The sequence below is a fragment of the Staphylococcus sp. HMSC065D05 genome, from assembly GCF_001813195.1.
In the GTDB taxonomy this organism is placed as follows: domain Bacteria; phylum Bacillota; class Bacilli; order Staphylococcales; family Staphylococcaceae; genus Staphylococcus; species Staphylococcus epidermidis.
This window is the reverse complement of the sequence record NZ_KV811722.1, coordinates 1-57671: the sequence shown is the minus strand read 5'-3', so window position 1 is coordinate 57671 and position 57671 is coordinate 1. Positions and strand designations below refer to the sequence as shown.

Below are 57671 nucleotides of genomic sequence, written 5' to 3'. Positions count from 1 at the left end.
TGTGAGAAGCCATTGCCTCGAAGTTACTAATTTGAGAAAATGGTTCTATTACTTTAATAGGAGGAATAAAAGAATGCAATGGCTTAAAGTTATATTAGCCGGTTTTATTGAAATCATCTGGGTCACCGGACTTGATCAAGCGCATTCATTGTTTACATGGATATTCACCCTCTTTTTTATTGCTTTAAGCTTTTTTCTAGTCATTGATGCTTCGAAGCACTTACCAGTTGGTACAGTATATGCATTTTTTGTTGGAATCGGTGCTGTTGGTACAGTGTTAGTTGATATGATTTTCTTCAACCAACCATTTACTTTCACTAAAATATTTTTAATAATGACCCTTATTTTAGGAATAATAGGATTAAAACTTACAACTGATGCAACGAAAGAAGGGAGATAAAAAGTATGGCTTGGTTATTTCTAATGATAGCCGGAAGTTTTGAAATTTTGGGTGTTGTTCTTTTAAACGAGCTATCACGTACAAAGAATAAAATTTATGTCATTTTTTTAGGATTAGCATTTATATTAAGCTTTAGTACGTTAAAATTTGCAATGGTATCTATTCCTATGGGGACTGCCTACGCTATATGGACAGGAATTGGTACAGCTGGTGGTACATTGATTGGAATGATTTTTTATGGAGAGTCTACACGTATAAGTAGAATTTTATGTATTTTATTAATCATCATTTCAGTTGTTGGATTACGTTTAATAAGTTATTAATATCAATCATTAAGGTTTAATGATTGTTTGCGCTTTCTTATTTTACTATACTATTCATAAAAGAAGGAGTGATGGTTATGACAAAAGTTTATATTGCAGGCGCAATACCTGAAGTGGGACTTAACTTATTGAAAGAACATTTTGAGGTAGACATGTATGATGGCGAGGGGCTTATTGATAAAGAAACCTTAAAAAAAGGGGTAGAACATGCAGATGCATTAGTAAGTTTACTATCAACTTCTGTTGATAAAGATATTATTGATAGTGCTAATAACCTTAAAATTATAGCGAATTATGGTGCAGGTTTTAATAATATTGATGTCGAATATGCAAGACAACAAAATATAGATGTTACAAATACACCACACGCTTCGACAAATGCTACTGCTGATTTAACAATCGGCTTAATTTTATCAGTAGCGCGTAGAATTGTAGAAGGAGATCATTTATCCAGAACAACAGGTTTTGATGGTTGGGCACCCTTATTCTTCCGAGGTAGAGAGGTATCAGGAAAAACTATTGGTATTATAGGTTTAGGTGAAATTGGAGGTGCAGTGGCTAAACGCGCACGTGCATTTGATATGGATGTACTTTACACTGGTCCTCATCGTAAAGAGGAAAAAGAGCGAGATATCGGTGCGAAATATGTAGATTTAGATACTTTACTTAAAAATGCAGATTTTATTACAATCAATGCGGCATATAATCCATCACTGCATCATATGATTGATACTGAACAATTTAAGAAAATGAAATCTACTGCCTATCTAATTAATGCAGGACGTGGTCCAATAGTAAATGAACATGCTTTAGTTGAAGCACTTGATAATAAAGCTATTGAAGGTGCTGCATTGGATGTATATGAATTTGAGCCAGAAATTACCGATGCATTAAAATCATTTAAAAACGTTGTGCTTACACCTCACATTGGTAATGCAACATTTGAAGCTAGAGATATGATGGCTAAAATTGTTGCGAATGATACAATAAAAAAATTAAATGGTGACGAACCTCAGTTTATTGTCAATTAACTGATGCATTCAACAACATAAACACAAAAAGAGCTATGAAGATATTGAGTTGAGTCTCTATCTTCATAGCTCTTTATTTATTAAAATTACTGCATTTTTAATATTTAACTTTATCATTTAACAATATATGTCATCATATATTACTTTTCTTTGGATTTGTATAAAAATTTTGTTTGAGCTGATGCCAAAGCATTTGGTATCAATTTCATCGCGGTATTTCTAAGTTTAACAGTTAATTTATGATGCTTTTGAGCCATTTTACCTATCTTTTTCGAACGTCTAATCACTTTTGCGGTATGTTTAACTCTAAGTTTATCGTAACGCTCAATCGCTTTATTAAAATCATATTTTTCTAAACAATTAACTAATACAATTGCATCTTCCATAGCTTGACTAGCACCTTGTCCCATATTAGGCGTAGTGGCATGCGCAGCATCGCCCATTAAAATAGTACGTCCATAAACGAATGTCTTCAGCGGTTTTAAATCATATATGTCATGAAGTAATATACCTGTTTCACTTTGCTTTTCTAACACTTTTCTCACTTCATCTGGAAAGTGATTAAAATATGCTTGAAGATGGGGTTTTCCAAAAGATTGATATTTTGGATCTCCTTCTTTAGCATGAACAGAAATAAACCAATAAGCACGTTGATTAATTAATGGGACTATACCTACTCGCCCTTTAACACCCCAATATTCATTCGCAACATGTTGGTCATTAAATTGTACATCTTCAACCATTCCTCTAAAACATGTGTAACCATTGTAACGAATTTTAGTTCGCGCACCTACAGACTCTCTTACTACAGAATGTATCCCATCAGCACCAATACACAAATCAAATGATTCACTTTCCTGTTTGATAAAATGTAGGGTAACCTTACAACTCGTTTGTTCAATTTTAGTAACTTTAAAGCCTGTGTGAATAGATGATTCTTTGACATATGACTGTATGATTTCAATTAAAGTTTGTCTAGATAATGCGACATTTAGGGAATGAGTCTTCAACTTAGCGCTCATTAATGGGGTGCCTTGCTCATCATAAATATTCATTGCAGTAAGATTTTGACCAGCATTTTTAATGCCTTTAGCAAGGTCATGATGCCCTAATTTTTTTAAAACATTATCTCCTATCCCAATACCAGCGCTCAATTCGTTTATAGAATTATTTTTTTCAAACACTTTAACTTGATGACCTTGTTCTTCTAATAACGCAGCAGCAGTTAAACCACCTATACCTGCGCCTACTATTGCTATTTTCATGTTTTACACCTCAAATTTATCATTCTTTATTATTTTAGCACACACACACATGTTGAAAAGCAAACCCTTCTATTTTAATTGTCAATTAATACAATTCTCTTGTTAAAAATAATGAATATATCTATTCGTTCTATCGTTAATGCTCAATTTAAATTTTCACTCTATTGAAAAAAATATTTAAATATTCTACATGGATATATGCTTCCGAATATTCTTTTAAAGCTAAAAAACCTGAGACATCTTTTATTGTCCCAAGTTTTTTATCATATAGCTAATCATTGGCAAAGTTAAAACTATTCTGTTTGAAGCTTTTCATATATAAATTGCCCAAATAGAATGAAACACTTAGTTGATTGCTCAATCATTCTCTAATTTTATTTATTTGTAATATTTTTTTCTTATATGATCTTTTTTTATTCCATATTTATCATAGTATTTCTCCATTAAATCAGCTATATTATTAGCCCACTGAATATCACTAGCATATTGATGTTGGCCTGGATTTTGTGGATTCCACCGCATTTGATATAAGTTCAATTGATTATTTTTAAAGTAATGGAATCTCACAAACCACGCGCCGCCCATTATCGCTTTTTCAGGAGTGGTCCACTTCTTCTGTTTAGCAAAACTTTTACCAGTCTTTACAGCATCTTCGTCAAAAGCACCAATACCAAAAAAGTTATAATAGTGATGGTCACCTTCTTTAATTCCATTTGATAAATCTGATTGACCATTTCCTGTCTCAACTAGTGCATGACTAATGAGATATAGGATATTCACTTCATATTTATCTTGGGCTTTAATAAACGTTGATCCCTTATTTTCTAAAATACCTTTTCCTTTTAAAATATGGTTAACTTCCTTCTCTGACATAGGTACTTTTTCTGATATATCCATGTACTTCAAATTGTTATCACTATGTTTTATTTGCATAGCTTTCTCTATATCTTGTTTGGAAGCATATATAAACTTACCATTAACTTCTTTAGTATGGATATTTCCTTCACTTGTTTGAAGTGACACCGCTTCTTTAAATGTATGTTTAACATCATTTTTAAAAAGGTTTGTATCAAATATAAGAAAAAGTATTGCTAAAATAGCGAGTATGCTAATTATGAACAATGTTGTCATACGAAGCCGAGTATTCTTTAACATTTCAACAAACTCCTAAAAATTTTAAGATAATACAAAATAGGCTACTACGATAGCAATCATCACTATAAAGAAAGAGACATTAATTGCAATTTTCATACCTGTACGGTGTCTGAACATAACATTAAAAATAACGAGACTAATTGTTAATGATACAACAAAAAATGCAATAGCTAACATGAGTTTTAGCATAATTAGACAAATGATTCCAATAACTAATAGTACATTAGATGTGATTGCTAGAGCTTTTAATACTTTAGGATTGATATGCGTCACTCCTTCTATGATTTTTAATAACATTATTAATCATACATGATTAGAAGAATAAATGTCGACTCATAATACGTTAAAAAGTTTTTATATCAAATGTACTAGAAATTTAAGGTATAGATGTTAGTTTAAAAGTGTATTAAACCGTAATAGATTTAGTTATTACTAGACATTCCTCTAAGCAGATTTAACATATAAGTCATACTACGATTGAGATCATCATCACGTAAAAATCCAACAAGACTTTTAATTGTTGTTTTGTCACCAGGTTTTGTTAGATTCGCAGCATGTATCCCTCTGTTTAAACGAGATAATAATTCACTTAAATCTTTAACATCTAATTCTCCTAGCAAAAAGACAAGTTGTGCCATATTTGTTAAAACGCCTGAATATATATCTTTATTCAATTCAACGGCAAATTTATTAATGATGACTTGTCTTGCTTTTAAACCACCATTTAATGCATCCAGAATTTTAGCTTCATCTAGTATACCAATTAAACGTATTGCTTTTAAAATACTATCTTTATTTTCTACAATTGCATCGATAACATCATTCAAACTTTCTTGTTTAATTTGCTCATATGATTTTTTTAAACGTTTAATTTCAGTAATTCTCTCTGCCATTATCAATCACTCATCTTTCCTGGGAATACATAATCTGAGCGCTCCCATTTTTTTTGAACTTGAACACTATATTGTGGTTGCCGCTGTTTATTAACTCGGAAATTCGTTGGATTCAATGGAGATTTGCCTCTTTTCTTCACAACTTCCATTCGTGCATGTGTTCGTTTGTAGGAAGGCGTATCTGTATAAGGATCTACGTCACTATTCGTAAGAGCATTAATAGCACCTAAATCTCCATTTTCTAATGCATCATTATTTAATGGAATATATATTTCTTTTCCTTTTACTCTATCAGTAATGTGTGCTAGTAAAGAAGCCTCTCCAGTCTCAGAAATCAATTTAATTTCAGCTCCTTCATGAATGTCACGACTTTGTGCAAGCTCGGGTGAAATTTCAACAAATGCTCGAGGTACTTTATATTTAATCATTTCTGTTTGATACGTCATATTACCTTCATGGAAATGCTCAAGTAATCGACCGTTATTGACATGTAAATCATATACTTCATCTTCTTTAAAATAGTTATCAAAGGTTAATGGATATAATTTAGCTTTCTTATTTTCAAAATTAAACCCATCGATATAAAGTATTGGAGTGTCTTTACCATCTTTATTTACAGGCCATTGTAAACTATTAAAACCTTCTAAACGATCATAACTTACACCTGCATACGATGGTGTTACTCGTGCAATTTCATCCATAATTTCACTTGGATGCTGATACTCCCAATTCGCCCCTAGTCGATTTGCAATAAGTTGAAAAATTTCCCAATCCGGCTTTGAATCTCCAAGCGAATCTAATGCTTTATACAATCTTTGTATGCGTCGCTCCGTATTAGTAAAAGTTCCATCTTTTTCTAGTGAAGGACTTGCTGGTAGAACTACATCTGCAAACGTAGCTGTAAATGTTAAAAACTCATCTTGAACTACCATAAAGTCTAACTTTTCAAAAGCAGCTTGAACAAAATTAATATTAGAATCTACGATACCTGTATCTTCTCCATACAAATACAACGAATGAATATCACCATTATGTATTCCTTCAATCATTTGATGATTATCTCTACCAGGTTTATCATTTAACTTTACTCCATACTCTTTTTCAAATTTAGCACGTATTTTATCATCACTGATAAGTTGGTACCCAGGAAATTGATCTGGCATACTTCCCATGTCACTACATCCTTGAACGTTATTATGACCTCTTAAAGGATATGCTCCAGCACCAGGTTTTCTATAATTACCAGTAATGAGTAATAAATTAGAAATAGCAGTACTTGAATCACTTCCAATATCTTGTTGTGTTATACCCATCGCCCAACATATCGCTACTGAATCAGCTTTTGCTACTTCATGCGCAAATTGTATTAACCGTTCTTTCGGAATTCCTGTTACTTCCTCTGCAAATACCATTGAAAATGGTTCTAGTGATTGGTAATATGTATCAAAGTGATCAACCCACTTTTCTATAAATGATTTATCATGTAAGTTGTTATCAATAATATATTTAGTGACAGCACTTAACCAAGCTAAATCGGTGCCAGGTTTGGGTTGATAAAAAACATCTGCACGTTCTGCCATTTCATGTTTTCTTATATCAAAAACATGTGACTTTTGACCAAATAACTTTTGTGCACGTTTCATTCGTGAAGCAATTACAGGGTGCGCTTCTGCCGTGTTAGTACCTATTAATACAGTCATAGATGCTTTTTCTAAATCAACAATCCCGCCTGCATCTCCACCGATACCTACTGTTCTTACCAATCCTTTGGTCGCTGGTGCTTGACAATAGCGCGAACAATTATCTACATTATTTGTACCAATAACTTGACGAGATAATTTTTGCATTAAATAAGATTCTTCATTAGTTGCTTTGGATGAAGAAATAAATGACAAGCTATCCGCGCCATATTGCTCTTTAATTCTTTCAAAATTGTTAGCAATAACTTGTAGGGCCTCTTCCCATTCAACTTCATGAAACATACCTTCTTTTCTCACTAAAGGTTTCGTTAATCGTTGATCTGAGTTAATGTGTCCCCATGAAAACTTACCTTTTACACATGTTGCTATTTTATTTGCTGGAGAATCATGGGAAGGTTGAACTTTTAATATTTCTCTATCTTTCGTCCATACTTCAAACGAACAACCTACGCCACAATATGTACAAACAGTTTTAGTTTTATTGACACGTTCTTTACGCATTTCTGCTTCAGAATCAGATACAGCTAATAAAGTACCATAGCCAGGTTCTGATTTTTTAATAATATCAATCATAGATGCTAGTGAACCAGGTTCTGTATCTGTGAGATATCCCACATTACCTTCCATATTAACTTCCATCATTGCATTACATGGGCATACAGTCGCACATTGACCACATGAAACACATGATGATTCATTAATTGGGACATCATTATCCCAAATTACTCTTGGATAATCTCTTTCCCAATCTATTCGTATTGTTTCATTAACTTCAACATCTTGACATGCTTCAACACAACGTCCGCATAAAATACATTGATTTGGATCATATCTATAAAAAGGGCCATAATCTTTTTCATATGGTTTTCTCTTATACTCATAAGTTTGATGTTGTATTCCCCACTTATCCATCGCATTATGTATTTCACAATCGCCATTATTATAATCACAAACTGTACAATACAACATATGTTTTTCTAAAATACGATCTAATGCTTCTTTTTGGCTAGTTTTTACGTGGTGATTGTATGTATTTACCGTCATTGAGGATTCAATCGATGTTCCACATGCTCGGGCAATATCTCCATTGATTTCTACCATGCATGTATCACATGTTTGAATTGGTCCCATCGATTCGTTATAGCAAATGGCTGGTACAAATGTATTTCTAGAGCGTATAAATTCAAGTAAATTCGTCCCTGCTTCAACAAGATAATCTTTACCATCTAGATTAATTTTTATCTCCTTAGACATATATTTTTCTCCCCCCATTAAATTATTCACTGTTAAACACTTTAGACTTTATAACTTAATTGATTAAATCTACAATTTAACTTTTAGTAGAATTACTTAAATTGTATTACTTTACTCTATAAAAGTTAAGCGTTTACATAATAAATATAATAAAATCAATTTAATTGAAAATGAATATCAATTAAAGAGTGAAATGAATAAATTAATTTCTTTATTTCAAGCCATTTAACATTGAATATCTTAACTTTTTGCTTATAAGACATTGAATTACATAGTGCCTCATTTTATTTAAATATTAGTTAGAAGAAAATGGTATATAATGCAATATATTCCTTAAAAATAAAGCAAAAATGTTTAAAAACTAAAATAAGAATATTTAACTCAGCCATCCTTAATTTGTCAAAAAAACCTAGAACATTTCGTTCTAGGTTTTAAACTCAAGCATTACACTATATGTGATTTTAAAGCTTTTTCTTTTTTATAAATTTAAATTGTCTCTTAGTAATTGTGTATTTTCATTTTTAGATGCATCACTTGGTATGAAATAGTACAAACCGTCATTTTGTATACCACCTTCACCCTCTAACTGATGTCGATTAACTTGGTCATTAGCATCTTTATACTTAGTTCTAATTGTATTGAGATCACCTAATTTTAAATCTGTTTTAACATTTTTCTGGATTTGATTCATTAATGTATTAAAATGAGTGATTGAAGATGCGCTTGTCATCTTATCTGCCATTGCTTCTAAGATAAGTTGCTGACGCTCTTGTCTACCAAAATCGCCTCCTGCACCATCTTCTTTACGACTTCTAATAAAGTCCATGGCAGCATCACCATCTACATGTGTTTTTTCACCTTTAACAAAATGATTAGCACCCATTGTAAATGTACTATTACTTACGACATCTACGCCACCTAATGTATCAATCATGTCATGTAGTCCATCCATGTCAATCGTAGCGTAATGATCGATTGGAACATTCATTAATTTTTCAATTGTTTTAACAGCCATGTTAGGACCGCCATAAGCATAGGCATGGTTAATTTTTTCTTCAGTACCTCGACCTGCAATTTCTGCTTTGGTATCACGTGGAATACTTACTAGCTCAGTTTTCTTTTCTTTCGGATTAATGGAAAGTACCATGATTGTATCACTACGTTCCCCACCGCCTTGTTGTTTTCGCTTTTCATCAGAATCTACGCCAAAGAGTGCAATAGTAAATGGATCACCATTTTTTAAATTTACTTTTCCAGAACGTAGTTCAGAATGATTTCGATTTAAGGGGTTATGTATCTTGTCTCCTGTAATAAATATTTTTGCACTTACATAAATAACTGCAGTGATTGCTAATAGAAATAAAATTCCCACTACCCATAGTAGTATTTTCATCGGCAGGCTCATTTTTCTTTTATCTGATCTTTGCATCCCTACCACTCCTATTCAATAATTTTGTTGTTTTATGATACATAGGTCATTATATTATAAATAAATTTATTTGGTATACATCTACAGACCTATTCATTAATTATTTTAAATTTTCTTTAAGAAATCGTATAGCTTAAATGTATAAAATCTCTATAGAGCTAATTTGATATAATTTATAAAAATATACATTAACCATGCTCTATATGATGAATACTCTTTGAATAGGCTTCTCCTTCATTTAAGATACGTATCATATCATCGTAACAACCAGGATTGCTAATGATAAATGGGCCTGCCGTACTAAAATCAAGAGGTTCACCATTTATTTGTGTCATAATCAAACCTAGTTCTCTTGCAAAAAGAAATTGTGCTGAAATATCCCATGGCTTAGGATTCGTGTTAATGTGTGCCCCGAACTGACCTTTTATCACTCGAATAGAATCAAGACCACAAGACCCAATAATTCTAAAATCAAAGGCTGATTGAAATAAAGATTGAATCGTCTCTTCTTTTAACACTTGTGGTTTAAATGAAATAATTGCATCTCTTAAACCTATTCTTTTTGGCAATGTCATTAATTGATTGTTCTCGTAAGCTCCCACACCAGCAATTGCTCTATATAATCTTTGATGTGGATAATCATAAATATATGAAAGTTTAGGTTCCCCATCAATAAAATATCCTATAATGATACAGTAATCTTCTTGTTGTTTCACTAAATTACTTGTTCCATCTATAGGATCCATAATCCAAAGGTGACCCTCGTAAGGTGTTATATCTGAGTTATCTTTCTCTTCAGCTAATAATTGATGTGTGGGATAATGTTCCTGAAGAAAGTTTTGAAAATGATTCTGAATTTGTTTATCAACATTGGTAACTAAATCAAACCTATCTTTTTTTGTTGATGTTTCCATCTTCTCAACCAAACGCGGAATGATATTGTCTAAACCGCGTATCCATTGACATATATATTCATCTAATTTTTTTAAATAAAGTTCTGTCATATTTTCACCTTCATTTCATTATTTCAAAGACTATAGTGTTATCATTTAAATCATTATAGTTATATGTAAAATCTATTGTAAATCATAGAGTCATAAAATCAGAATTTGTATTAATAAATATTAAAAAATCGGCTAGTCAATAACTAGCCGACAAATAGAAAGGAAAGTAAGTAATAAATATTGAAGATGTTTTGATGTAACTTGAACGATTATACAGCTATCTAATATGTAGCTCTACCCCTTTGTCTAATCGCTCCCCCTGTTACAAATATTATATTATCATATTGTTTTTGTTTTTGTAAGCGTTTTCTAAAAGTTTTTTGTATAATTTTACACTATTATAGAGTTAAAACAGACAAAATGTCATCATTGTCGCTTATATGTTATAATAATTGTAATATGTAATGTTTATGGAGGTGACTTTCATTGAATAAATTAGAACGTCAAAATCGAATAATTCAAACTATTCAAAATTCTGACAAAATTACTGCTTCGCAACTTGCAAAACAATTTAAAGTATCTAAGCGAACTATTTTACGTGATATTGATGAATTAGAAGATCAAGGGGTAAAAGTATATGCTCGTCATGGCAAATTAGGCGGTTATCAAATCAAAGATGCACATGCTAAAATCACCTTATCGTTAACTGAACAGCAACTTTCGGCATTATTTTTAACACTAAATGAAAGTCAGTCCTATTCCACTTTACCTTATCAAAATGAAATTCGAGCAATAATCAAGCAATGTTTAAATTTACCTCAAACACGATTACGTAAATTGCTTAAAAAAATGGATTATTATATAAAATTTGAAGATTCTAATCATGTCACATTACCTCATTTATTTTCTGATATTTTAATTTATTGCACGGAGCGCAATGTGATGTTAGTAGATTTAAATGAAGATGGTCAAACTCAAGCTGAAAATGTTATTTTTATAGGTTTAATATGCAAAAATGCCGTTTGGCATGCTGTAGTATTTGAAATCGGTAGAGGTTACACTCGTGAATTATCTATCATGAATATTCAAGATATCTCATATTCTTTTGAAAAAACAATACAAACTCAAGATATCTCAATTGAAAATTATAGACAGTTTTTAGCGCCTTCTGAATGATAAAAATAAAGCCTGGGATAGCCGAAAGGCCCCCAGGCAATTTAGTACACTAGTAGTTGTCTATAGAGTTATAAATGTACATTTATCCATTTTTAAACTTTTATTTTCTTCCCAGTGACAAAACTATACCTCTCTTTAGTCATTTCCCGTTATAACTACTGCTCGGAAATATATTTTCAAATCATTTACTGAATACAACTATAATTGTCCAAATGAATGATATGAAATTATTTAACATATGTAAGCTAATTGATGAAGCTAAGTTTCTATTCGATTTTAAGTAAACATATACTAATGCTATTGCCAGTATTAAATATGCTCCAAATTCAAATGGGGACTTAGCATCACTCACATGTATATATGTAAAAGACAATGCTGATATAACCCCCATCACAATAAAGTTAAACTTTTTACCTAGTTCACCTATTAACAAATGTCTAAATACCAATTCTTCAACAATAGGTCCTACAATTACAATAAGTACAAATGCAAAAGGAATAAATATACCACTTTTAAATAATTCATTAAGTTCAAGTTCATTTTGCGTTTCACTATATTGCAAATATTTAGGTAATAGTTCAATTAATTTGTCATAAACATTAGAAATAATAAAAGATGCACACATGACGATAATTATAAACAACCAATGCTTTTTCAAATAGTCAAAACCACTCTTAACTCTATCTACAAATGAATTGATATGTAAAAAATAAAAAGCTAATATCACTAAAATATATGACATAAATTGTCCTAAAGTTCCAATCATAGTAAGTTGTAATTCATTAATATTTTGAAAAGCTATAGCAGCAATTGTTAAACCTATAAAGCTAAATATAAATATACATAGAAAGCCTATCGCAATTAAACTGAAATCACGCCATACTATATCTTTAAACCTATAACTTTGCCTTTTTTTATCTTTTTTCATCATTGTATCCTTTCCACTCACCAATAATTATTCAATCATATGGGAGGCTTTATGAATTATTTAGAAATTTCACTACATATTGAACAACAACTTGTTAAATTACTCTCTCTGAGTGAAAGTGCGAAATACTATGCACTCATACATCATAACAAATTTGAATCTTTTATAGATGATTTCAACCTTACTGTAAATCAAGAGATGAAATGGGCAATGTCTCATCAATTGTTGTTGAATTCTAATGATACGCTTGTGTCATACTGTCAATTGATTCGAAGGTTAAACGATTCCCCACTTTTAACTTTAAACCAAGGACATATAATTTATTACATTAATACACAACAAACACTCATTCACCGACAGTTACTTAAACATAAACAAGCCCTTTAGTATATTCAAATGTTTCTATACTATTATACTATTAATTATATATTAACGTTAAAAATAATTATAAATATCAATCTCTTATAATTAAAACATTAAATTATTTATTCTATTTACTAAATTGTAAACTTGTTGCAATAAGGTTATAATTAGCCATGATTAGGTATCAAGAAGGAGTGTTTAAAATGCTTGGTTTCTCAGTCTATCTAGGACAGAATTTAGATCGAGATTATATTTTAAATATGGCTGACTTAGGCTATGATGTAGTTTTTACTTCACTACAGATACCTGAGGAAGACAAGAAAAATCAAATGGCTTATTTGGGAGACTTATGCCAACTATTATCAGCCTATCAAATCACTTATATTATCGATGTAACCCCTTCATTACTTAATCAAACTATTTACAGTTATTTGAACCAATTACCTCATGGGGATTTTTATATTCGTATAGATAATCAATTAAATATTGACCTTATCAAAGACATTATCAGTCAAGGCTTCAAATGCTGCCTTAATGCTAGTACGTTAACTGATAGCATGTTAGCGCACATATATCGTACTGAATTTAATAATCAACTTTTATACTGTCATAATTACTATCCTAGACCTGATACTGGTTTATCTATCTCATTTATTGAAGAAAAAAATCAACTCATTAGAAAATACGATGCGCATGCAAAAATTTGTGCTTTTATACCTGGCACGCAGAAAAGAGGTCCCTTATTCAAAGGTCTTCCTACAGTTGAAAAACATCGTTTTGAACACCCTCTTATTGCTGCACAAGACCTTCAATTAACGGGTATATCTAACATTATAATTAGTGATACGCTATTATCACACATTTATGCGGAACAATTATCTAATATGTGGCTATATCGACACTTTATTTTACACTTAGATCAACTAGACTCCTCATTTACATCACAAGTTTTAAAGATACACACATCAAGATTAGATTCACCTGAACATTTAATTCGGTCCCAATATTCTCGTACAGATAATCAACAGACTGTCCCAATGATAGGATCGGCACATAGAGATCAAGGAGATATCACAATTGATAATCACCTGAATGGTCGTTATGAAGGAGAAATTCAAGTTATAAAAGCTCCTATGCCAGGTCATTCCCACATCAATTGTATTGGTCATGTTTGTGATAAAGATGTTCCATTGTTATCACTGATTCAACCAGGAGATACTTTTAAATTTGTATATACGAAGGAGAATAACAAATGAATCATTTAACTACTGAAACGAGAAATATACAAACAATGCATTTGGATGAAATGAATCTAAAAGATGCATTAAAGACTATGAATCAAGAAGATCAATTTGTACCTAAAGCGATAGAACCTGTTATTCCTAATTTAACAAAAGTGATAGAGAGTGCAATTCAACGCTTTAATAATGGAGGGCGAATTATTTATATTGGTGCTGGTACAAGTGGAAGACTTGGCGTACTAGATGCGGCAGAATGTGTCCCAACTTTTAACGGTTCACCAAATGACATTATTGGGATTATCGCTGGTGGACAAAAAGCTATGACGGTAGCTATTGAAGGTGCAGAAGATGATGCTGAACAAGGTGCACAGGATTTAAAGAACATTCATCTTCAATCCAAAGATATTGTAGTGGGTATTTCTGCTAGTGGACGTACACCATATGTAAAAGGTGCACTAGATTATGCAAATAAATTGAATGCAGAAACAGTCGCACTCTCTTGTAACGTTCACAGTGATATAAGTAAAAATTCAAATCACGTATTAGAAATCAATGTGGGGCCTGAAGTATTAACAGGCTCTACGAGATTAAAATCAGGTACTGCTCAAAAACTAGTTTTAAATATGATTTCTACAATGACAATGATTGGCGTGGGTAAAGTTTATGATAATTTAATGGTTGATTTACGGCCTACAAATCAAAAGTTAATCCATCGTTCTATTCGCATCATTCAAGATGTGTGTGATTTAAATCATCAAGAGGCTATAGAATTATATGAAAAATCAGACCACAATATCAAAATAGCTATCGTAATGCACTTATGTTCCACAACTCAACAAGATGCAAGACTTCGTTTAAAACAAAATAATGGAGTGATTAAGCAAGCTATCAACACTTAAGGAGGAGATTCCATGAGTAAAGAAGAACGCCTTGCCAAAGACATTACCCACGCATTAGGCGGTTCTCAAAACATAAGTAATATCATCCATTGTATGACTCGAGTTCGTATTAAAGTACACAATGATGCAAAAGTTAATTATGATGAATTAAAATCAATCAATGGCGTATTAGGCGTTGTTGAAGATGAAAGAATTCAAGTTGTTGTTGGGCCGGGTATTGTTAATAAAGTTGCTAAACATATGGCTGACCAGTCGGGAGCAACTCTAGCTGAAGAGACGACTAAAAATCAAAGTTATAAATCACAAGCAGAAAAACGTGCGTATGAACATAAACAACAATTCCAAAGTCAACGTAAACAAAGTAAATGGAATAAAGTGTTAAAATCCATTGCTAATATCTTTATACCTTTAATACCAGCATTTATAGGTGCAGGATTAATCGGTGGGATTGCAGCAATACTTAGTAACTTGCTTACAGCCGGTTCCATTTCAGGTCAATGGATTCAACAAATTGTTACTGTCTTAAATGTTATTAAAGATGGCATGTTATTTTACTTAGCTATTTTCACTGGTATTAACTCAGCAAAAGTATTCGGTGCTACACCAGGTTTAGGTGGTGTCATCGGGGGTACTACATTACTAACCGGTATCACGGATGAAAATCCAATTAAAAATATTTTCACTGGAGAACATCTAGCTGCAGGACAAGGCGGTATTATTGGTGTTATCTTTGCAGTTTGGTTATTAAGCATGGTTGAGAAACGTCTACATAAAATAATACCTAACTCTATTGATATCATCGTAACGCCCACAATAACCTTACTACTTATTGGTTTGTTAACTATATTTATAATCATGCCACTAGCTGGCTTTGTTTCCGATGGTCTTGTTTATGTCATTAACTGGATTATTGGAGTAGGAGGTATTTTCAGTGGATTCATTATAGGAGCATTCTTTTTACCTTTAGTCATGCTGGGATTACATCATATCTTCACCCCAATCCATATCGAGTTAATCAATCAAACTGGCTCCACTTACTTGTTACCTATTGCCGCAATGGCTGGTGCTGGACAAGTCGGTGCGGCGATTGCATTGTGGGTGAGATGCGGTAAAAATAAAGAATTACGTAATACGCTCAAAGGTGCTCTTCCTGTAGGGTTCTTAGGTATAGGTGAACCTTTAATTTATGGTGTAACACTGCCGTTAGGTCGCCCTTTCTTCACTGCGTGCATAGGTGGCGGTGTTGGTGGTGCTGTCATTGGTGGTATCGGTCATATTGGTGCGACAGCTGTAGGACCAAGTGGTATTTCATTATTACCATTGATTGCCAATAATATGTATCTCGGTTACATCGTAGGTTTACTAGCTGCTTATGCGGGTGGCTTTATCTTTACTTATTTCTTCGGCACAACTAAAGAAATGAGAAATCCTGAATAAATGGGTGATTTAATTGCCAAACATTTTGTATAAGATTGACAACCAGTATCCCTATTTCACTAAAAACGAGAAAAAAATTGCGCAATTTATTCTCAACTATCCTCATAAAGTTGTTAATATGACTTCTCAAGAAATTGCAAATCAATTGGAAACTAGTTCTACTTCTATCATACGTCTAAGTAAAAAGGTGACACCAGGTGGTTTTAATGAACTTAAAACACGTTTGTCTAAATTTTTACCTAAAGAAGTCACACAATATAATGTTGAGTTAGTTGATAACGAAAGTACAATTTCACTTAAAAACAAATTGCATTCTCGCTCTAAGGCAGCGTTAAGTAATGCTAATGAAACCATTAACGCTGCTATCATCGATGAAATTTGTGATCTAATTAAAAAATCTGAAACTATATTTATTTACGGCTATGGTGCCTCTTTTGTTGTAGCAACAGATTTATATCAAAAATTATCTCGCATCGGTCTAAATATTCAACTAGTGCATGAAACTCATATTTTTACCACTATGTTAGCAACACGTAACTCTAATGATTGTGTTATATTTATATCTAACAATGGTACTCAAAGTGAAATGCAATCTATTGCCAAAGTCATTGCAGATTATCACATTCCCATTGCGACTATTTCAAGCACTTCTGATAATCCAGTTGCAAAGCAATCTAATATTGTTTTAACCTATGGACAAACCGATGAAAATGAGATGCGCATGGGAGCCACAACTTCATTATTTGCACAAATGTTTACTATTGATATATTGTACTATCGATATATTGCGCTAAATTATCAATCATCTTTAGATTTTATTACTCAATCAAAAATCGCGTTAGATAATTACCGTAAACATCTCTCGAATATAGATTTCAAACATTAAAATAATAAAAAGCGATTCTTTATACTTATCCTAGAAAAGATAATGTATGAAAGAATCGCTTTAATTTATACTAACTCTTAAAAATTACTGATTTTAACAATCAATTGTCATTTCATCTTTTATTATATTTGTCGTTCCTTTTTGTGATATCTAATAAAATAATAAAGTGTCACAGCTGTTAAAAACACGATACCAATGACAACCGATACCACAGTCTCTTTGTTAAGTAACATACCAACTAATACTAGGAGTAAAAACATGATAGTTAAATAATTGGCAATTGCTCCTCCCGGCATTTTAAAAGGATGATTGTGAACCTTTTCAGGATGTAACCTTCTAAATCTTAGATGACTAAATAAAATCATAAACCAAGGTATCATTCCCGGTAGAATAGAGGCGCTATATACATATACAAAGATACTATCAGCTCCATCAATAATTAATGGAAGTATGACATTTAATAAAGCACCAATTAATATTCCCATAGATACTGCAAATACAGTATAGAAAGGTACGCCATTTTTCATTACTTTAGTAAATACTTTAGGCATTTGTCCTTTTTTTGCCAAAGTATAAATCATTCGACTTGCACTAAAAATACCTGAATTACAACCAGACAATGCTGCCGTTAAGACTACAAAGTTAATTAAACCAGCAGCAAACGTAATTCCCACTTTAGCAAAGGTTGCAACAAAAGGACTACCAATATTACCTAATTGGTTCCAAGGATATACTGATACAATGACAAAAATTGCACCAATATAGAAAATTAAAATTCTCCATATTACTCCGTTGACTGCCTTTACAATATTTTTTTGAGGATTTTTGGTTTCACCTGCTGAAATCCCAATCAATTCAACACCTTGGTATGATCCAATCACAATAGATAAAGCAAAGAAAAATCCAATGAATCCATTTGGCATAAATCCACCATGTGACCATAAGTTAGAAATCCCTATTGGATTCCCTCCATTACCCATACCAAATAAAATTAATCCTAATCCTGCAATAATCATTAATACAATAGTTACAACTTTAATTAAGGCAAACCAAAATTCAAACTCTCCAAACGCTTTTACTGAAACTAGGTTAGCCGCCATCAAAAAGAGAACTGCTATCACTCCTGGTATCCAATTAGGAAGGCTTGGGAACCAGTAGTTCATATATTCTCCTACTGCAATCACTTCACTCATGCCGACGACAACCCATTGAAATACATTGCTCCAAGCAGTCATGTAGCCAGCTGCTGGATGAATATAGTCACTAGCAAAAGTCGCAAAAGAACCAGTGGTTGGATTAATATATATCATTTCACCCATGGCTCTCATGATTAAAAATAAAAAAATACCAGCAATTAAATATGCGAGAATAACAGATGGACCTGTCCACTTAATTGTACTTGTTGCTCCCATAAAAAGACCAACACCAATTGTTCCACCAAGAGCAATCATCTGCATTTGACGTGCATTCAATCCCCTTTGCAACTCATTATTTTCCATAACTTGACCCCATCTCTAAATCTAGATTGAATTTTTGATAATCTTATTTCCGTAATTATACTACAAATTGACAAAATTGAAACAATATTTTTACAATTCTGTAAAAGCGCTTACCTATCCTGCTAAGATGTTTTCTTGCTTTTTGCTAACACTCATATTAAAATCTTTTTGATAATAGAGATTATAGAGCAAACGAAATAGTTCAGAACACACTCTTATAGTTGATTTAAAATATTAACTGCTTACCACCTAGCTATATAACATAAAATGATTGTTAAAACTATATACAATGTCATTTCAAATTTAACTTAAATCACTTTACCATTTTACCTATGTCTTTGCTCTTAATAATTATTTAAATATGATATACTTTTTTTAAATAGTAAAGGAGTGCTCATATGAATAAAGCGCTTGTTATACGTGCAATCAAATTTTCTTTAATATTTATGACTGCATTTTTAATTCTTAATTTATTGACTATGAAAGAGGCTTCAATATCGTCTATTATTGTACGAACTGTCATTGCAGCTATTGTTTTCTTTGTCATTTATATCATTGTATTTACAATTTTAAGTTCGTCAGAACGTAAAATTATTTATGGTACAACTTTACCTATTGCGCTTTTTATATGCCTTATATTCGGATCAATTTTCTTCACTCCGCGTATAGGTATCATTGTCGGACTAATTTTGGGTGTGATTGCTGGTGTCATATGGGAGTTCTTAAATAGAAAAAATGGAGGTCACACATCTTGACTATTATTATCGGACTCATTGTAATTATTTTGTTAATCATTAGTTTACTTCCAAATTATAAAGCAATGGTATTAGCTAAGCAGCAAGGCCAAAAACCTACACGATATACTATTATGGTAGGCATTGACTTATTATTAATTATACTTATATTAGTAACATTAGTATTAAAATTGATTATGTAGGTTCAACAAATTTACTGTTGAATAGACGATAAAAAAGTCTGGGACATTATGATTTATGTCCCAGACTTTTTTAGTAAAGACACTCGATGATGGATTTAAACATATTCCACAATCTATCATGGTTTTCAAATCTCATTATTGGTGAACAACTAAGATATTCATACGAATTTTGAGCCCCTCATTTAATATTTTTATTCAAACTAGTAAAAATCACTAATGTAGATTTTAGATTTTTTTCTATAATATAAATAACAAGTTGATTTTAGTTAAGTTAGCTTAAACATTGTTCTATATCAACTCATACTGTAAGTAGTATTATAATTTGCCTTGAAGTAACAAAAAATAGCAAACCGTAGCGAGAATAAGGTATACAAGAGAGCCAATAATAAACGATCGAAATTGAACATGTAAAGGTGTGCGTTTATTAAATATCGGTCCCAATATGAGATTACCCACTCCTATAATAACTGGACCTGCTATGAAAAATAGGATAATATAGCCCATTTTTGAATACCTCCAATTTATTCTTTAAATAAAAAATTCTTTATATCTTCAAATTCCATATCTTGTCCAACATATTGAACTGTCGAAAAATCTTGATCCTTCGTTATTATATTCGTATTAACGACAACATCTAATCCTGCTAGCATCGCTGCAGTAGCACCATTGACAGAATCTTCAATTGCTAAGCAGGTTGTAGGATTATAATTAAGCTCTTGTACAGCTTTTAAATAAATTTCGGGATTAGGTTGAACACTCTCAACATTTTCACGACCAACAACAACATCAATGTATGTATCTAGTCCTAATTGTTTAAATATAGGATATATATTCTTTTTATAACTACTTGTGGCAATCGCCATTGGGATATGACGTTTTTTTAAATATTGCATCAATTGAATGATTGTGGGATTTACCGGCAATTCAATAATTGTTTGATAATATTGATCATAAATTTTTTCTTTATTTTTGAAACCAATAGCATCTTCTAAATATGTATGTAATCCAGTAGTTTCACCGCCAATAAATTGTTTATAAAATTCTAAAGAAATCGGCGCTTCTTGATGGATTTTTAAATGTGTATTTATTAAATCGAACAAATGTTTTTCGGTATCAATGACAGTACCATCAAAATCAAACACTACTGCTTTATACATGTTGTCATCTCCTTTCAATATTTATTATTTTTCATACTAACATAATTTGATATAAACTTGCCTCTAAATAACTAAGCATCAAATAATATAAAATCTAATTCATAACTATGCTATGAATAAAGCTTTTCCTTCAATGATTACTCATTCGAAATAAGATAACTATAATTCTTTCAACTTCAATCAAAAGTCTTAGTGATTCTAAAAAAAAAGAGTGGTACAATTTATTTAAACGAACAGCGTATAAAATATAAGCATTCATATCATTTCCACACATATATTGTTAACGATTGGAGGTCCCCATATGTTGATTGATAAATTTGAAACCTACATCATTAATGTTGCAGGTTTGAAATCTCGCTCAACGCGAAAAAAATTAATACATTTATGTAAAGAAATTACTTTTTGTGAATCCTTTCAGTATTCTATCATTAAGCAAAACGATGTGTTCGCATTGGAAGTTAGCCTCCCCAAGCAACAACTACCTTATCTGATAAGTTTCTTAAGTTTCCACAATTATGCTATTTATCAAATACTTTTACCCAGCCGTGTAAATGAACTTCTTGATTCAGAACAACTTTACCAATCTATTAAGCGCTTTGATTTAGCAATCGATGGTTTACAAGATGCCTTCATTAAAGATAAAGTCATTGATATTATGAATATGTTTGTGAATCATCACAATGTAAATTATACATTAAATAATAATTGCGCAAGCGTCACATGTCCTCCTGAGATTTTCACAAAGCTGCTTCAAACTATTGCAACGCGTAATATTGATATCCTATCAGCAAGTTATAGAGCAAAGATGCTACATAAAGCACGCATTTCATAAATAGAAAGATAGAATATATAAGCAAGAATAACTTATTTACAAATATAAATTCAAAAACTCCCAAAATAATCTCTATTTGAATTATTTTGGGAGTTACTTTATTTCTAAGATAGATCATCATTTACAATATTTTCAAACGCTTCTCTTACCTGAGGTACAGACATTCCAACGACAACTTGAACACTCTTGCCGCTTTTTACTAAACCATGAGACATTTGATTATGTGTAAAATAGGCACTTTCTTGAACTTTACTTTCGTCTTTAACAGTTAAACGTAGGCGAGTCGTACAATTTGTAACGTCTTTAATATTTTCTTTTCCTCCAAGACCTTCTAGGTAGTACATCGCCTTTTCTTCATATTCACTATTAGGTGAATGATTGCGAGTTGAATCTCCTTTTTTATCATTATAATCTTGTTTAGAAAATAATTTGACTTCTTCTTCACCTTTCTTACGTCCTGGTAATGGAATATCAAATTTTAAAATTAAATATTTAAATAAGAAGTAGTAAATCGCAACAAAGATTAGACCAATTACTACTTGAAAGACATATGTCATCCAATGTGCTTTTCCTAAAGGTATCCAGTTAGTTGCTATAAAATCTAGTACACCGCCACCCATATTACCTACGACACCAAATCCATACATCAGTGTATCCATAGTTGCTGCTAGTAGTGCATGTAATACGAATAAAAATGGCGCAATAAATAAGAAAGTAAATTCAAGTGGTTCTGTAATACCAGCTACTACTGCCGTAAGTGTTGCTGGTATTAATAATGCAGCAACTTTTTTACGATTTTCTTTTGGTGTAGTTGCATACATTGCCAATGCTATACCTAGGCAACCAAAAACTTTGCCATTTCCTTGCAACATAAAACCATATGGAAATTGTTCTTTAAGTGGTTTGTTACTTTCGGCAAACTGATTTAAGTGTTGCAACCATTCTGCTTTCAAACCATGATTAACAACTACTGGACCTACTTCGATTGGTGCATAGATAAAATGATGCAATCCTGTAGGTATTAGTACACGTTCTAAGAAATGATATAACCAAACACCTATATATCCTGATGCAACAATAAAATATTGAATTGAAGCAATACCGTGTTGAATCGTTGGCCAAACAACACATGTGATTGCTGCCACAGGTAGCATGACAAAGAAAGAGATTGTTACAACGAATGTTAATCCTTGAAATACACCTAACATTTCAGGTAAACGCTTACTGTAATATCTATTATGTATCCACGTTATTATTCCTGATATAATGATTGCACCTAAAATATTGGTATCTAACGTTTCAATACCTGCAATCGATTTTAATCCTGTTGTGTTTTCTACACCTTTTTTTAAATTAGCGCCAAAAGTATGTGGCCATTGAGTTAAAATTGCATTGATAAAAGTGTTAAACATTAAATATCCCATTAGAGCTGCTAAAGCTGCATGTCCTGGAGCTTTTTTAGCAAGAGATAACGGTAAACCAACTACAAAGACAATTTCCATATGTGTAAATATTACCCAACCACCTGATTCAATAACAGACCAAAATTTAAACCAAAATGTATGCTGTTCAGCTAAGCCTCCCATGATGGTTGGATTTTTAAATAATGTAGCGAATCCCAAAACAATACCGAAGAAAGCAAACATCAAAACAGGTACTATCATTGCACTACCAAATCGTTTAATTGCATTCATTTTTGAATACCTCCCTCTTCCCTTAACTATGATAACTAATATATGTTTACCTTTATTGCTCTTTATTTAATAAGTTATTACCAATATATAGTAAACGCTTACATAATGACAATGACGTTGACGCACTTTGAAACATTTTTGTATAATTAGATTATATTTTCATATAAAGAAAATATTTTCAATGATGAGGTGTTAAGATGATTTTAGATGAACGAGTAAACTCTAATTTCGATCAATTAAATGATAATGATATACAAATTGCACATTATGTTAATACACATATAGATGTTTGTAAAAATATGAAAATACAAGATTTAGCCTCACAGACACATGCTTCAAATGCTACGATTCATCGCTTCACTCGTAAACTAGGTTTTGATGGTTATAGTGATTTTAAATCCTTTTTAAAATTTGAAGATAGTAAGAATCATCAACTTCCTTCTGATTCTATGGAGCAATTTAAACAAGAAATTGAAAATACATTCAACTATTTAGAACGTATTGATTATCGTTTATTAACTCACAAAATGCATCATGCTACAACAATATACTTATATGGTACTGGACGTGCACAGATGAATGTCGCTGAAGAAGCACAACGTATACTGTTGACTATGCATAAAAATATTATATTGTTACATGATGTTCATGAACTAAAGATGGTGTTAAACAAGACAATTCCTGAAGATTTGTTTTTCATTATTTCACTTTCTGGCGAAACACATCAACTTAAAGAAGTCACACAATTGCTTCAACTGAGACAAAAATATTTTATTTCCGTAACAACAATGAAGGACAATACATTGGCACAACAAGCTGATTACAATGTCTATGTTTCAAGCAATACCTTCTATTTAAACGATGGTACCGATTATTCCAGTTTTATTAGTTATCACATTTTCTTTGAAACACTACTAAGAAAATATAACGAATATAAAGAGAATCATGAATTAACATAGGAAAGTGAGTCATCATTATCATTGAATGCAATTCTCACTTTACATATAAATATTATTTGGCATTTCCATTTTCAACTTAGACAATGACTATTAAAACGTTAAAAAGCCTGGAACAACAACTTTTGTTGTCCCAGGCTTTTTAGTTTAGTTATGACGCTGTTCCTCAATTTCATCTATCACATTTTGCATTTGATCAATCATCAATTCAAATCCATGTGCTGTTGAATCATGATATTCTTTTTTCTTTTGCTTATATTCTAATGTTGTTAAACGTCTTTCCTTTTCAATAAAAGAGCGATAGTAAAAGAACATTTGAGTCCCGCCATTCTCTCTTTCAAAGAACTCTACTTCAATGACATCCTCTTCCTCACTTAGTCCTGGCATTCCAATCGTCATCTTGATATATTCATCTAAAACTAACTCTTCATATGTACCTTCTATGATGTTTTGTTTACCATTTCTACTATCAATGATGCGATACTTTCCTCCCTCTTGAATATCTGCATCAAACGATTTATTCGTGCGTTGTGTGGTCATAAACCATTTTTTTAAGATATCTGTTTTTGTCCATGCCTCATAAACGACCTCTGGTGTATATTTAAGTAATCTCTCAATGTCGATTTCAACATATTCATTTTCCACATTATATTTTGCCATTTCATTTCACCTACTTTCACTCTTAATACTATTTTAACGTATTTGAGCTAGGTCACAAACTTTGAGCTCTATAAAATTAAATTATATTAAATAAAACTTATAATTTTAGTGATTTTTAACTTTTTAAATTCAAGATTGAGTGTATAGTCTTGTCCTTATCAACATTTTACTACTATTCTAAATTGCTTGATACTCAACTTAAAAATAAGATACAGATGGTGAGTATCAAAGAATCATTATAAAACTGTCAACAATCATAAGATTGTTGACAGCCAATATATACTATGGGTCGTATTTTATTTCTTTGACGATTGATTTAAACGAGGTACTCTTAAAATAATTGCTACTAATCCACAAACACCTAATAATATTGGATAAATACTATATTGTAACATTAGGAATGGGGAAATTCCAGCTACACCTGCTGCTGAAATCACTTGCGGGCTGTATGGTAATAATCCTTGAAAACACCCACCAAAGATATCTAATATACTTGCTGATTTCCTTGGATCGACATCATATTCATCAGCAATATTTTTAGCTAATGGTCCAGCCATAATAATAGAAATTGTATTATTTGCTGTTGAAATGTCAGCTGCACTCACTAAACTCGCTATACCTAGTTCTGCACCACGCTTTGATTTTACTTTTGACCTTACAAAATTAAGCAACCAATCAATACCACCATTATGTTGAATAATTCCTACTAGACCGCCTATAAGCAATGCAATCATAGCAATATCTTCCATTCCGATAATCCCTTTAGAAATAGCATTTAAAAGGCCATTCCAACCAAAAGAACCATCAATCAGTCCAATTATACCGGCTAATACAGTACCTCCTATTAATACAATAATTACATTAATACCAACTAACGCAAGAATCAAAACTAACAAGTATGGTATAACTTTAATTAAATTATAATCATAGTTTTTAGTATGATCTATGGAAATACCATTTGTTAAAAAGAATAAAATAATGATTGTAATAATCGCACCTGGTAATACAATTTTAAAATTGACTTTAAATTTATCACTCATTTTTGTTTTTTGTGTTCTTACTGCTGCAATAGTGGTATCAGAAATCATAGATAGATTATCACCAAACATCGCTCCCCCAACAACTGTTGCCATGGCTAATGCAGCTGGTACATCTGTTGCTTGTGCAAATCCAAAACCTACTGGTGCAATAGCTGCAACTGTGCCGACAGAAGTTCCCATTGAAATTGATACAAACATACAAATAATAAATAGTCCAACAATTATTAAATTTTGAGGAATAAGTGATAAGCCTAAATTAACTGTAGATGACACGCCACCCATTTTTTCAGCAGTCGTCGAAAAAGCTCCAGCAAGGATAAAAATAAGCATCATCAAAATGATATTAGAGTGACCTGCACCTTTTGTAAATACCTCTACTTTTTTCGCAAAAGTTTCCTTGCGATTCATCAGTAAGGCAACAATAACAGTAATTGTAATAGCAACATTTAATGGCATAGTGGTAAAATCACCAGAAATAATACCAACACCTAGAAATAGTAAGACAAATAACAATAAAGGAATTAATGCCCAAGCATTGCCATTCTTCATCTCTTTCATAATCTAACCTACTTTCCCGTATAATGGATTGATAGATTTTATACTAAAAAATTCCTATCTATTTAATCAATAACTCAAAAATAAAAAACCAGGACACGTAATCATGCCCCAGTCTCAGTTAACATCGTGTTTAACCTTATCTTCTAACCTTCTCGGTTACTGGAATTGGCACATGATACAATGTTGCCGAAGCTTCTTTGGGCCAGTCCCTCCACTTCTCTTGATAAGTTATTGAATTGTGTTTAACGTTACAAGATATTTGCAATAACGTCAACACTTATTATTTTAAATATTTTAATAATAGTTTACATATTTTCAATAATAGTAAAGTATTTTTCAAAAATAGCCACACTTATTGATGCAAAGATGAATATCGCTAATGCAAGTCCAAAAATAACCATTAACTTTAAATATAATGATATGAGCATTGAAATGATTACTACAACAATCACAGTAAAAAATATATTCTTAAGACGTTGTGCCTTATGTCTTGATATTACTTTACGTTTTATCCGTTCAGATGATAACCTCTCCTCTAATTGAGATGATGTAATATGTAATTTCGTTTCTAATAAAACTGCAGTACCCACTGTTAATACCAGAATAAGTATCACTATCCATAAAGGCTGTTGCTCTATAAAGCTAACCACGTAAATACCAGAATATAGTATGCCCGAAAGCATACCAAGGATACGATCGAGTTTAGGGCTCATCCATATCATATGATTTCTAATATTATTATTAACAAAATATACATTTTTCAATCCACTCGTTATAAAAGCAATAATCACTATGACATGTAACAATATGGGATAATCATTAATAACGTATAAGACAATCAGTCCTATAACTAAAATGAGCAACGGCATGAATTTATATAGATATGCTTTCATCAATGACACCCTTAAAATGATATTTGTAAATATCTTTTTATCTTTATGAAGTAGGACGATTAACTGTAAATGTTTGACCTAACAAAGAGTAATCATTTCCAGCTAACCTAGCTACCGGATTTAATTGATTTGCATCAATTTTACTATCTTCAAAATAAACCTCTTCATCGATATGGTACATGACAATTTCACCAATTATCAAATCACTCCCGTTATCTTTGTTGCCCAATTGTACTATTTGATGAAGCTTACACTCAAACCTTACTTTTGCTTCTTTGATTGCTGGAACTTTAATTAAATCAGAATCAATCATACTTAGAGAGGTTCTTTTAAGTTCATTAACACCATATTTTAACGGGGCAGCAGTTTCATTCACATCATTAACAATAGCCTCATCAGTAATATGCACTGCAAACTCACCTGATTGTTCTATATTTATTGAGGTGTCTTTTCTATTTCCATTTGTACGTTGAACAGCAATTGCAATCATAGGTGGTGTATGATTAACTACATTAAAAAAACTAAACGGGGCTGCGTTGACATCCCCTTTTAAATTTTGAGTAGTTACAAATGCTATCGGCCTAGGTATAATACTTCCACTAAGTAATTTGTAATTTTGCATATCTGAAAGTGTTTCAGCTTTTATTTTTTTCACTATCAATCAATCCAATCAATTTTTATTTAAAATATAAAATTTACTATTTAACTATTGTTGTCCCTTTGTAGACAAGATTAAAAAGAGTTAAAGAAAATCGTATATTCAATTGAATCACTGTTTGCCTTTAAGATAAGAAAACCTAGGACATTGATATTTGTCCTAGGCGCTTATTATCATAAACAAATCTTATATTAAACTGTAGAGTTTTGTAAGATGTTTAGCACCTTCGTCGTGCTTTCACTTTGAAAAATATATACTAATTAATATGCTATAGTTAGTTAATCTATTTGAGTTCCACCAGTCACACCATATACTTGACCGGTAATATAACTTGCATCATCAGACGCTAATAACACATATGTCCCAGCACATTCAACAGGCTGACCAGCACGTCCTAACGGTGTGTTTTGCCCAAAAGTAGGTATAGCGCTTTGTGGTTGGCCACCGACAATTTGAAGTGGTGACCAAAACGGTCCAGGCGCAACACAGTTAACACGAATACCTTTAGGACCCAATTCGGCTGAAAAACTCTTTGTTAAAGATATAATTGCAGCTTTCGTTGCAGCATAATCATGAAGAATTGGACTAGGATTATAACCTTGAACTGAAGATGTTGTTGTAATTGACCCTCCTGGTTGTAAATACTCAAGCGTTTTTTGGACTGTCCAAAATACCGGATAGACATTCGTTTCAAACGTTTCAGTAAAATCTTGAGTTTTAAACTCCGATAATTCATCTTGATAAAGTTGATGACCAGCAACCAACGTTACATTGTCTAAACCACCTAATTGCTGATAAGCCTCTTCAACCATGTCATAGTTGAATTGTTCATCTCTAATATCACCAGGAATTAAGATAGCTTTTTGCCCAACATTTTCAATGATCTGTTTTACATCATCGGCATCTTGTTGTTCACTTGGTAAATAATTAATCGCTACATCTGCACCTTCTTTAGCATAAGCAATTGCTGCCGCACGTCCAATTGCTGAATCGCCACCAGTCACTAGTATTTTAAAGCCATCTAATCGATGGTGGCCGTGATAAGAATCTTCCCCACAATCTGGTTGTGGTGACATTTTAGCTTGTATACCTGGAACTTCTTGTTCTTGTTTTTCATAATTATCAGTTTTAAATTTATTGCGCGGATCTTGAGCTGACATTTCAAATCATCTCCTAATTCATTTAATGCTTTCTGTATACCCAGTTATCATGTACGTTTAATCATAGAAAATATGAAATCACAAATTATGTCAATAAACGTTGAACAAGCTGTACGAAATATTGAGGAACTTTTTCCAAAATACGCTCATCCGGATGATAATTAGGATGATGTAAATCAAATTTACTGTCGGAGCCAATAAATGCGAAAACACCGGGGTATTCTTCTGTATAACCTGAGAAATCCTCTCCAATAGTAACCGGTTCGTCGAGCATTGATACATGATAGCCAACATTTTTAGCGACCTCTATTGCTTCTTGTGTTAGATGTGCATCATTTACTACTGCACCAGGTAGTCTTGAATAAGTTAAATCAATATCCACATTAAAAACACGACTTAAACCATCAGCAATATTTTTCATCCTATTTTCAATATAATGACGTTTATCCTCATCGAATGACCGAACAGTGCCCTGTATATAAGCTTTGTCAGCTATAACATTCCATGTGTTACCACAAGAAATTTCACCGATTGTTACAACTGCACTATCAAAAGCTGATAAATTTCGACTCACAATAGTTTGTAAACTATTGATAAGTTGTCCTACAACGATGACTGGATCGTTTCCTTGCTCAGGTTTTGCAGCATGCGCACCTTTACCTTTAACATTAAACTCAAAACGATCTACAGCAGAGGTAATTGCACCCGATTTAATAGCAAATTCACCAACTTTTAAAGTGGGATAATTATGAAAACCAAGTACTGCTTTAGCTCCTTTAAGTACTCCAGTATTTATAATTTCAAATGCACCATGTCCTAATTCTTCAGCAGGTTGAAATATTAATCGAACGCGTCCATTTAATTCATCTTCAATCTCTTTTAGTTGAGTACCAGTAGCTAATATACTTGCCATATGAATATCATGACCACATGCATGCATTGCACCATGATGCTTTGATGTAAATTCATGCTTCACTTGTTCTTCTATAGGCAAAGCATCAATATCTGTTCTTACCGCTATCATTTCCTCTCCTTGCCCAATTTCTGCTACTAAACCTGTTTTTAAAGGGACATCCAGTATACGTATACCATAACTTTTGAGTATTTTCCGTAACGTTTCTGTAGTTTCATATTCTTCATCTGAAAGTTCAGGATATTGATGAAACGTTCTTCTCCAATTTACATAAGTAGAATAATTTGTCATATATTGCTCAGCCCTTTCTCACACTTCTAATTTATTCATATGCTTAACTTGTGATTTAGCATTCTTTTAATTAACTTAATTGTCAATTTTAGTAAAGTTATCTTAACATTTTATCGGAAAATTCTAAATATTCAACGTTTTTAAGAGCTAGTTTATTAAAATTATTTAAAAAAGCGAAAACATGTTGAAACAGTTACATGTCTCATTAGTTACTGCTTAGATTACTGGAATATATGATAAACATGCATTAAAAATTCTCTTTCATAGTGAAATGAACAATCTTCACAATAAATGGTTATTCCTATTACGATAACAAGTATGACATTTTAATTTGTGACTAACACACCATTTCTTATTCAGTCATAAACTGTCAAAAAACGTCAAAATGCCCGAGACATCAACGAATATCACAGGCATTTTGAAACTAAGTATATCTAAATTTATTAAATTTTTACATGACGACTTCTAACTTTAAATTAAACAATGATGTACTAAATTAGCAACTAATTTAGCAGTTCTTTGATCTGAATCATACGTTGGATTCATTTCAGCTATACTTATAGATTTTACTTTTTCACTTGGAATGACACGTTTAGCAAGTTCGAAAACTGTATGTGGATATATACCTAGGACAGCTGGTGCACTTACTCCTGGTGCAAATGCACTATCTACTACATCCATGCAAATTGTGAACATAACCGTATCATGATTATGGATAAAACGTTCTATCATATCTTTAATAGGGGGAGACACCTGATGTAGTAATTCATCTGCATATACAAATTGAATATCTTTTTCTTTAGCATAATTAAATAAAGCTTGTGTATTACCACCTTGAGATATACCTAACACTAAATAATCTGCATTATCATCTTCTTCTAGAATTTGTCTAAAACTAGTACCAGAGGTTGAATAATCCTCATCACGTGTGTCAAAGTGCGCATCTATATTAATCACACCTATTGACGACTCAGGAAAAACTTTACGAGTAGCTAAATATTGTGCATATGCTATATCATGACCACCACCAAGTAAAAATGTTTGTTTATGTCGTTTCATAGACTTAGCAGCAAGGTCTGCGAATTCGCGCTGTGTATCTATTAGCAACTCATGATTGTGTTCTACATTACCATAGTCTATAATCTCTTCACATTGATTCAAATCTGGCAATCCAGCAAAAGCTCGCTTAATGGCATTGGGGCCTTCTTTTGCACCTACACGTCCTTTGTTTAATTCTACTCCTTTATCAATTGCATATCCTAATAAGCCCACGCCTTTGTGTTTCTCCGAAAAATCTAATTGACTTAAATCACCGAATTTAACAGTTTGGAAATGCCTAAATTGTGTAGGATCAGTTTCACTATCTAAACGACCTGTCCATAGATTAGATTGCGCAAGTTGATACATGATATATCCCCCTTGAATTTTTATCAGTTAAGTTAATTAAAGTATAACTATTGAATTTTTCTTTATCAATGCTTGCTCTTTTAACATACCCATATAATGATAAAATTATTTACGATTAGCTAACAAAATGATTCAAGACTATTACATTTTGATTATAATTAAAATAGACAATTTAAACATATGCTTGTAAGATGTATAATTGTAAATAAATCAATTTAAGCTTGTTACCTAATGGAGGTTACATACAATGAAAAACTCTAGATTTTCTGGGTTCCAATGGGCTATGATGGTCTTTGTATTTTTCGTTATTACAATGGCATTGTCCGTGATACTCAGAGATTTTCAAGCGACTATCGGAGTGAAACGTTTTGTCTTTAGCATTAAAGATTTAGCTCCTTTCATAGCTGCAATTGTGTGCATATTAATATTTAAACACAGAAAAGAACAATTAGCAGGATTGAAATTTTCTATCAGTTTAAAGGTGATTGAGCGTCTACTTTTAGCACTCATTCTACCACTTATCATTTTAATGATCGGCTTGTTTAGCTTTAATACTTATGCTGATAGTTTCATCCTATTACAAACTTCAGATTTATCAGTATCATTACTAACTATACTAATTGGTCATATTTTAATGGCTTTTGTAGTGGAGTTTGGTTTCCGTTCTTACTTACAAAATATTCTTGAAACAAGAATGAATACATTTTTTGCGAGTATTGTTGTTGGTCTTATTTATTCAGTATTTACAGCTAATACGACATATGGTGTAGAATACGCCGGATACCATTTCTTATATACATTCATGTTTTCAATGATTATTGGTGAATTAATTAGAGCTACTAATGGTCGTACAATTTATATTGCAACTGCCTTTCACGCATCCATGACTTTTGCTCTCGTCTTTTTATTTAGTGAAGAAACAGGCGACCTTTTCTCAATGAAAGTCATTGCACTTTCTACAACAATTGTGGGTGTTTCATTTATTATTCTTAGTCTCATCATTCGTGCTATTGTTTATAAAACGACGAAACAAAGTTTAGACGAAGTTGATCCTAATAATTATTTATCTCATATTCAAGATGAAGAACCAAGTCAAGAAGACACCTCTTCAACTTCAGATCATGATGTATCATCTAAAGATGAAACAAAGCAACAAGAAATTGATAATGACAAATATCAATCAAAGAAACCTAATAAGAGTGACGATGCGATTGCTACTTCTGATTATAAAGAAGACGCCTCTTCAGTTAATAAAGAAACGGATACAAATCACAATGATAAGCTTAGAGATCATTCAACTTATACCGAAGATAGACACTCATCAGTTGTCAACGATGTTAAAGATGAAATTCACGAAGTTGAAGATCATAAAGCCGACACAGATAAATCACAGTAATAATTGATACTTTAAAATAAATCTTGTATTAATGATTCGCACTCTAAAAGTTTGATTTTAGTATTAAAATGCATAAATAAGCCAGTCTAATGATTACGTTCGACACCTTAATCATTGGACTGGCTTTTTCATATCTATCAATTTAAGTAACAATCAATATACATTCGCTATATTGATTAAAGATAATTTATTGTGTTTCATTAGAACTATTAAGATGATAACTGCTTTTGCATTTAGAATCTTAATCTACTTACTAGGGTTTGCATTAGCAGGATATTAAATTCATCCATATTACTTTATTAATCGTAATATTTAAACACCATAACATTTTTACGCTTAAATATTCTTCTCAGTATCTATCAATTTTTCCATTATATATCTTTATTCTATTTTTTGTTTTTGTCTTGTTTTAATACAAAAAATAATGGTGTCATAAAAACTGCAAAAAAGAATGCAGTAATTAAATTTGTATACACATCAAATTCAATTGGAAATACCAAGCTAATTAAAGAATCAACAACAAAAAACGCAACGAAAAAGTAAATGAAATATAAAAAAACTTTCAAAATAAAACCTCCTTTTACCCCAGCTAAAGACCTAACTATTTTTTCAAAAATTATTACTAAAACACCAATAAACTTTTTCTTAAAAAATTAATTGATGTCTTACATCAATTAGATAAATTGATATTAACGTTTATAACAAAATTGAATTTAAACAAAATAAAAATGCTTGCCTCAATCAATAACATAGAAAACAAAAATTAACATACAATCTTACATTTTCGGAGTTCAGCACAAATCAGTTATTGAACTAACTTTATTAAAAATTAGAGGACTCAATGACTATGATAAGATTGTATGTCATTCATGTCTTTACAACTCTATTATGTATTGCCTGTGTAAGGTAATCACTTTAACACAAATGCTCTATCTCAGATTAATTTTTTCAGCTTAATATAATGGCTAAGTCTCTTTATTTAATATTTTTACGCCTTCTTGTGTTCCTACTATTACTTGATCGGCAATATTGAGGAAATATCCTGTTTCAAGAACACCAGTTAAATGAATTAAAAATTCGTGTAGCTCATAAGCAGAAATTCGATTTTGCAATGAACAATCTAATATGTAATTACCATTGTCGGTAATAAAAGGTACATCTTCATTAATTCTTCTGTTTACATGAATATCATAAGTACACTCAATTTTTTTGGCAACTTGGTACCAATTAAATTTATCGACTTCAACTGGTAATGCAAATGTTTCTCCTAAATAGTTGACGAGTTTACTTTCATCTACAACAACGACAAATCGGTCAGCCATTTCATCTATGACCTTTTCCCTAAATAAGGCTCCACCACCGCCTTTAATAAGGTTAAGCGCACTGTCTACTTCATCAGCGCCATCTATTGCTAAGTCGATTTTCTCAACATCATTTACATCAACTATATTCATAGCTAATTCTTTAGCTAAAAATGCTGTTTTATTAGAAGTGCAGACGCCGGTAATTGTATAATTCTTTTGCTGAATTAATTCAGCAATTTGGGGAATTAATAATTCAATTGTGCTCCCTGTTCCTATTCCTAGTGTCATACCATTTTCAATTTGACCAAGTACATCTTCTAAGGTCATCAATTTTAGCTCTTTTGCATCTTTCATGGGTCGTTGCTCTCCTCTTCATAAAAGTATCTAATTATATTCTACATGAGATTCAATTTTTTAACATACCTCATTTTTGATTTCATATTAATCATTTCATTTTATTGTTAAACTATTTGTATCAACACTTGATAATAGCTTATAAATTAAAAGGTCGTGATATACATGATTAAAGTGAATGCCATATCTATTGGCAAAATAGAAACATTGTCTTATGGTAACTATAAACCAATGCAATCAGCGTTAAACAAAATTCCTTTTAAAGGTCAAATGTGGCTCAATCGACTTGGGTTCGTGGACGATGAACAAGCCTATCATAAACATGGTGGTATACATAAAGCGATATGTTGTTTTAGTAAATCTAATTATCAATTATTTAAAGATGACTTACATCAATTACCTGAATATGCAATGTTTGGTGAGAATTTGACAGTTGAACATCTAGATGAAGCCGATGTTTATTTTGGTAATCAGTATCAACTAGGCGATACAATCATAGAAGTATCAGATATACGAGAACCTTGTTGGAAAATTCAAGCTAAATATGCAATACCTAATTTAGTTCAAAAAATGTCGCAATCTGGTAAAACTGGATTTTATTTTAGAGTTATAAAAGAAGGATATGTACATCAGAGTGATAATTTAAAACTCATTAAAAAGGCAGAATCAAACTCACGTCTATCTGTGAAAGACTTAAATCATCTATTCTATAATGAGCGTGATAATTTAAGATTAATTTATCATGCTCTTCGAAATCCTTATCTTTCACCTGATCGAAAGGAAAAACTACAGAAAATGAAAACGCGTGCCGAAAATAGAAAATTCATTAATTCTGACGATAAGTAGTTTAAAAAGAGTCTGAAACTTTTAAGCTCAGACTCTCATATGTATTGCAATGAATGATGATCATCATCATAAAAATACTACTTTTCATGAATTTGAAAACTTGTTTTAGATGTAAATAATGTATCTGCCTCTAAAATAGACTGAGCTTTGGCGCCGTACATATTTATATCATTAGGCATATATTGAGTTTCGATGGAAAATCCAGAATGCGCCTTATAAATATTAAAATCATTGTTCCAAACTTGTGGATTATTAAACGTAAACATTACAAAGTGAGGCATATCAGTCTTAATATTAAGTTCAAATTCAGAATTATCAATGGTAAGCTCATTTCCACCAAATTCGAAAGGATGATCAATGCCATTATAATGATTAATTTGTTGTTGCAAAGTTTCATTGTCACTTTCAAAAATATCTTTTAAATAGACTTTTTTTGTACCCAATAATCGATGTAAATCAAGAGATTGCTCCTCTTTAACAATATGTTTATCATTTAACATATACATTTTTAATTCTGAACTATTAATACAGTGGTTATACACAACATTGTTATCACGATTCAAATTAAAATAAACATGATTTGAAGGATTAAATACTGTTTTTTTTGTTGATTTTGCCTCATATTGTACGGACCATCGATGATTGGCATCATAAGTGTGAATAACCTTTACCATCATATCTCCAGGATAATTGTCCTCTTCTTCTTTAATCGTTGTTGTGAATATAATCTTTACTTGTCCAATATCATCAACTATTTCATAATCAAAAATACGTCTATTTAATCCATGACTGCCCCCATGCAAATGATGTTGACCATCATTTGATTCTATTTGAAAAGTATCATCATCTAATTTAAATGATGCATTTTCAATTCTACCTGCATAGCGACCTATCGTAGCACCAAAATTAAAAGGTTCTTCAAAATAAAATTCATCTGCTTCTACTACATTCCCCAAAACGATATTGTTATCATGGTATTTCCAAGAAACAATTCTTGCACCATAGTTTGTAAATACAATTTTCGTATCGTCATTATCAATTTTAATTAAATCTAAACCGTGTCTTTGATGTTCAATTTTAGATATCATTACATAATCTCCCTTTCAACCTTGTAAAATTAACGCCCTTCTAACTATATTTCAATGACTAAAGGCCTCTATCTCACCTGTCCTAATTCCCCTCATCACCTTAGTTAACAGTGTTTATAATTACTTACTTATATCAATTTGATTTGTATTTATAATCGCCAGCCTAGCGATTGATTTAAAAGTTAATAATGATATAAGAACATCTGCTTTTAATTGGACAAATTTTTACATAGAAGAACGTTCAAAGTCTTACATTACTTTCAATTCCCTGATTTTTTAAGACGTTCGCCATAAAAGGGGTAGCTTTTTGGCTAAACAAATCAAACACTTTATACTTTAAAATAGCAATATAAGACTTTTTAAATTCAACTTTTATCAACAGTGTTTCACTTACATATTGTTACACTTTTTCTTGTAATATTCCATAGATTTCGGCAATTAACGTAAATAAATTGTATGTCAGATGATTCGAAAATATAATTATTATTTTTGTAAACACTTACATTCATGTAAACTATACTTAAACATCAAATCGTCGACTCAGAACAATATGATTGATTACAATTACGCTATATATAGGAGGCATACACATGAGTTATAGTATAGGAATTGATTTTGGAACCGCTTCTGGAAGGGTGATATTAGCTGACACATCCAACGGACATATCATATCAAGATATGAGGAAGACTATGCGAACGGAACTTATATGAACTCATTATATGATAAACCGTTACCTGAAAACTACTTCTTACAAAATGCTGACGACTATTTACAAATTCTTGAACAAGGTGTTCAATTTGTATTAGAAGATAGTAAAGTTAATAAAAACGATGTGGTTGGTATTGGAGTCGACTTTACAAGCAGTACAATTATCTTTCTCGATGAACAATTTGAACCGCTTCATCGTCATGAAGATTTAAAGACAAATCCACACGCGTACGTAAAATTATGGAAACATCATGGAGCTCAAGATGAGGCAAACCATATGATTCAGATGAGTAAGAATAAAAATTGGTTAGATTATTATGGCTCAAGCGTAAATAGCGAATGGATGATACCGAAAATCATGGAAGTTAAACATGAAGCACCAGAAATTCTTAGAAGAGCACGGTATATAATGGAAGCTGGAGATTACATTACTAGTATACTAACAAATTCAAATGTACGATCAAATTGTGGTATTGGCTTTAAAGGTTTTTGGGACAATGATGCAGGATTTAATTACGAGTTCTTCCATAGCGTGGATCCTGATTTACCTAAAATCGTCAAAGAAAAATGTGAAGCGCCAATCATATCAATTGGAAAAAGTGCAGGTCGTTTATGTAAAGACTATCAACAGATATGGGGGCTTTCTCAAGATGTCCAGGTTTCACCTTTTATCATAGATGCACATTCTGGCGTCTTAGGTGTTGGGGCAATAGAAGCTGGAGAATTCACTGCAGTCATTGGTACAAGTACTTGTCATCTCATGTTAGATTCAAAGCAAGTACCCATTTCTTCTATAACTGGCTCAGTTAAAAATGCTATTATACCTGGATTATATGCCTATGAAGCTGGTCAACCAGCTGTCGGTGATTTGTTCGAATACTCAAAGAACCAAGCACCTAAACATATTGTGGATAAAGCAAATGAACATCATATGCCTGTGCTTAACTATTTAGAAGAATTAGCAAGTCATATTAAAATAGAAGAACAACATGTTGTTGTTTTAGATTGGTTGAATGGAAATCGTAGTATACTAAGTAATAGCCATCTAACTGGAAGTATCTTTGGTCTTACACTTCAAACACCATATGAAATGATTCATCGAGCATATATTGAAGCTACAGCATTTGGAACAAAATTAATTATGAAACAATTTGAAGATAATCATATCCCTGTTCATACAGTATATGCATCTGGCGGTATCCCACAAAAGAGTAAATTACTCGTTGAAATTTATGCAAATGTCTTAAATAAAAAGGTTGTCGTCTTAGATTCGTCTAATGCTTCAGCATTAGGTGCAGCGATGTTAGGTGCAACTGTTGGTAACGCATATAGTACATTAAAAGAGGCGGCATTATCTATGAAGCAACCTATAGCTTATATACAAGAACCTGAATTCCAAAAAGTTCAAGCATATGAACCACTTTACCATAAATATTGTGAACTACATGATTTATTAGGTCGTCAATATCCTGAATTATCATATTTGATTTAAGTTGTTATCCCTTTCAAGACGTTTAATTTTAATCACCGATACCATGATTAAAGTTGAAATGAATAAACATGTCAGCATTGATGCAATAGGACGTCGATGCATAAGAAGTTCCACAGTGATATGAATCAGCAAATATATAGCGAAATTAATCTTAAGCTAAACTCGTTGTTTTTTATTGACTTAATGACGTTTAATAAATTCTGGTTTTCTATAAACATGTATTTTTCTATCATCATATAGCATGAAGAACAAAATAAGTATCACAAAAATAACTAAACTTGATAATTAAAGCTTAACTTGAGCTTTTGTTATCAGAGGAACGACAACAAAAGAGCTAAAATACATATAAAGGCATACAAGGATTAATAACTACTTGATAATGCTTACGCTGAATACATGAACATTTTCAATTCAATCAAAAACTATCAATACAATTAAAGTACCCGAGACAATCTTGATTGTCTCGGGCTATATTATTGTTTAAATTTTATTTATCAACTGGATTAGCATTATCACCATGGAAATTTGTCTCGTTGCAATTGTACTTTGGACTTGGTCCATATTTATTAGACTCTGTTTTACTATCTAAGCAAGTCAATACTAATATTAATATCGACCCAATCCAGTAGATTAAGCAGATAATTCCCATAAATATTAATACCGCTGAATTATCTATATTTAATATATAATTAAAAGCAGATACAATGATAGTGAAAACATAAAAAATAATCGGAAGAGTCATCGTCATTGAGCGATCATGGAATCTTCTTGATAATATCGCAACATTAGGTATTAATGTAACTAAACTATAAATAAAAATATAAATTAAAGAAAAGATTAAAATTCCTACCCCCAACAAGATAAATCCTTCACTTTTAAAAGTTTCACTTGATATTAAAAAGATAAATCCAAAAGCGTAACCAATAATTGCAGGAATCATAAAAATTAAATGCCATAACATAGCAAACCAATACTCACTTCTACGTGAGCGCCCTTTAAAATTAAAATAGTTAGTCCAAAATAATTTAAAAGCTTGTGTAAATCTAACTTTTTCTCTCATTAGATATACTCCTTTTCATTTTGTCATTAAAACAAGTGTTTTAAATCAATACATTATTTGTTACATTAAAAAGAGTTTATTTCTATTAAAACTCATAATGAAAGTATAACAAAAAGTATTTTAAATAAAAATAGTAATATAAAACATAATATTTCAATTTACAATTTTTTAAGTAAATTCTTTTAATAAAAAAGAGAGATGATATATTTGGACTTTATAAATCAGCAGACAACTCAAACTGCAAAAGCTTTATTAGGTGTTAAAATTATATACCAAGATGATTATCAAACATATACTGGATATATTGTAGAAACTGAAGCTTATTTAGGTATACAAGATAAAGCAGCACATGGTTTTGGTGGCAAAATAACGCCAAAAGTGACATCTTTATATAAAAAAGGTGGCACGATATATGCACATGTGATGCATACGCATTTATTAATAAACTTTGTTACACGGACTGAGGGCATTCCAGAAGGTGTACTTATTCGTGCTATTGAACCAGATGAAGGTATCGGCGCTATGAACGTCAATCGTGGAAAATCTGGATACGAGCTCACTAATGGTCCAGGAAAGTGGACTAAAGCTTTCAATATTCCACGGTCAATTGATGGCTCAACCTTAAATGACTGTAAATTATCTATAGATACCAATCATCGCAAATATCCAAAAACTATTGTAGAAAGTGGTCGAATAGGTATTCCTAATAAAGGAGAATGGACAAATAAACCACTACGTTTTACTGTTAAAGGCAATCCATATGTCTCTAGAATGCGCAAATCAGATTTTCAAAATCCCGACGATACATGGAAATAAAAAAGGGAGCAGGATATTATTATTTGTCCTACTTCCTTTTTCTAAATTTATTCAAATTAAAATCTGCAGAAAAGTGCATTTTAAAATACACTATTTATTGTTTATTGAAAATACTTGTTTCCTTAATTTTGAGCTAATGATAGAAAAATGCCTTTATTTTACTGTAATATCTCCATTTTCATTAATTAATTTCACTTTATTATTCCCATTGTCAACTTTACTATGATTTAACACACGATGATCGATGTCTGTTTGTCCTTCTTCATTACGAGTGATGATTTGGGTGTGATGAAGTTCTTTTTTATAATTCAAGTTTATATCCCCTTCTTCATTTTTAATACGTAAAGGAATATCAGGGGGCAATTGTTCCATTTGAATATCCCCATTGTCATTTTGAATATCAGCATGATTAAAATGAATATCTTTCGTATGAATATCTCCATCCTCATTATGAAGCGTCACCTTTTTATATCGTCCGTTTTGAACTTTAATGTCTCCAGATTTAGTATCAAATCTTCCTGTGTCACTATTTACTCCAACAACATTTAAATCCCCATCATTAGTCTTAATATCTATGTTTTTAATATATTTAGGTACTGTAATCGTAATATGATTACTAACATGACCTTGTATTCTAAAATTAATATGCGGCCTTGTTTGACGCTCTGTAATTACCCAATGTTGATTGTTCACCTTGCTAGTGACGTTTAAATTTTTGTCATTCCCTTTGGACTTAACCGAAAAATGTTCACCTTTTTTCACAATTATATCGCTTACTTTTCCATCAACGTAAATACTTTTCACAGTATTATCATCATAGTTTTTCATTAAATTTATTGTTTGATCATTATATTGCTTGTCTTTACTCAATTTTTTATTTTGTGCATATACTCCCACGCTACAAATAATAATTAGTGACAAGCCTATTAATAATATTATCGCTGAAATTTTTTTCATGATTGTACACTTCCTTTGACAATAGAAATATTCCATTTTAAATATTTCATAGTTAAGTAAAATAGCCACTTAATGAGGTAGTAAGTCACCACTGCAAGTACAAGTCCAACACCAAACATTAAACCAGTCATAAATATGTCATATAGGATAATGGAATGAAAACCATCCATAATTCCTTTAATGAGCAACATCAATGGTGCAACTAGTGAAGCTAGAGTAAAAATGATGAAGGTTAATACGAGCAGAATGCTTAAAAAAGCTGGTATTATAACAATAAAAAAGTTAAGCAAACTTAGCCCCATTACTGCTACAATTGCGGATGAAATATTCATTAAGGACACTTTTTGATGTGCATTTTCTACACTAAAAGTAGCTGTAAGTTCCTTACCTATTACTTTTGGATTACCTAACTCTTTACATACTTCTGATTCAGACTTTCCCTCTTGCTGTCCGCTATAAAAGTGCGTATCGTACTCATTCAAAATATCTTCTTTTTCTTCTTTATTCATATGTTTCAAATGCCTTTTAAGTTCTTTTAAATAATCATTTTTATTCATTCATTCTCACTCTCCTCAATGAAATGTTCTACAGCTTCCGTAAACAATTTCCATTCCTCTTCCAATTGATCAACCCTCGCAGCCCCTTGTTGAGTTAATTGATAGTACTTTCGAGACGGTCCTTCAGTTGAAGGTTGATAATACGTACTCAGTTCCCCGCTTTTAACCAAACGCCTTAGTAGAGGATAAACTGTACCTTCAGCTATGGTCATGTATCTCGAGATATTTTGTACAAGTGAATAACCATACTGATCTTCTTTTTTAATAATAAGCAGAACGATTAATTCTAAAGCACCTTTCTTAAACTGTGCATTCATATACCTACCTCCTCAATCGTATAAACAGTATTAAACTATACACAGTAGTGATTCAAAATAACTATAGCATCTACTACTATACATTGCAAGGTACTGTGTCTAATTTATTAATACACACGTCTTTATACAAATTTCGTCATCTTTTATTGATAAATTATAAAAATTAATAATTATAATTTACTTATATCATTATTTGGCAAACTGGATTTATTTCATTTGTGTATGTATAATGTGTATTATGGGACTTTATAAGGTTTACATTGAATTACTTTAATATATTACTAGTTATATAGGGTTTCATACAAAGGGGGCTTTTAAATGATAGAATTTGATGCAATTACCACATTATGTTTGGCATGTGTTTTATATTTAATTGGTCAAACAATAATCAACCATGTTTCTATTTTAAGGCGAATCTGTATTCCAGCACCTGTCATTGGTGGTCTTTTATTTGCAATATTAGTGGCTATATTAGATTCATTTAATATCGTTAAAATAAAACTTGACTCGGCGTTCATTCAGAATTTCTTTATGCTCGCTTTCTTTACTACAATTGGACTGGGCGCATCATTAAAACTATTCAAAATTGGTGGAAAAGTCATGTTGATTTATTTCACTTTTTGTGGAATTATGGCTATTTGTCAGAATATTATTGGTGTATCACTCGCTAAACTCTTAAACATTAAACCTTTATTAGGTCTTACAGCAGGTTCAATGTCAATGGAGGGTGGTCACGGTAATGCTGCAGCTTATGGTAAAACCTTACAAGATATGGGTGTAGATTCAGCAGTTGCAGCTGCTTTAGCTGCCGCTACACTAGGCCTTGTATTCGGTGGACTCATTGGCGGTCCCATCGTTAAATATTTAATAAAACGCTATGATCTTAAGCCAGAGCATCGTGACGATTCATTTAAAAATTATGGTATCGTTGAATACAATCAATCATTACATACAAAATATAAACCTATTCAAGTCTTTTTTATACAATTTTCTATACTCGTATTTTGCATGGCATTAGGAACATATATTGGCAATACTTTTACCGATTTAACCGGAGTTAATATTCCAATGTATGTTGGTTCAATGTTTGTAGCAGTAATTATTAGAAATGCTACAGACTTTATTGGTTGGGATATCGTTGATTTAAAAATGAGCGAACAAATAGGTGATATTTCATTAGGCATCTTTTTATCATTAGCTTTAATGAGTATCCAACTAACTCAAATATATTCTTTAGCTATCCCACTAATCATAATTGTTCTTGTACAAGTCGTATTTATGGTACTGTTCTCGATTTTCATATTATTTAAAGGACTCGGCAAAGATTATGACGCTGCTGTTATGGTAGGAGGATTTATTGGTCATGGTCTGGGCGCAACACCAAATGCGATGGCTAATTTAGATGTTATCACTAAAAAGTTTGGCAACTCTCCTAAAGCATATCTAGTAGTTCCTATTGTTGGTGCTTTCCTCATCGACTTAATCGGTGTAATTATTGTTATGAGTTTTATTCAACTTTTCAGTTAAACCATTCACCTTTTTTATTATAAGTACACGCTTTATAATAAAAACCTCTTATATTTCGGCATAACAATAAAAAAAACGATAATTCCTATAAATCTCACTTGGGAATTATCGTTTTATTTGTATGTTGAAATTATTACAATATACTATTTCATTTTTTATCTTCTATTTAAATGAAGGCCACGTTGATTGATCCATGATATCAACTCCGGACTCATTACGATATCTGCTTGTCGTAAACACTCAATGTTCGGTGCATCTAACATCGTCATAATTTTTTTCATATGTTGAATAAAAGACTCTACATAGTCGATGGTATTTGTAATACCTGATTGTTCTACTTGATTTAAGAACGGGCGAGACATCCCTATTGCTTTTGCACCTAATGCTAAACATTTTACAGCATCGAGTGGCGTACGTAAGCCACCGCTAGCAAAAATATTTAATCGATCTTGAAATTCAGTACTCTCAAGTAAGGATTCTACGGTAGATTGTCCCCACTGAGATAAATAATTCATATCTTTATTCGAACGTCTTTCATTTTCAATATCAACAAAATTAGTCCCTCCGCGTCCACTGACATCAACATAGTTAACACCAATATCATGTAACGCTTGTAATGTTTCTTTACTCATTCCGAAACCAACTTCTTTAATAATAACTGGAACATCAACGCGTTTAACAATAGATTCAATATTCGACATCCATGAAGCAAATTCACGGTTCCCTTCTGGCATGACTAATTCTTGAGGAGAGTTCACATGAATTTGTAGCGCTTGAGCGTCTAATAATTCAACCGCTTGTAGCGCTTTATCCACTGGTACATCGGCACCCACATTGCTGAAAATTGTTCCTTTGGGATTTGTTTTACGCACAATGCTAAATGTTTCAATCATATTAGGATTTCGCAAAGCTGCATGTGTTGATCCCACCGCCATTGCAATTCCAGTTTCTCTAGCAACAATTGCTAATTTTTCATTAATTTGTTTTGTCCAATCACTTCCACCAGTCATTGCATTTATATAGATTGGGTATGCCAAATCGAATTTCGTTGTATGACTTGTCATATCGACCTGACTAACATCAATACTGGGGATGGAATGATGAACAAATCTCACTTTATCAAAATCTGAAACCAGCGCATCTTTCTGTGACATTGCGATTTCTACATGTTCATTTTTCCTCTGTTCTCTTTGTGAGTCACTCATTAAAACACCCTACCTTTGTTAAATTATTTATATATATAAAGTTTTAAAACCATTTTTTCTTTTTAAAGAATATGATTAATATTATTGTTATAATTAGCATTAGAGTTAAGCACACGAAATAAGCATAATGCCATTTCAACTCAGGCATAAATTCGAAGTTCATTCCATATACACCAGCAATAAAAGTGAGTGGTGAGAATATAACAGATACAAGCGTAAGTATCTGCATTATACTGTTCATCCTAAATGACGTGAATGATTCATAATTTTCACGAATCTCATTCGTCATTTCTTGAGAAGTCCGAATAACACTTCTTTGTTTAATAAGATGATCATCAATATGTTGAATATACATTCTATGTTTGGCATCTTTAATTATATTTCCTTCTTGTTTCATTGTATCTACAACTTCTTGCATCGGAAATAATACGCGTTTAATTTTAATTAAATCCGAACGTAATTGAAAAACATTTTCCATAACGCTCTTACTATAGCGGTCATCGACATGCTTGTCTTCAAAATTATACACTTTATCTTCAATACCATAAACAAAGTTAAAATATTTATCCACCATACAATCCAGAATATGAATGACGATATCTGCACAATCTAATTCACTATCATGATTTTCTGCATTGTATTGAGCTACACGCTTTAATGATGGGAAATGTTTGTGATGGTATGTCACTAAAACATTACCTTCTAAAAATACACTTAGTGAGATTGGTGAGTAATCATCATTAATAATACTATGAAATATCATATATTGATACGCGTCATATTCTTTATATTTAACTCGTGGGTCACCATTGATAGCATCATCTATTTCTAAGTAATTGAAATCAAAATGATTTTTTAAATACTCATTTTCTTCATCAGTGGCATTTTCAAAATCATACCATATAATCGTTGCATCTTTAGGAATCTCTTTCACATTTGAAACTAATGTAAGAGGTTGCGATAAAGATTGAAATCTAACGGTCACCGTCATCTTTCTTACCCCCTCATACTTTATAAATTACATTTTATCATGAATTATGTTACATGTATGTGCTCTTTTCGGTTAGTATAGTGTTATAACTAAGGAGGTTAAATAAATGAACAAGACATTTACCGTAACCCGAACTGTGACAGAAGATGCTATAGATGATAATAATCATATGCATGACGCATATTATAATATTATTTTTAGCGAAGTCATTAATAAATTCAATGAGGTTCATGGTTTATCATTACCAGAGAGAGACCGTCTACAGTATACAGTTTTTACTGTTGAAACACATACTACTTTTTTACATGAATTAACACTTGGTCAAGAATTCAATATAGAGTTATTCCTTTATAATTACGATGACAAACGAACTCATTTCTTTCTGAGAATGTTAATTGATAATCAAGAAGTTGTTGCAACCAATGAGGTTATGATGTTAGGAATAGATAGGACACAACGTCGTGCTGCACCATTTCCAAAACATTATCTGAATGCCATACAAGATTATGCTCATAAGCAAGAAAAAATTGAATGGCCAGCACAATTAGGCCACTCAATTGGAATACCATATAAAGGAGAATAATAATGTCTATAAGAGAAAAATTAGTAATAGAGCTCATGAATTTAAAAGACACTGTAAAATACGAATTGTCAGAATTAAATGAACAACAATATTTGTTTATGAACGGCCCAGCATCTCAATTGATGAAGCGTGCTATGAAAATGAGCTATATTCTAGGCCAAAAAGAAGCAATTGATTACCTTTTATTACTTATCGACACTAGCCATGAGAATGTCTTACTAGATCACTGTCATGACTATCAAAAACAAATTCAAAGTAAACAATTCTCTTTACAAGAAGATATTATTCACCAAATAAATCAGTCAAAGGACTTCGAATCATTTCTATCAACTTACTATGTAAATAAAGGCAAATATGATATCATCAGCAAAATATAAACTTTCCTTTAATAAATACTATTGTTTAAACAAAATGATTATCTCATTCATCACCAGTTGATAAGCATAGCATTGGTAATTGACTTCATCCTTCCTTTTAGAACAACATTCATATCACTTTTAAAATTCAGTTAGCAATCTATTCAATTCCTACTCTAAAATTGATTTAGTGATGTGTTTTAACACCTTGTGGGATTGGCGTATGGGATAGAAAGGAAAATCATGCACCATTTTAGGATACTCTTTAAACTCAACATCGTTCCCACATTCCTCTAGAGCATGAGTAAATGCATGCATGTCTGGGCTTAATATTTCTCTGCCACCTCCATACATATATATAGGTGGCAACCCTTTTAGAGTACCATATAATGGTGATATACGCGCGTCTGATAAAGGTAAATCATTTGCCCAAGATTTCATGAGTTGATGAACACCAAATCGACTAACTAAGATATCATTTTCTTCCAACGTTTGCGTAATATTAGGATTAGTTAAAGTGGCATCTAAAAGTGGTGAAAGTAAAAATAACTTTCTAGGCACTTCTTGATTATCATTGATAAGTGATTGAACAAAACTTAATGCTAGTCCCCCACCAGAACCATCCCCCATCATAACAATGTTGTCCGCACCAACTTCTTCAACTAATTGATTATAAACGTCACGAATCGCTTTGAACGTTTCTAAGTAGTGATAATCCGGTGACTTGGGATAGATAGGTAAAACGACCTCATGCAATGTATTTAAAGTTAGTTTATCCAAAAGTCTCCAATGAAATGGAGAAGGTTGCAAAGTATTATATCCACCATGCAGATAGAGTATCTTTTGATTCTTCTCATGTCTAAAATTAAATCTAAACACTTGCATATCATTAAGAGTAAGTTTATCTAAATTTGACTTTACATTAAGTGTCGCAGGTTGCTGATGTTTTTTACTATTTTCGATACTTCTCTTTTCTAAAAATTTTTTAACTTCATCATGACTACTAAAAAATATCGATCTATTGTGAAGGATGTATTTATTAACCACGCGATTCATCATTCTATTTTTCATTAATCAATCTACCTACCTCTATTTAAAATTTTAAATTTAAGAAATAATTTGTTTAAATATCTATATACCTTTGCAAAAAAAAGATATAATGATAAGTATGTCATTTTAAAGAAATATTTTTTAATCAATACTTAGGATACTAGATTAAACCCAATTATAACAGACATAAAATTAAAAAGATAAACTTAGTAAATTTGCATCTAAAGGAGGCATTTAAATGTCTGAAACATTACAAAACCAAAAACAATTCAACTCTCAATTTGAGCATCAAGAGATCCATCGTGGGAAAAGATATGGTAAAAAGAAACGCTCATGGGTAAGTCTCATTATTCAAGTTTTCGTTTTAGTATTAACTGCTATTACTGGCTATAGCATGCTTAAACAACCTATATTTAAAATTTCATTTGTAAATGAAACTATAAATTTTCATCAATTAAGAAATTTTCAAGATACCGTTACGCAAATCGGCAATTTAAATTTAGGTAATATTGATCAATTACAACAGTCTGTCGATAATCTCATCATTATATTTAATATTTTCTTTGTCCTATGTCTTATTAGTTTGTTTGTAACCGTAATTACAATTATTTTTAATCGCACAGCACTTAAAGTAGTCAATATATTACTTTTAGCTATTATGCTAGTCATTACATTGTATTTCAGTTATATCATACATACAATTGCTCAGAAAATTTCCGAATCTCTAAAACAATATTATTTAACAGTATCACCAGAACAAGTATTAACTGAAGCAGATGCGATTCACAATGCACTGATACTCATTGGATGTAGTATTGCGTTATTGATTGTAAGTTTGTTTTTCCGTAATCGTTTACCACGTATTAAATAAAGCTGATTTTAATGTTCTTTTAATACGAGAATCATCTCTTTTGTTTATGATTCCGCGACATAAAGTTTCTGGATAAGTGAAAAAGACAAATTCTATTGAAATAATATAGAATTTGTCTTTTTATAAAAATAACCACCTAGACGCTCTTAACGTCGTAGGTGGTTATTTACATCTCTTAATTATTTATCTTGTTGCGAAGGATAATCTTCAGCATTTGCTTTTTCAGCTGATAATTGAGCCTTTTTCTTGCCCTGTAAGAACAAGCTTAATATCAGTGCAATCGCACTAATAATTGTAGCAACAATAAATGCATCATTTACACCTTCTACAGATGCAAGTTTATTGACATGTTCGAGTAATACTTTCATTGCTGCTGACTCACCACCATACTGTTGGGCAAGTTCACGCATATGGTCTTGAATGACGGGATTCGTTTTATCTAACTCTTCACTAAAAGCAGAAAGATGATTTGTTTGTTGTGTCGTCATAACCGTAACCAAAACAGCTGTACCAATTGAACCAGCTAATTGTCTCATTGTATTAACAAACGCATTACCATGAGAAATTAAGCGTGATGGTAAAGCATTCATACCTGCTGTCATAATAGGCATCATTATAAACGCCATACCAAATGAACGCACAATATATATCCACATAATATGAAGATATGTTGTATCCATGTTTAATTTACTTAATTCCCATGTCGCATACGTCATAATACCAATACCAAATATTGCTAATGGTTTAATACCGATTGTATCTAACAATTTACCTGCCACCGGACCTAATGCTCCCATGACTAATGCACCTGGCAATAGTAATAATCCAGAGTCTAATGCTGAAAAACCTCTAAGATTTTGTAAATATAATGGAAGTAAAATCATTCCTCCGTATAAACTCATCATCACAATCATATTGATAATAGTTGTAAGTGTATAAGTTGGATATTTTAATACTTCCAAGTTCAACATTGGCGCTTTCATTCTTAGTTCTCTTAAAATAAAGAAGATAATGAAAACCGTACCAACAATAAACATTGTTACAATCTCGGTTGATCCCCATCCTTTATTACCGGCTTCTGAGAAACCATATAATAAGGAACCAAATCCAATCGTACTATAAATAATTCCAGGGATATCTGCTTTCGGATTTGTCGTACTTTGATACAACTTAAACCAAAACAGACCAATTACGATAGCAATAATACCTATAAAGAACATGCCGTAAAACATCACATTCCAATGATAATTTTGCACAATATAACCTGAAAGTGTTGGACCGATTGCAGGTGCTAATATCATTGCAATGCCCATTGTCCCCATTGCCACACCGCGTTTTTCAGGTGGGAAAATGGTAACAATAACGTTAGAACCTAACGGCATCAATATACCTGCGCCTATGGCTTGTAATACACGTCCACTCATCATAATTGGGAAATTAAATGAGATTGCACAAACTAAGGAACCTAACGTAAATAGTGCTAAACCTATAATAAACAATTTTCTATAAGAATATTTATTAAATAAAAAGGCACTAATAGGTATTAAAATACCGTTCACTAACATAAAACCAGTCATTAACCATTGACCAGTTGAGGCAGAAATATTAAACTCTGTGTTTATTTTAGGCAATGCAACATTTAATAGAGTTTGGTTTAGAATCGCGATAAACATACCAAATAACATTGCCGCTAATATTTTACCTCTAGTTATACCTTTACCAAAAATAAAGTTAGTCTCTTGATTTTTAATTCTTTCATTAACTCTACCTTCAGTAGAATTTGGATCGATAGGGTTCAACACATCGCTCGATGCGTCATCTTCCTCTTGGTTCTTATGACTTAACGCGTTTCTATCCTCTTTACTATCTGTATTGATAGATTGAGATGCATTATCTATTTCTGAGTCAAAGTGATTTTTTCGTTTTTCATCTTCAATATCGTTTGATTGCGTTGAATCAGTATTTGACTTAGTTGTTTGTTCTAAATCGCTTGCTTTAAATTTAGATTGATTACTTTCTCTCTTAGAATCTATTGTCGAACGTTGTTCCACTCTTTTGTCTTTATTTTTTCTTTTACGCTTAATTAAAAAGAAATTAATAAAACCAATGAGTATGAGCGCTACTACAATATATATAATAATGAAGGTCGCTGTCATAAAATGACCCCCTTAATTTTTATGAATTTTAACTTCAGCGTTCATACCTGGGACAACATTTTTAGATGGATTAGAATCTAAAGAGATTTTTACGGGTACTACCTGAGAAACTTTCGTATAGTTACCGTCGCTATTTGATGAAGGCATCAATGAAAAGCTAGCTGCAGTCGCTTGGCCTACTTCTTCAACCTTACCTTTGATTGATGCTTTTTGACCGTCGATATCTACATCAACATCGTTGCCTTTTTCCACGTCAGAAATATCTTTTTCATCTACATTAGCTGTTATATATAGATCATCTAAATTATATGCATATGCAATTGGGTTCCCTGCTTGAGTCATAGAACCTTCGATACCATCTGTTTTAACAATCGTACCTTTTTGTGGCATTTTGATGTTCATATCTTTTGATTGCCCATCTTGGCCTTGTGCTAAAACTTCTGCTACTTTATCACCTTTATCAAGTTTGTCTCCTTGCTTAACATTAAGAGATTTAATTTGTCCAGATGCAGGACTTGAGATTTTTATTTGATCTCCATCAACTTTTGCATTGTCAGTTGTCACATAACTTGTTGTGTTATGCCAGAACCAAAAGCCTAACACACCAATAACAACTAGGACAATGATAGTAATCACATTGATTAATATCATTTTTTTCATGAATATACCCTCCTATTTGCTTTTAAAATTCACTTTATCTATTATAGAGATGTGTAAATAAAAAATACACCAACATTTTTAATAATTGTGTTGGTTTAGAGTTTATTTATTTAAATTTTCTTTTTGATTTAGGTGAATATATGAAACAACGTGCGAAATATAAAATAATAAAAAGTTTAATCGAACTTTTAGAATACTATCCTTTTGATGAAATAACCATTAAAATGATATGTGCTTATAGTGGCGTGAATCGCTCTACTTTTTATGATCATTTTCAAGATAAATATCAATTACTAGATAAGATTCAAAATTATCATTTAAACAAATATATGTCATTACTACAAGCCTTCTATAACGATTTTCATCATATCAAAACAGATCAAAAAAAATTATATAAATTTTTCTTATTGATAGCCAAATATATTAAACGTAAAGAAGCGTTCTACAGAGCAACGCTTGTAACATATCCTAATAAAGATATTGCATTAGATTACATTAACGCCACTAAAACATGTTATGAAAAAGTCATGGATAGATATGAAACCTCAATAAATAATAAACGTATGTTTATCATTTATTCAGTTGGTGGTCAAGCAGGTGTATTTATCGATTGGTTACGTAATGGATGCCTCGAATCTCCTCAAGAGGTTGCTCAAGTTCTTTTAGCAAATACAATTAAATTACAACGATAAAAAGCTAAAACTCATTGAAAAATCACTCAATTTTATCAATGAATTTTAGCTTTTTTAAATATCTTCACATTAACCAACTGTAAAATCATAAGAATTATTGCTGTAATAACGATAACGATTATATAAGGTATCGCATTACTCTCTCCCTTAATACCAACAAGTGGAGAGATGATGCCACCAAGTAAAGTTTGGAACAATCCCAACAAACTTGAAGAACTACCTTTGGCCCCTTTACTCTCATCCATTGCTATCGAAAATCCTAACGTTGCAATCCCTGTAACTGGTGCCACTAAAATCACAAAGCCACAAGAAAGTATCCAAAAAGTCCAATGGTTGAGTAACGTTAGTGATACGATTATAACACCAATAACTTGTATAGTAGACATGATTCTTAGCAACAGTAACCTATCTATATAGTCAACAAGTTTTCCGGTTAATTGGCTTGAAATAATGAGGGTAACGCCTATAAAAGCAAACATAATACTGAAGTTTAATGGCGTTAAACCATAAATTGTTTGAACTATAAAAGGCGATGCAGAAATATAAGTAAATAGCAATACAAATGACACCCCTTGTATCAACATGGGTAATACAAAGCGGGGGGTTTTAAAAAGTTCTTTGAAATTGATTAGCATTGTACCTATGTTACTATTTACTCTTAGGCTCTTTTCAAGCGACTCAGGTACTTTAAATAAAGTCCCTATTAACATGACAATCCCAAACATTGTTAGTATTACAAATACAATTCGCCATGGCCCATAATTTAAAATGATACCGCCAAGCGCAGGTGCGATAATTGGTGCAATACCATTGACGAGCATTAATAATGATAAAAATTTAGTTAGCGCATTACCAGAGTACATATCACTAGCAATAGCTCTTGAGATGACTGCACCTGCACCACCAGTTAATCCTTGAATAAATCGTAAAATAATCATAATCCATATATTTGTGACGAATATAATACCTAAACTCGCAATAGTAAAAATAATCAGTGAGAAAATTAATGGTTTTTTTCTACCAGTAATATCAGATATGGGTCCAGCCAAAAAATTTCCTAACGCTAATCCAATCATAAAAAAGGAGATAGTGAGCTGAGTTGTAGATGCAGAAATATCAAAATCATGACTAATATTAGGTAGTCCAGGTAAAAACATATCAATAGCCAATGGGCCAAATGCTGTTAATGAACCTAATATAACAATAAAAAGAAATGATTGATTTTCTGACTGATACACCCTTTTCAAGCTTCCTCCCCCTTTAACAAAAATATTTTGAATGTTTGATAAAATCCATTTTGTTTTTATAATTCTTTAACCAACTGCATATTACTATCATCATTATCTATTTCTAATTCATAATCTTTATTTATATAATTCCCTATATGATCAATATGTTGAATAGTTGTTCTTACAGTATGTCCGCTTCGATGAACACTTAACACTTGTGGAGATATCATAGTGACGTTCGTTCGATTTTGGAAATTACTTTTCATTGATGTGTATATAGACGAATTCTTTTTAAAATAACTCGATATAAAGTTAAAATCATTCATATTAAATGCTGAATTCATAGCCGTTGCATAACCAGTAAAAAATTCAGTTAATTTATTTTTCAAACTATTTTCTTCTTTTTCTTTCTTTTCAACATAGCTATTTATTTTATCACTATCAAATTCCAATGTAACTTTCGTATTATCTTTCAAATCGTCTGCACTAATTGTTTTCGTCTCAGAACTAAACGTCTTACCTTTTGCCTTACCAGTTGCAGAAATCGTTATATCTTTTGTTTTTGGATAAGGACCAAATTCTTTAGAATGAGAATAAGTGAATGTACGGTCATTGATTTGAACTTTTTCTGATTTATCACTTAATTTACTAGCACCCTTAAATTTGATATTGATAAATGATTGATCATAATCTTCAGCTACATCTACGGTTTCAGAATGACTTTCTCTAAAGTCAAAATTTAAATGCCCATTGAATGTACCGTTTTCTGTAATTTTCTTAGATGGTAAATGATATGTACCAGGAATAAATTCACCCAAAGGTGTATTTTTATTTGCTTCAGCAATGACAGTTTTCTTTTTTCCACTTGTTCTAAATTCATATTTAGTTTCTACTTTAGGTTTAATAATTGGCTTTTTTGTCGGAGCTGTGAAACTCATATTATCAAAAATTAAATACTTTGTACCATTTTTACTTATTTTAAGTACATCTTGTCCACTTTTCGTTTGTATATAAGATGCCACGCTTGAATTACTTTTATTCAATTTATCTACAGTATTATTGATATCTCGAATATACTTCTTAATACCTACTTCTTTTTTTACATAATTAATATATTGTTGCGCTTCAACATCGTCTACTTTTTTATTTTTAGTACTCAATAATGTAGCAACTTTTTGTGCATCATTATTATCTACAGCATTAACTAATATCTTAGCTTGTGCATTAGGAGAATTATAATTTCTTAAAAGGAAAAATAACACGATAATAAGTATTAAGATAAATACACTAATACCTATCGGAACAATTTTACGAAGACGTATATTGGTAGAATTCTCATTACTCGATTGAGATGATTGGTCTTTAATCTTTCTTTTTTTCTTCTTAGTTAATAGTTGCCCACAGTTTGGACATTGCGATGTATCATCTTTCACTTGATGACCACAATTTGGGCATTGACTCATTTTATCACCTCTACTCATCTCACTACATTATGATTATATTTACATGTCATAAACACATTACCTACTCGATATATTTTACATTTAGCAATGATAAAATACAATTTCCATTACATGTAGTTTTCATTGTAATTCCATTAAAAGAAAGTTACAGACTTATCTAAATTATATAAATAAACGCTAGTCAAAAACATACAGATTTAGTCTCATTTTCTTATTTCCCCACTCATATTATTATATTCCTATTCGTCTCTAACTGTATAGGCTCTTTCACTGATTCTATCAAAGTTTAGAAGTATAAGATTGTATACGATAGTCGATAATTTCTAAAACCTGTCTAACTTTTTCAATTTCCTTACTGTCAAAGTCACTCGTCATATCACTAGCAATATGGCTCATAATCGCTTTTCTCTCTTTAATATATTTCTTTCCTTTATTAGATAATTTAATTATTTTAAGACGTTGGTCAGTATTGGAATGTGGTTTTTCTAATTTAACTAATTCAGCATTGAGCAATTTTTTGACTCTTCGACTAACAGCAGCTTTATTAACACCTTGTTTCTCTGTAATTTGCCCCACAGTTAACGCCTCTATACTTAGCATATTTAACACATGAGATTGCTCAGCTGATATGCCATACTCAGTTTGCAAGTCTTTAAGTAACTTTGCTGTTAATGTATTAACATCATTAATAAATTTTTCTAAAAATGAGATGTGATCTTCTATTCTTCTTACCATTTTTATCCCCTAATTAATCTAAACGATTTATATAAAAAAATTATGTTTAATCCTTTTAAATCATAGCAATAATACCTTAAAATTTAAACCATAAATATGTATTAAAATTGCCATATTCATAAACATTGCTAATTATAATTTCATAAGCTAAATTTATAAGTAATATAACTACTGAGGTATCAAAACAATGTTACTTTTTTTATGTTTTCTAATCGAATTATTACTTATTGTTTCATTATATACGAAACAATCGTTTACTCTTAATTTATTTAGTTTTATCTTATATACCATCATTGGTTTTGTTATGATGACTTATCATGTGGTAACTGTATCAATACCATATGAAATGTTTATCATTGTAATTGTAGCAATGATACTGTTATTGATTAAATATCGTTATATTTTCAAGTTGCAAACAGGTCGTTTTTTTATTTTAAAACTTAGTCACCATTTTTATACTATGGGGCTATTTGCTGTGAGTTGTTTATATATAAGTACTATTCCCCTAATTATCATTAATAGCTTAGCTTTATGGGTCGCAACCATTGCATTTAGTACAATTTACTCGTTTATCGGCTACCTATCTTGGTCTACAGCTTTTGAAAATCATCAATATCATAAACACGTAAAGTTAATTATGGTGCTTGGAGCTGGAATTTTCTCTGAAGAAGTGACTACACTTCTTGCTGCAAGACTTGATAAAGCTTTATCCGTTTATCATTCACAACGAACTAAACCTATCATCATTGTAAGTGGTGGCCAAGGTCCTGACGAACCAATTTCAGAAGCACTTGCGATGAAAAGATACCTTATAGCTCACAACGTTCCGGAAAATTATATATTTATGGAGAATCAATCCACGAATACACGAACCAATTTCTTATATTCTAAATCTATCATTCATTCGATGATGCCTACTTCAAGTCAGATGTTGTGTGTAACAAGTCAATTTCATGTTTTAAGAGCGCTTAAATTTGCTAAAAAAGCTCATCTTTCTTTCGATGGCATTGGAAGTCGTACACCATACCACTTTTTGGCACAATCTATGATTATAGACTTTTTGGGTTTAATGTATCAATATAAAACAATACTTACTATTTATTTCGCTATGTTGTTTTGGCTTGCAATACTACAAACCATATAAACCTCTCTTAGCAAAATTGAATATATTTAAAGAAGCTTGAGACACAAACATGTCACAAGCTTCTTTAATTTATAGTATGTTATACAACAATTCCACAGTTGGGTTCGGGGCCCCAACACAGAGAATTTCAGTAC

The 57671-nt window shown here is 31.6% G+C and carries 57 protein-coding genes and 1 riboswitch; of the genes, 23 read left to right on the top strand and 34 right to left on the bottom strand.

All coding sequences use genetic code 11. The features are described from left to right. Positions 1–73: 73 nt before the first annotated feature. The 3 genes from HMPREF2897_RS01250 to HMPREF2897_RS01240 all read left to right on the top strand — a co-directional run bounded on the left by HMPREF2897_RS01250 (position 74) and on the right by HMPREF2897_RS01240 (position 1754). The gene (locus tag HMPREF2897_RS01250; RefSeq protein WP_001830041.1) at positions 74–400 is read left to right on the top strand and encodes a DMT family transporter; all 327 of its coding nucleotides are present in this window, start codon (positions 74–76) and stop codon (positions 398–400) included. A gap of 5 nt (positions 401–405) precedes the next feature. Further along, on the top strand, positions 406–723 hold the full coding sequence (locus tag HMPREF2897_RS01245) for a DMT family transporter (protein WP_002447282.1): 318 nt from the start codon (positions 406–408) through the stop codon (positions 721–723). 77 nt (positions 724–800) lie between these two features. Further along, positions 801–1754 carry a 2-hydroxyacid dehydrogenase family protein gene (locus HMPREF2897_RS01240; RefSeq protein ID WP_046044434.1) on the top strand — a complete coding sequence of 318 codons (954 nt, stop codon included), beginning with the start codon at positions 801–803 and terminating at the stop codon, positions 1752–1754. A 140-nt stretch (positions 1755–1894) separates the two neighbouring features. Here HMPREF2897_RS01240 and HMPREF2897_RS01235 read toward each other — a convergent pair whose 3' ends face one another. The 7 genes from HMPREF2897_RS01235 to HMPREF2897_RS01205 form a co-directional block, all read right to left on the bottom strand. Continuing rightward, entirely contained in the window at positions 1895–3019 is a 1125-nt protein-coding gene (locus HMPREF2897_RS01235; RefSeq protein ID WP_046044435.1) for an FAD-dependent monooxygenase, read from the bottom strand. 378 nt (positions 3020–3397) lie between these two features. Then, positions 3398–4174 (bottom strand): N-acetylglucosaminidase, encoded by a 777-nt coding sequence (locus HMPREF2897_RS01230; protein WP_046044436.1) that lies wholly within the window; start codon positions 4172–4174, stop codon positions 3398–3400. 21 nt (positions 4175–4195) lie between these two features. Continuing rightward, positions 4196–4471, bottom strand: coding sequence for a hypothetical protein (locus HMPREF2897_RS01225; protein WP_002447277.1), 276 nt, complete (start codon positions 4469–4471; stop codon positions 4196–4198). 125 nt (positions 4472–4596) lie between these two features. After that, entirely contained in the window at positions 4597–5067 is a 471-nt protein-coding gene (locus HMPREF2897_RS01220; RefSeq protein WP_002457980.1) for a helical membrane plugin domain-containing protein, read from the bottom strand. 2 nt (positions 5068–5069) lie between these two features. Beyond that, on the bottom strand, positions 5070–8021 hold the full coding sequence (gene fdhF / locus HMPREF2897_RS01215) for a formate dehydrogenase subunit alpha (RefSeq protein ID WP_046044437.1): 2952 nt from the start codon (positions 8019–8021) through the stop codon (positions 5070–5072). A gap of 478 nt (positions 8022–8499) precedes the next feature. Then, positions 8500–9450 (bottom strand): LCP family glycopolymer transferase, encoded by a 951-nt coding sequence (locus HMPREF2897_RS01210; RefSeq protein WP_070592465.1) that lies wholly within the window; start codon positions 9448–9450, stop codon positions 8500–8502. A 188-nt stretch (positions 9451–9638) separates the two neighbouring features. Then, positions 9639–10454, bottom strand: a complete 816-nt coding sequence (locus HMPREF2897_RS01205) for an inositol monophosphatase family protein (protein ID WP_002487145.1) — start codon at positions 10452–10454, stop codon at positions 9639–9641. 426 nt (positions 10455–10880) lie between these two features. Between HMPREF2897_RS01205 and HMPREF2897_RS01200 the strand changes: the two genes are divergently transcribed. After that, positions 10881–11570 carry a helix-turn-helix transcriptional regulator gene (locus HMPREF2897_RS01200; RefSeq protein WP_046044438.1) on the top strand — a complete coding sequence of 230 codons (690 nt, stop codon included), beginning with the start codon at positions 10881–10883 and terminating at the stop codon, positions 11568–11570. Positions 11571–11751: 181 nt separating this feature from the next. Here the strand turns inward: HMPREF2897_RS01200 and HMPREF2897_RS01195 are convergent, their stop codons facing one another. After that, positions 11752–12498: a CPBP family intramembrane glutamic endopeptidase gene (locus HMPREF2897_RS01195; protein WP_002457985.1), complete on the bottom strand. Its 747-nt coding sequence runs from the start codon at positions 12496–12498 to the stop codon at positions 11752–11754. A gap of 51 nt (positions 12499–12549) precedes the next feature. Here HMPREF2897_RS01195 and HMPREF2897_RS01190 point away from each other — a divergent pair, with 51 nt between their 5' ends. The 5 genes from HMPREF2897_RS01190 to HMPREF2897_RS01170 all read left to right on the top strand — a co-directional run bounded on the left by HMPREF2897_RS01190 (position 12550) and on the right by HMPREF2897_RS01170 (position 17324). Beyond that, complete coding sequence (locus HMPREF2897_RS01190; protein WP_002457986.1) at positions 12550–12885, top strand: hypothetical protein; 336 nt, start codon at positions 12550–12552, stop codon at positions 12883–12885. Positions 12886–13064: 179 nt separating this feature from the next. Then, the gene (locus tag HMPREF2897_RS01185; RefSeq protein WP_002475780.1) at positions 13065–14117 is read left to right on the top strand and encodes a MupG family TIM beta-alpha barrel fold protein; all 1053 of its coding nucleotides are present in this window, start codon (positions 13065–13067) and stop codon (positions 14115–14117) included. Beyond that, positions 14114–15001, top strand: a complete 888-nt coding sequence (gene murQ, locus HMPREF2897_RS01180; protein ID WP_070592464.1) for an N-acetylmuramic acid 6-phosphate etherase — start codon at positions 14114–14116, stop codon at positions 14999–15001. Before HMPREF2897_RS01185 ends, murQ begins: the two co-directional genes overlap by 4 nt. Before the next feature lie 12 nt (positions 15002–15013). Then, positions 15014–16438, top strand: coding sequence for a PTS transporter subunit EIIC (locus HMPREF2897_RS01175; RefSeq protein WP_002447267.1), 1425 nt, complete (start codon positions 15014–15016; stop codon positions 16436–16438). Between the two features lie 13 nt (positions 16439–16451). Beyond that, the gene (locus HMPREF2897_RS01170) at positions 16452–17324 is read left to right on the top strand and encodes a MurR/RpiR family transcriptional regulator (RefSeq protein ID WP_002447266.1); all 873 of its coding nucleotides are present in this window, start codon (positions 16452–16454) and stop codon (positions 17322–17324) included. A 122-nt stretch (positions 17325–17446) separates the two neighbouring features. On the opposite strand, the gene HMPREF2897_RS01165 is transcribed toward HMPREF2897_RS01170, so the two are convergent. Then, a complete protein-coding gene (locus tag HMPREF2897_RS01165; protein ID WP_070592462.1) occupies positions 17447–18823 on the bottom strand; it encodes an amino acid permease in 1377 nt (458 codons plus the stop codon). A gap of 398 nt (positions 18824–19221) precedes the next feature. On the opposite strand from HMPREF2897_RS01165, the gene HMPREF2897_RS01160 reads away from it, so the two are divergent. Beyond that, positions 19222–19578 carry a hypothetical protein gene (locus HMPREF2897_RS01160; RefSeq protein WP_002447264.1) on the top strand — a complete coding sequence of 119 codons (357 nt, stop codon included), beginning with the start codon at positions 19222–19224 and terminating at the stop codon, positions 19576–19578. Further along, positions 19575–19760: a hypothetical protein gene (locus tag HMPREF2897_RS01155; RefSeq protein ID WP_002447263.1), complete on the top strand. Its 186-nt coding sequence runs from the start codon at positions 19575–19577 to the stop codon at positions 19758–19760. Before HMPREF2897_RS01160 ends, HMPREF2897_RS01155 begins: the two co-directional genes overlap by 4 nt. A 315-nt stretch (positions 19761–20075) precedes the next feature. On the opposite strand, the gene HMPREF2897_RS01150 is transcribed toward HMPREF2897_RS01155, so the two are convergent. After that, positions 20076–20264, bottom strand: coding sequence for a hypothetical protein (locus HMPREF2897_RS01150; RefSeq protein WP_002447262.1), 189 nt, complete (start codon positions 20262–20264; stop codon positions 20076–20078). 17 nt (positions 20265–20281) lie between these two features. Continuing rightward, positions 20282–20917, bottom strand: a complete 636-nt coding sequence (locus HMPREF2897_RS01145; protein ID WP_049386481.1) for an HAD-IA family hydrolase — start codon at positions 20915–20917, stop codon at positions 20282–20284. Between the two features lie 301 nt (positions 20918–21218). On the opposite strand from HMPREF2897_RS01145, the gene HMPREF2897_RS01140 reads away from it, so the two are divergent. Continuing rightward, the gene (locus tag HMPREF2897_RS01140) at positions 21219–21749 is read left to right on the top strand and encodes a hypothetical protein (RefSeq protein ID WP_002457258.1); all 531 of its coding nucleotides are present in this window, start codon (positions 21219–21221) and stop codon (positions 21747–21749) included. Positions 21750–21853: 104 nt separating this feature from the next. Here HMPREF2897_RS01140 and HMPREF2897_RS01135 read toward each other — a convergent pair whose 3' ends face one another. Beyond that, a complete protein-coding gene (locus HMPREF2897_RS01135; protein WP_002487152.1) occupies positions 21854–23443 on the bottom strand; it encodes an alpha-glucoside-specific PTS transporter subunit IIBC in 1590 nt (529 codons plus the stop codon). A gap of 197 nt (positions 23444–23640) precedes the next feature. On the opposite strand from HMPREF2897_RS01135, the gene HMPREF2897_RS01130 reads away from it, so the two are divergent. Then, a complete protein-coding gene (locus tag HMPREF2897_RS01130) occupies positions 23641–24402 on the top strand; it encodes a MurR/RpiR family transcriptional regulator (RefSeq protein WP_002438434.1) in 762 nt (253 codons plus the stop codon). A 144-nt stretch (positions 24403–24546) separates the two neighbouring features. Here HMPREF2897_RS01130 and HMPREF2897_RS01125 read toward each other — a convergent pair whose 3' ends face one another. From HMPREF2897_RS01125 to hutG, 7 genes are all read right to left on the bottom strand, one after another. Continuing rightward, positions 24547–25059, bottom strand: a complete 513-nt coding sequence (locus tag HMPREF2897_RS01125) for an SRPBCC family protein (protein ID WP_002457260.1) — start codon at positions 25057–25059, stop codon at positions 24547–24549. A 296-nt stretch (positions 25060–25355) separates the two neighbouring features. Continuing rightward, the gene (locus HMPREF2897_RS01120; protein WP_001831611.1) at positions 25356–26657 is read right to left on the bottom strand and encodes a Na+/H+ antiporter NhaC family protein; all 1302 of its coding nucleotides are present in this window, start codon (positions 26655–26657) and stop codon (positions 25356–25358) included. A gap of 133 nt (positions 26658–26790) precedes the next feature. After that, a riboswitch (SAM riboswitch) is annotated at positions 26791–26887 on the bottom strand. Positions 26888–26962: 75 nt separating this feature from the next. After that, entirely contained in the window at positions 26963–27550 is a 588-nt protein-coding gene (locus tag HMPREF2897_RS01115; RefSeq protein ID WP_070592460.1) for a hypothetical protein, read from the bottom strand. Between the two features lie 43 nt (positions 27551–27593). Next, positions 27594–28205, bottom strand: coding sequence for a flavin reductase family protein (locus HMPREF2897_RS01110; RefSeq protein ID WP_070592458.1), 612 nt, complete (start codon positions 28203–28205; stop codon positions 27594–27596). A gap of 281 nt (positions 28206–28486) precedes the next feature. Beyond that, the gene (locus HMPREF2897_RS01105; protein WP_070592456.1) at positions 28487–29368 is read right to left on the bottom strand and encodes an SDR family oxidoreductase; all 882 of its coding nucleotides are present in this window, start codon (positions 29366–29368) and stop codon (positions 28487–28489) included. 85 nt (positions 29369–29453) lie between these two features. Then, the gene (locus tag HMPREF2897_RS01100; protein WP_002490809.1) at positions 29454–30572 is read right to left on the bottom strand and encodes an amidohydrolase; all 1119 of its coding nucleotides are present in this window, start codon (positions 30570–30572) and stop codon (positions 29454–29456) included. Positions 30573–31043: 471 nt separating this feature from the next. After that, positions 31044–31979, bottom strand: a complete 936-nt coding sequence (gene hutG / locus HMPREF2897_RS01095) for a formimidoylglutamase (protein WP_002490789.1) — start codon at positions 31977–31979, stop codon at positions 31044–31046. Positions 31980–32226: 247 nt separating this feature from the next. Between hutG and HMPREF2897_RS01090 the strand changes: the two genes are divergently transcribed. Then, positions 32227–33375, top strand: coding sequence for a peptidoglycan release complex CPBP-like subunit SdpC (locus tag HMPREF2897_RS01090; protein ID WP_002447250.1), 1149 nt, complete (start codon positions 32227–32229; stop codon positions 33373–33375). Positions 33376–33761: 386 nt separating this feature from the next. On the opposite strand, the gene HMPREF2897_RS12925 is transcribed toward HMPREF2897_RS01090, so the two are convergent. Both HMPREF2897_RS12925 and HMPREF2897_RS01080 read right to left on the bottom strand, forming a co-directional pair. Next, entirely contained in the window at positions 33762–33941 is a 180-nt protein-coding gene (locus tag HMPREF2897_RS12925) for a hypothetical protein (protein ID WP_002447249.1), read from the bottom strand. 399 nt (positions 33942–34340) lie between these two features. Next, complete coding sequence (locus HMPREF2897_RS01080) at positions 34341–35033, bottom strand: ribose 5-phosphate isomerase A (protein WP_049386488.1); 693 nt, start codon at positions 35031–35033, stop codon at positions 34341–34343. 165 nt (positions 35034–35198) lie between these two features. Here HMPREF2897_RS01080 and HMPREF2897_RS01075 point away from each other — a divergent pair, with 165 nt between their 5' ends. Then, positions 35199–35879 carry an MOSC domain-containing protein gene (locus HMPREF2897_RS01075; RefSeq protein WP_020360894.1) on the top strand — a complete coding sequence of 227 codons (681 nt, stop codon included), beginning with the start codon at positions 35199–35201 and terminating at the stop codon, positions 35877–35879. A 77-nt stretch (positions 35880–35956) separates the two neighbouring features. Here HMPREF2897_RS01075 and HMPREF2897_RS01070 read toward each other — a convergent pair whose 3' ends face one another. After that, positions 35957–36967, bottom strand: a complete 1011-nt coding sequence (locus tag HMPREF2897_RS01070) for an aldose epimerase family protein (protein ID WP_070592455.1) — start codon at positions 36965–36967, stop codon at positions 35957–35959. A gap of 590 nt (positions 36968–37557) precedes the next feature. Between HMPREF2897_RS01070 and HMPREF2897_RS01065 the strand changes: the two genes are divergently transcribed. Then, on the top strand, positions 37558–39168 hold the full coding sequence (locus HMPREF2897_RS01065) for a ribulokinase (protein WP_002490790.1): 1611 nt from the start codon (positions 37558–37560) through the stop codon (positions 39166–39168). A 487-nt stretch (positions 39169–39655) separates the two neighbouring features. Here the strand turns inward: HMPREF2897_RS01065 and HMPREF2897_RS01060 are convergent, their stop codons facing one another. Next, complete coding sequence (locus HMPREF2897_RS01060) at positions 39656–40228, bottom strand: DUF805 domain-containing protein (protein WP_002447243.1); 573 nt, start codon at positions 40226–40228, stop codon at positions 39656–39658. Between the two features lie 207 nt (positions 40229–40435). Here HMPREF2897_RS01060 and HMPREF2897_RS01055 point away from each other — a divergent pair, with 207 nt between their 5' ends. Then, positions 40436–41044, top strand: coding sequence for a DNA-3-methyladenine glycosylase (locus HMPREF2897_RS01055; protein ID WP_002457274.1), 609 nt, complete (start codon positions 40436–40438; stop codon positions 41042–41044). 153 nt (positions 41045–41197) lie between these two features. Here HMPREF2897_RS01055 and HMPREF2897_RS01050 read toward each other — a convergent pair whose 3' ends face one another. From HMPREF2897_RS01050 to HMPREF2897_RS01040, 3 genes are read right to left on the bottom strand one after another with little or no spacing between them, the layout of a single operon-like run. Then, on the bottom strand, positions 41198–42001 hold the full coding sequence (locus HMPREF2897_RS01050) for a DUF4097 family beta strand repeat-containing protein (protein ID WP_070592454.1): 804 nt from the start codon (positions 41999–42001) through the stop codon (positions 41198–41200). Next, positions 41998–42558: a DUF1700 domain-containing protein gene (locus HMPREF2897_RS01045; RefSeq protein WP_002475769.1), complete on the bottom strand. Its 561-nt coding sequence runs from the start codon at positions 42556–42558 to the stop codon at positions 41998–42000. The genes HMPREF2897_RS01050 and HMPREF2897_RS01045 overlap by 4 nt, the downstream gene beginning before the upstream one ends. After that, on the bottom strand, positions 42555–42875 hold the full coding sequence (locus HMPREF2897_RS01040) for a PadR family transcriptional regulator (protein WP_002447239.1): 321 nt from the start codon (positions 42873–42875) through the stop codon (positions 42555–42557). Before HMPREF2897_RS01040 ends, HMPREF2897_RS01045 begins: the two co-directional genes overlap by 4 nt. Positions 42876–43193: 318 nt before the next feature. On the opposite strand from HMPREF2897_RS01040, the gene gltS reads away from it, so the two are divergent. Continuing rightward, positions 43194–44402 carry a sodium/glutamate symporter gene (gene gltS / locus HMPREF2897_RS01035; protein WP_002447238.1) on the top strand — a complete coding sequence of 403 codons (1209 nt, stop codon included), beginning with the start codon at positions 43194–43196 and terminating at the stop codon, positions 44400–44402. Between the two features lie 155 nt (positions 44403–44557). Here gltS and fni read toward each other — a convergent pair whose 3' ends face one another. Further along, entirely contained in the window at positions 44558–45607 is a 1050-nt protein-coding gene (fni, locus tag HMPREF2897_RS01030; protein WP_002490796.1) for a type 2 isopentenyl-diphosphate Delta-isomerase, read from the bottom strand. A gap of 43 nt (positions 45608–45650) precedes the next feature. Beyond that, the gene (gene corA, locus HMPREF2897_RS01025) at positions 45651–46598 is read right to left on the bottom strand and encodes a magnesium/cobalt transporter CorA (RefSeq protein WP_002490798.1); all 948 of its coding nucleotides are present in this window, start codon (positions 46596–46598) and stop codon (positions 45651–45653) included. A 106-nt stretch (positions 46599–46704) separates the two neighbouring features. Between corA and HMPREF2897_RS01020 the strand changes: the two genes are divergently transcribed. Beyond that, positions 46705–47181 carry a thioesterase family protein gene (locus HMPREF2897_RS01020; RefSeq protein ID WP_002475057.1) on the top strand — a complete coding sequence of 159 codons (477 nt, stop codon included), beginning with the start codon at positions 46705–46707 and terminating at the stop codon, positions 47179–47181. 2 nt (positions 47182–47183) lie between these two features. Further along, complete coding sequence (locus tag HMPREF2897_RS01015; protein WP_070592452.1) at positions 47184–47558, top strand: hypothetical protein; 375 nt, start codon at positions 47184–47186, stop codon at positions 47556–47558. Positions 47559–47708: 150 nt separating this feature from the next. Here HMPREF2897_RS01015 and HMPREF2897_RS01010 read toward each other — a convergent pair whose 3' ends face one another. Next, positions 47709–48608, bottom strand: a complete 900-nt coding sequence (locus tag HMPREF2897_RS01010) for an alpha/beta hydrolase (protein WP_002475061.1) — start codon at positions 48606–48608, stop codon at positions 47709–47711. A 217-nt stretch (positions 48609–48825) separates the two neighbouring features. On the opposite strand from HMPREF2897_RS01010, the gene HMPREF2897_RS01005 reads away from it, so the two are divergent. Continuing rightward, a complete protein-coding gene (locus HMPREF2897_RS01005; RefSeq protein WP_002475059.1) occupies positions 48826–49458 on the top strand; it encodes a hypothetical protein in 633 nt (210 codons plus the stop codon). A gap of 179 nt (positions 49459–49637) precedes the next feature. Here the strand turns inward: HMPREF2897_RS01005 and HMPREF2897_RS01000 are convergent, their stop codons facing one another. Both HMPREF2897_RS01000 and HMPREF2897_RS00995 read right to left on the bottom strand, forming a co-directional pair. Continuing rightward, positions 49638–51614 (bottom strand): DHA2 family efflux MFS transporter permease subunit, encoded by a 1977-nt coding sequence (locus HMPREF2897_RS01000; protein ID WP_070592450.1) that lies wholly within the window; start codon positions 51612–51614, stop codon positions 49638–49640. A gap of 12 nt (positions 51615–51626) precedes the next feature. Then, on the bottom strand, positions 51627–52274 hold the full coding sequence (locus tag HMPREF2897_RS00995; protein ID WP_001831502.1) for an HlyD family secretion protein: 648 nt from the start codon (positions 52272–52274) through the stop codon (positions 51627–51629). 140 nt (positions 52275–52414) lie between these two features. Here HMPREF2897_RS00995 and HMPREF2897_RS00990 point away from each other — a divergent pair, with 140 nt between their 5' ends. Continuing rightward, positions 52415–52966 carry a TetR/AcrR family transcriptional regulator gene (locus tag HMPREF2897_RS00990; RefSeq protein ID WP_002475293.1) on the top strand — a complete coding sequence of 184 codons (552 nt, stop codon included), beginning with the start codon at positions 52415–52417 and terminating at the stop codon, positions 52964–52966. A 35-nt stretch (positions 52967–53001) separates the two neighbouring features. Here the strand turns inward: HMPREF2897_RS00990 and HMPREF2897_RS00985 are convergent, their stop codons facing one another. From HMPREF2897_RS00985 to HMPREF2897_RS00975, 3 genes are all read right to left on the bottom strand, one after another. After that, positions 53002–54213, bottom strand: coding sequence for a putative multidrug effflux MFS transporter TcaB (locus HMPREF2897_RS00985; protein ID WP_032602713.1), 1212 nt, complete (start codon positions 54211–54213; stop codon positions 53002–53004). A 56-nt stretch (positions 54214–54269) separates the two neighbouring features. Further along, complete coding sequence (locus HMPREF2897_RS00980; RefSeq protein ID WP_002475289.1) at positions 54270–55658, bottom strand: glycopeptide resistance protein TcaA; 1389 nt, start codon at positions 55656–55658, stop codon at positions 54270–54272. Positions 55659–55937: 279 nt separating this feature from the next. Next, positions 55938–56393: a MarR family transcriptional regulator TcaR gene (locus HMPREF2897_RS00975; RefSeq protein WP_002447227.1), complete on the bottom strand. Its 456-nt coding sequence runs from the start codon at positions 56391–56393 to the stop codon at positions 55938–55940. 187 nt (positions 56394–56580) lie between these two features. On the opposite strand from HMPREF2897_RS00975, the gene HMPREF2897_RS00970 reads away from it, so the two are divergent. Continuing rightward, on the top strand, positions 56581–57537 hold the full coding sequence (locus HMPREF2897_RS00970) for a YdcF family protein (RefSeq protein WP_002447226.1): 957 nt from the start codon (positions 56581–56583) through the stop codon (positions 57535–57537). The last annotated feature ends 134 nt before the right edge of the window (positions 57538–57671 follow it).

Excerpts from the sequence above, each read along its gene's own strand:
- HMPREF2897_RS01205 (WP_002487145.1), bottom strand. The coding sequence starts at position 10,454 with ATGACAGAACTTTATTTAAAAAAATTAGATGAATATATATGTCAATGG.
- HMPREF2897_RS01130 (WP_002438434.1), top strand. The coding sequence starts at position 23,641 with ATGATTTTAGATGAACGAGTAAACTCTAATTTCGATCAATTAAATGAT.
- HMPREF2897_RS01105 (WP_070592456.1), bottom strand. The coding sequence starts at position 29,368 with ATGTCAGCTCAAGATCCGCGCAATAAATTTAAAACTGATAATTATGAA.
- HMPREF2897_RS01140 (WP_002457258.1), top strand. The coding sequence starts at position 21,219 with ATGTTGATTGATAAATTTGAAACCTACATCATTAATGTTGCAGGTTTG.
- HMPREF2897_RS01000 (WP_070592450.1), bottom strand. The coding sequence starts at position 51,614 with ATGACAGCGACCTTCATTATTATATATATTGTAGTAGCGCTCATACTC.
- HMPREF2897_RS01020 (WP_002475057.1), top strand. The coding sequence starts at position 46,705 with ATGAACAAGACATTTACCGTAACCCGAACTGTGACAGAAGATGCTATA.
- HMPREF2897_RS01150 (WP_002447262.1), bottom strand. The coding sequence starts at position 20,264 with ATGGGCTATATTATCCTATTTTTCATAGCAGGTCCAGTTATTATAGGA.
- HMPREF2897_RS01075 (WP_020360894.1), top strand. The coding sequence starts at position 35,199 with ATGATTAAAGTGAATGCCATATCTATTGGCAAAATAGAAACATTGTCT.
- HMPREF2897_RS00970 (WP_002447226.1), top strand. The coding sequence starts at position 56,581 with ATGTTACTTTTTTTATGTTTTCTAATCGAATTATTACTTATTGTTTCA.
- HMPREF2897_RS00975 (WP_002447227.1), bottom strand. The coding sequence starts at position 56,393 with ATGGTAAGAAGAATAGAAGATCACATCTCATTTTTAGAAAAATTTATT.
- HMPREF2897_RS01065 (WP_002490790.1), top strand. The coding sequence starts at position 37,558 with ATGAGTTATAGTATAGGAATTGATTTTGGAACCGCTTCTGGAAGGGTG.
- HMPREF2897_RS01080 (WP_049386488.1), bottom strand. The coding sequence starts at position 35,033 with ATGAAAGATGCAAAAGAGCTAAAATTGATGACCTTAGAAGATGTACTT.
- HMPREF2897_RS01195 (WP_002457985.1), bottom strand. The coding sequence starts at position 12,498 with ATGAAAAAAGATAAAAAAAGGCAAAGTTATAGGTTTAAAGATATAGTA.
- HMPREF2897_RS01220 (WP_002457980.1), bottom strand. The coding sequence starts at position 5,067 with ATGGCAGAGAGAATTACTGAAATTAAACGTTTAAAAAAATCATATGAG.
- HMPREF2897_RS01210 (WP_070592465.1), bottom strand. The coding sequence starts at position 9,450 with ATGCAAAGATCAGATAAAAGAAAAATGAGCCTGCCGATGAAAATACTA.
- HMPREF2897_RS01090 (WP_002447250.1), top strand. The coding sequence starts at position 32,227 with ATGAAAAACTCTAGATTTTCTGGGTTCCAATGGGCTATGATGGTCTTT.
- hutG (WP_002490789.1), bottom strand. The coding sequence starts at position 31,979 with ATGTATCAACTTGCGCAATCTAATCTATGGACAGGTCGTTTAGATAGT.
- HMPREF2897_RS01120 (WP_001831611.1), bottom strand. The coding sequence starts at position 26,657 with ATGAAAGAGATGAAGAATGGCAATGCTTGGGCATTAATTCCTTTATTG.
- HMPREF2897_RS01160 (WP_002447264.1), top strand. The coding sequence starts at position 19,222 with ATGAATAAAGCGCTTGTTATACGTGCAATCAAATTTTCTTTAATATTT.
- HMPREF2897_RS01040 (WP_002447239.1), bottom strand. The coding sequence starts at position 42,875 with ATGAATGCACAGTTTAAGAAAGGTGCTTTAGAATTAATCGTTCTGCTT.
- corA (WP_002490798.1), bottom strand. The coding sequence starts at position 46,598 with ATGACGGTGACCGTTAGATTTCAATCTTTATCGCAACCTCTTACATTA.
- HMPREF2897_RS01175 (WP_002447267.1), top strand. The coding sequence starts at position 15,014 with ATGAGTAAAGAAGAACGCCTTGCCAAAGACATTACCCACGCATTAGGC.
- HMPREF2897_RS01165 (WP_070592462.1), bottom strand. The coding sequence starts at position 18,823 with ATGGAAAATAATGAGTTGCAAAGGGGATTGAATGCACGTCAAATGCAG.
- fdhF (WP_046044437.1), bottom strand. The coding sequence starts at position 8,021 with ATGTCTAAGGAGATAAAAATTAATCTAGATGGTAAAGATTATCTTGTT.
- HMPREF2897_RS00980 (WP_002475289.1), bottom strand. The coding sequence starts at position 55,658 with ATGAGTCAATGCCCAAATTGTGGTCATCAAGTGAAAGATGATACATCG.
- HMPREF2897_RS01100 (WP_002490809.1), bottom strand. The coding sequence starts at position 30,572 with ATGACAAATTATTCTACTTATGTAAATTGGAGAAGAACGTTTCATCAA.
- HMPREF2897_RS01070 (WP_070592455.1), bottom strand. The coding sequence starts at position 36,967 with ATGATATCTAAAATTGAACATCAAAGACACGGTTTAGATTTAATTAAA.
- HMPREF2897_RS01145 (WP_049386481.1), bottom strand. The coding sequence starts at position 20,917 with ATGTATAAAGCAGTAGTGTTTGATTTTGATGGTACTGTCATTGATACC.
- HMPREF2897_RS00995 (WP_001831502.1), bottom strand. The coding sequence starts at position 52,274 with ATGAAAAAAATGATATTAATCAATGTGATTACTATCATTGTCCTAGTT.
- HMPREF2897_RS01045 (WP_002475769.1), bottom strand. The coding sequence starts at position 42,558 with ATGAATAAAAATGATTATTTAAAAGAACTTAAAAGGCATTTGAAACAT.
- HMPREF2897_RS01185 (WP_002475780.1), top strand. The coding sequence starts at position 13,065 with ATGCTTGGTTTCTCAGTCTATCTAGGACAGAATTTAGATCGAGATTAT.
- HMPREF2897_RS00990 (WP_002475293.1), top strand. The coding sequence starts at position 52,415 with ATGAAACAACGTGCGAAATATAAAATAATAAAAAGTTTAATCGAACTT.
- HMPREF2897_RS01250 (WP_001830041.1), top strand. The coding sequence starts at position 74 with ATGCAATGGCTTAAAGTTATATTAGCCGGTTTTATTGAAATCATCTGG.
- HMPREF2897_RS01050 (WP_070592454.1), bottom strand. The coding sequence starts at position 42,001 with ATGAAAAAAATTTCAGCGATAATATTATTAATAGGCTTGTCACTAATT.
- HMPREF2897_RS01135 (WP_002487152.1), bottom strand. The coding sequence starts at position 23,443 with ATGAATGCAATTAAACGATTTGGTAGTGCAATGATAGTACCTGTTTTG.
- HMPREF2897_RS01005 (WP_002475059.1), top strand. The coding sequence starts at position 48,826 with ATGTCTGAAACATTACAAAACCAAAAACAATTCAACTCTCAATTTGAG.
- gltS (WP_002447238.1), top strand. The coding sequence starts at position 43,194 with ATGATAGAATTTGATGCAATTACCACATTATGTTTGGCATGTGTTTTA.
- HMPREF2897_RS01230 (WP_046044436.1), bottom strand. The coding sequence starts at position 4,174 with ATGTTAAAGAATACTCGGCTTCGTATGACAACATTGTTCATAATTAGC.
- HMPREF2897_RS01235 (WP_046044435.1), bottom strand. The coding sequence starts at position 3,019 with ATGAAAATAGCAATAGTAGGCGCAGGTATAGGTGGTTTAACTGCTGCT.
- HMPREF2897_RS01245 (WP_002447282.1), top strand. The coding sequence starts at position 406 with ATGGCTTGGTTATTTCTAATGATAGCCGGAAGTTTTGAAATTTTGGGT.
- fni (WP_002490796.1), bottom strand. The coding sequence starts at position 45,607 with ATGAGTGACTCACAAAGAGAACAGAGGAAAAATGAACATGTAGAAATC.
- HMPREF2897_RS01015 (WP_070592452.1), top strand. The coding sequence starts at position 47,184 with ATGTCTATAAGAGAAAAATTAGTAATAGAGCTCATGAATTTAAAAGAC.
- HMPREF2897_RS01115 (WP_070592460.1), bottom strand. The coding sequence starts at position 27,550 with ATGAAAGCATATCTATATAAATTCATGCCGTTGCTCATTTTAGTTATA.
- HMPREF2897_RS01010 (WP_002475061.1), bottom strand. The coding sequence starts at position 48,608 with ATGAAAAATAGAATGATGAATCGCGTGGTTAATAAATACATCCTTCAC.
- HMPREF2897_RS01060 (WP_002447243.1), bottom strand. The coding sequence starts at position 40,228 with ATGAGAGAAAAAGTTAGATTTACACAAGCTTTTAAATTATTTTGGACT.
- HMPREF2897_RS01125 (WP_002457260.1), bottom strand. The coding sequence starts at position 25,059 with ATGGCAAAATATAATGTGGAAAATGAATATGTTGAAATCGACATTGAG.
- murQ (WP_070592464.1), top strand. The coding sequence starts at position 14,114 with ATGAATCATTTAACTACTGAAACGAGAAATATACAAACAATGCATTTG.
- HMPREF2897_RS01240 (WP_046044434.1), top strand. The coding sequence starts at position 801 with ATGACAAAAGTTTATATTGCAGGCGCAATACCTGAAGTGGGACTTAAC.
- HMPREF2897_RS01190 (WP_002457986.1), top strand. The coding sequence starts at position 12,550 with ATGAATTATTTAGAAATTTCACTACATATTGAACAACAACTTGTTAAA.
- HMPREF2897_RS01225 (WP_002447277.1), bottom strand. The coding sequence starts at position 4,471 with ATGTTATTAAAAATCATAGAAGGAGTGACGCATATCAATCCTAAAGTA.